The following is a 56441-nucleotide window of genomic DNA, read 5'->3' on the forward strand; positions in this document are numbered from 1 at the left end:
ATTTCAATCAGGACAACAAGGTTCAATCGATCGAAATATTTGCCGACAGACCGGATGATGTTGATGCACTGAAAAAGCCGATTGAAGAAGCGGCACAGCGCTCTGTCATGTTGACCGATTGGCGACAACGCAACCAGACTTTCTTTTCCGCACTTCAAGTTGAGCGCAATGTTATGTTCATGATTCTGACGCTTATCGTGCTCGTCGCGGCGCTGAACATCATATCGGGACTCATCATGCTCGTGAAAGACAAGGGCCGCGATATCGCCATCCTTCGAACCATGGGTGCAACGCGAAATTCCATCCTGCGCATATTCTTGATGACTGGCGCAGCGATCGGCGTGACTGGCACGATTGCCGGGGTCGTGCTTGGCGTCGTCGTCTGCCTCAATGTCGAGCGGATCAGGGAGTTTTTCTCCTGGCTTTCCGGGACGACACTCTTCAATCCTGAACTCTATTTCCTAAGTACTCTTCCGGCCAAAATGGACTTCAACGAGACCTTTACTGTAATTCTCATGGCGCTTGTCCTGTCATTTCTGGCGACGCTTTTCCCCGCTTGGCGCGCAGCCAAACTCGATCCCGTTGAAGCTCTGAGGTACGAATAAAATGGCCGGGCCTATATTGCAGCTGACGAATGTCGGTCGCCGCTATGATGAAATCGGCCGCGAACTCATCATTCTCGACAATGCCAGTTTTTCTCTGGGCAAGGGAGAAATGGTTGCGCTTGTTGCGCCTTCGGGTGCAGGGAAATCCACATTGCTGCACACTGCCGGTTTGCTTGAGCGGCCCGATAGTGGCGATGTGATTCTTGACGGGCGCTCCTGCGGTTCTTTGTCGGACGAAGAGCGGACGGCCATCCGTCGCAATGATGTGGGATTTGTTTATCAGTTCCACCATCTTCTGCCCGAATTTTCTGCTCTCGAGAATGTGATGATGCCTCAGATGATTCGCGGCATGAAGCCCGGCGTTGCCTCGGAACGTGCTCAGCAGCTGCTCGACTATATGAAGGTCGGGGCGAGGGCAGCTCACCGCCCGAGCGAACTTTCCGGCGGTGAACAGCAAAGAGTGGCGATTGCCCGCGCTGTGGCCAACGCGCCGCTTGTATTACTCGCCGATGAGCCTACGGGCAATCTCGACCCCGTTACCTCATCTTACGTGTTCGAAGCACTGGAGGCGCTTGTTCGTCAATCCGGCCTGTCGGCAATGATTGCTACGCATAATCATGAACTTGCCCGGCGTATGGATCGACGTGTTACGTTGAAAGACGGCAAGATCACCAATCTCTGATTAGTCAGCAGTATTTACCTCTCATTAGCAATTTGAAAACCATAGCACTCACCATGCCACAGATGCGCTTGACTTTAGAACAAAAATGGAACAAAACATATACATAGTGCAAACGAAGAAGGGTTTTACCGATGAGCGAACTTTTCCAGGATGTGATGTCATTTGTTACCGTCAGTCTCTTCATTGCGACATTCGCGATGTGGGTGAGCGTCATCTGAAGAAACATCCCTTCGGCGATGATTGAGCGAGCCCCGACTATCCACTGTTCACGCGGCCCAAACGTTCAATTTGAGTAGACACCTCATCGCGCATATCGGACTATATGCGCGCGGTGGAATCGGTTCTCCGTTCAGTATCGGAGATAAAAAGTGGCAGATGGGCACGGCAATATGAGCAATGCAGGCAAGCGCCCATTGCGCTTTGTCCATCTGAGAGTTCATTCCGCATATTCATTGCTTGAAGGCGCGTTGCAGGTTCCCAAGGTGATCGACCTTGCTGTGGCCAGCAAGGCTCCCGCCATTGCAATTACTGACACAAACAATCTTTTCGGCGCTCTTGAGTTTGCGCAGAAAGGTTCAAAAGCCGGATTGCAGCCTATCATCGGCTGTCAGATGGATATCGCATTTCACGACCAGACCGAGGAGAGCCGCAATGTAAACCGGCGTGAAGCGCTCGGGCTCGCGCCACTGGTTTTGCTGGCGGCGACGGAAGAGGGCTATGCCAATCTCGTTCGGCTTGTCAGCCGGGCTTATCTTGAAACTCCCTCTGGTGATCCGGTCCACATAGTTTCCAGCTGGCTGGCAGGAAAAACGGATGGCATTATCATGCTATCCGGCGGACCAGAGGGTGCTATTGCCAAGGCAATCAAGGATGATCGGATTGATCGTGCCCGCCAGCGGCTTTTGATGCTGAAATCACTGTTCGGCGACAGACTTTATGTCGAGTTGCAGCGCCATCGCGGTTATGACAAGGCGTTGGAAGCGACACAGGTGGACCTGGCCTATGAGCTGGAACTACCTCTTGTTGCCACCAACGACGTGTTCTTCTCCAAGAGTGCCGACTATGAAGCCCACGATGCCTTGCTGGCAATCGCATCCGGATCACTGCTATCGATTGACGACAGGCGCCGCCTTAGTCCGGACCACTATCTCAAGAGCGAAGATGAGATGGTGGAGCTCTTCGCTGATTTGCCGGAGGCTGTAGAAAACACTGTCGAAATCGCCATGCGCTGTTCGTACTACCCGAAGAATCGCGCTCCGATTTTGCCGCGCTTTACCGGAGAAAGCGCCGATCCTGAAGCTGCATTGGCAGCAGAGGCGGAAGAGCTTGCGCGCCAGGCCCGCGAAGGGCTTGAACAGCGGATTGCGACTGTAGGGCTTGCGGGAGCCCATACACGGGAAGAATATGCCGAACGTCTCGAATATGAGATTTCCGTCATTACCCGAATGAAGTATCCCGGGTACTTCCTTATCGTTTCGGACTTCATCAAATGGGCAAAGGCGCATGATATTCCTGTTGGGCCGGGGCGTGGTTCTGGTGCTGGCTCGCTTGTTGCCTACGCTCTGACTATTACGGATGTCGATCCGCTGCGATTCTCACTTCTATTCGAACGCTTTCTCAATCCCGACCGCGTTTCTATGCCTGACTTTGACATCGACTTCTGTCAGGAACGGCGTGACGAGGTCATCCGTTATGTTCAGGCAAAATATGGGCGCGATCAGGTAGCGCAAATCATAACGTTCGGAACATTGCAGGCGCGCGCTGTCTTGCGTGACGTCGGGCGCGTTCTTGAAATGCCATACGGTCAGGTGGATCGCCTGACAAAGATGGTTCCTGCCAATCCCGCCAACCCGGTAACGCTTTCAAAGGCTATCGAGGACGAGCCAAGACTTCGCGAAGAGCGCGATAAGGAGCCAGTCGTCGAGCGTTTGCTTGATATTGCTTTGAAACTTGAAGGCCTTTACCGGCACGCATCGACGCATGCTGCCGGTATCGTCATTGGTGACCGCCCACTTTCTGAACTCGTCCCAATGTATCGGGATCCGCGTTCCGATATGCCGGTTACGCAGTTCAACATGAAGATGGTGGAAGAGGCCGGGCTGGTCAAATTCGACTTTCTCGGCCTGAAAACGCTGACAGTTCTTCAAACTGCGGTGAATCTGGTCCGTCGCCGCGATATAATCGTGGATCTCTCAAATCTGCCTTTCGACGATAAACCGACTTACGAGATGCTGTCGCGCGGCGAGACTGTCGGCGTGTTTCAGGTGGAAAGTACCGGCATGCGCAAGGCGCTGATTGGTATGAAACCTGACCGGATCGAGGATATTATCGCGCTTGTTGCGCTTTATCGTCCAGGTCCAATGGAAAACATCCCGACCTACAATGCGCGTAAAAACGGCGATGAAGAAATGGCGTCGATTCATCCCAAAATCGACCATCTCGTCAAGGAAACGCAGGGCGTCATCATCTACCAGGAACAGGTGATGCAGATCGCGCAGGAAATGTCGGGCTATACGCTCGGTGAAGCCGATCTTCTGCGGCGCGCCATGGGTAAGAAAATCCGCTCTGAAATGGATTTGCAGCGAGTTCGCTTTGTTGATGGCGCCGTTGAGCGGGGCGTGACAAAGCCGCAGGCCAACTTTATTTTCGACCTCCTGGCGAAGTTTGCCGATTATGGTTTCAATAAATCCCATGCGGCCGCTTACGCTATCGTATCGTTCCAGACCGCCTATATGAAGGCGCATTATCCGGTTGAATTCCTCGCCGCGTCAATGACTTACGATATGTCGAACACGGACAAGCTCAATGATTTCCGGCGTGAAGCGGTGCGACTCGGTATCGAGGTTGTCACGCCTTCGGTCAATACGTCCTACCGGCTGTTTGAAGTTGGCGAAAACCGCATCTACTACTCGTTGGCCGCCATCAAAGGCGTTGGTGAAGCCGCTGTCGATCATATTGTCGAAAAGCGCGGATCGACGCCTTATGCCAGCCTTGAAGATTTTTGTGAGCGGATCGATCCGCGGGTCGTCAACAGGCGGGTGTTCGAAAGCCTTATCAATGTTGGCGCATTTGACTGTTTTGGACGGGAGCGGCCAGCACTTATCGCCGGTCTGGATCGTATAATTGGTCATGCGCAACGCACACAAGAAGACAGTGTCAGCGGTCAAACGGACATTTTCGGCGGTATGGCAGCAACTGCACAAACAATTCAGCTTCCGTCGGTAAGCCCTTGGCTTTCATCAGAAAAACTGCGACGGGAATTTGAAGCGGCGGGCTTTTATCTTTCCGCGCATCCTCTTGATGAATATCAACCCATCCTCGACAAAATGCGCGTTCAAACCTGGTCTGAATTTTCAGCAGCTGTAAAGCGAGGTGCCAATGCCGGGCGGCTGGCAGGTACAATTACCGCAAAGCAGGAACGCCGTACCAAAACTGGCAACAAGATGGGAATCATCCAATTCTCTGATTCCTCAGGGCAATTTGAAGCGATCCTATTTTCAGAAGCGCTGGCGCAATTCCGCGACTTGCTGGAACCGGGCCGTTCCGTTGTCATCACAGTTGGCGCAGAGGACAGGCCTGAGGGCATTAGCCTGCGCATACAGACGGCACATTCGCTTGAAGATGAAGCTACACGCATGCAGAAGGCGTTGCGGCTATATATGCGCTCCAGCGAGCCTCTGGCGGCTATTACGCCCTATCTGACGCCGCAAAATGACGGGCAGATTGTCAGCCTTATTCTGATCAAGCAGAACGGTGCCAATGAAGTTGAGATTGAACTGCCTAACCGCTACCGGATAGGCCCGCAAATAGCGAGCGCCATGAAGGCTATTCCCGGCATTGTCGAAGTTGAAATGGGTTGAATTCAACTTAGCGCAACTATATTGCAATTGCAGATTGAATTTTTTCAGCAAAAATCGCCTGTTTTCTGGCATTTTTGAGCAAAAGTTCAGACTATCTCACCTTTTTTCCGCTAATCTATTTCATCCGGCGCTTCTTTTGCGCGCGATTTTATCTTGCCGAATGTATATCCTGTTTCCACGGCTTGATTGCCAAATTTCCCGCGTAGCTTGTCTATGGCAGTTTCGGCAACTGCGCGTTTAGTAGCCTGCACATCAACAAGATCGAGCGGGTCGGCTCTGCCGTCGTCGGTGAGATCGCTCACTCCGATCCCGATCAAGCGATATCGGGTGCCGTCAATTTCCTTTTCAAGCAGCGAAACACCTGTCCGAAAAATCCTGTCGGCAAGCTGGGTCGGATCGGCGAGCTGACGATTACGGGTCTTCAATTTGAAGTCGCGTGACTTCAACTTGAGAACGATGGTTCGCCCAGCAATGTCGGCTGCTTTTAACCGTCGGGATACTTTCTCTGACAGGGCCCGCAAAATGGCGACGAGCTCTTCCATTGACGAGATGTCTTCATTGAACGTTGTCTCTGCGGAAACACTCTTGCTTTCACCTTCAGGCTCAACCCGTCTTGTGTCCATGCCGCGAGACAAACGGTACAGCCTCTGACCCATGGTGCCATAGGAGCGCATCAGGGGACCAAGCTCCATGGTTTGCAATTGACCAATGGTACGAATGCCATCTCGCTCCAAGGTTGCATCAAAAGCCTTGCCGACACCCCAGATCATTGTCACGGGCTTGTCGCGCAAAAAGGTGAGGGCCTCTTCTTCACCGATAATAGAAAAGCCACGCGGTTTTTCGAAATCGGATGCGATCTTGGCGAGGAATTTGCAATAGGAAAGACCGACCGAAACCGATAATCCCAACTCACGTTCAACCCGATTAGAAAATTGCGCCATGACCCGCGCCGGAGGATCATGGTGGAGCCGTTCAGTACCGGAAAGATCGAGAAAAGCTTCATCGATGGACAGGGGCTCGACGAGAGGCGTGAGGTCGCGCATCATCTGCCTGATCTCGCGCCCGACCCGGACATATTTTTCCATATCCGGCTTGATGACAATGGCGTGCGGACATGCTTCCAACGCCTTGAACATAGGCATGGCGGACTTCACACCATGGATGCGGGCAATGTAGCAAGCCGTTGAAACAACGCCACGTTTTCCGCCTCCAATGATGACAGGTTTGTTGCGCAGTTCGGGGTTGTCGCGTTTTTCAACCGACGCATAGAAGGCGTCACAGTCCACGTGGGCGATGCCCAGACGATAAAGTTCGGGATGCCGAAGCAAGCGAGGGCTACCGCATGATTGGCAACGCTTGGCCTCGTGCGCCTGATTGGCCAGGCAGTCACGGCAAAAACCGAATTGCGGATTGTTAAGACTGGCCATGATGCCCGGAACATAAAATGAACGTCTGGACCTTAGCGAACAGTAGGAGGCGTTGCAACAAGCCTCAGTGATTTACCAACCGTTTCAGTAGGCATCCTGACGCCCGCCGGGCAACAGGCGCAACGCCTGCTGAAACAGCGCTGGATCTGTTTCGGTCTCAGTGCAGTAACGCATCAGCGTCGGCTCATGCGCCAGATAGAATTGCAACACGCCCGCAAGAAAACCCGGCTCTTGTGCAGCCGTGCGGATTTGATCGGCGGTAATGCCGGTCAAAGCCAAGAAACGGGAGAACAATTCGCTGTCTTGCGACATGAACACAAGCGAATTGATGGCAAGGTCGTGTGCTCCATCCAAGTCAATCTTCTGCATCTAGAATATTTCATCCATAAGTTGTGTTGAAGGTCTTGAAAATAAACCACATTACCTCAAGCCTTGGCGCTGCTATCCAAATGAAAAGCTTCAATCCATTTAGACCAGATTAATGAGTCTTGAGCCTAATAGCAGTTGAACATATCCAAAAGAACATGTTGAATAAATGCTTGGTTAAACATGATCAGCAGCATTTCTGAATTAAACGGCAGAGTTTTCTTTTCATCAATCATCAGACGTTATTTCAGAAACTGGTAAAGGTAGGATTGTGTGTCTCGCCGTAAGAGTTTGCATGGCGTGGACCGTATCCTTCGAGAGTGACCAACAGGAAATTGCCGATGGTAAAGAAAGTCATGATCGTCGAGGATAATGAGCTTAATATGAAGCTCTTCCGCGATCTTATTGAAGCCAGTGGTTATGAAACCATACGCACACGCAATGGCTTGGAAGCGTTGGACCTTGCTCGCGAGCATCGTCCAGACCTTATCCTCATGGATATACAGCTTCCCGAAGTGTCGGGTCTTGAGGTCACAAAGTGGTTGAAGGCCGATGACGACCTTCATGTTATTCCCATCATCGCGGTGACGGCCTTTGCAATGAAGGGCGACGAAGAGCGCATCCGCCAAGGTGGGTGTGAAGCTTACATCTCCAAACCTATCTCAGTTCCCAAATTCATCGAAACAATCAAATCCTACCTTGGCGACGCTTGAACGTCGGGAGAATTGAACATGACGGCCCGTATTCTTGTCGTTGACGACGTTCCAGCCAATGTAAAGCTTCTGGAAGCCCGGCTTCGTGCCGAGTATTATGAGGTGGTTACGGCGACCGATGGTTATGAAGCGCTCGAGATTTCTGAAAACGGCAATATCGATGTCATTTTACTTGACGTAATGATGCCCGGTCTCGACGGATTTGAAGTTTGCCGCCGGTTAAAATCGAGAGCGGCAACGGCCCACATCCCGGTGATTCTCGTGACCGCGCTTGATCAGGATTCAAACCGGATTACCGGCTTGAATTTTGGTGCTGATGATTTTCTGACCAAGCCTGTCGATGATCTCCAGCTTATGGCGCGCGTCAAAAGCCTGGTTCGGTTGAAAAACCTGACGGATGAACTGCGTCTTCGTGTGGCAACGACCCGTGATGTGGGGCTCGAATCCATTCTGCGCCTGCCAACTGGCGTCCACGAGGCGATGAAATTTGCACGCGTTCTGTTGATTGATGAACGTCCGGAAAGCACCGAAAAAATAAAACGCGTATTGGGCGAAGAATGTTCGGTCGACGTGGAGAGTGATCCGCAAACCGGTTTCTTCAAGGCCGTGCAAGGCAATCATGATTGCCTTATTATTTCTTCAAGCTTCGCCGCATTTGATCCATTGCGGATTTGCGCGCAGCTGCGCTCGCTGGACAATACCAGATCGTTGCCGATCATCTTGGTGGCGGATATGGGGGAAGAGCCATTGATCCGGCGGGCTTTAGAACTAGGGATAAACGACTATTTGGTGCGGCCGGTCAATCCGAACGAGCTTCTCGCGCGTCTACGCACCCAGCTGCGCCGTAAGGCCTATCATGACGGTCTGCGCGCCAGCGTCGTGAAAACCTATGAAATGGCTGTGACTGACAGTCTGACGGGCCTGCACAACCGGCTTTATCTCGAGACTCATCTGGCAACGCTGTTCAAACGCGCGGTAGAGCGTCGTCGTCCACTATCGATTCTCATGACTGATATTGATCGCTTCAAATTGATAAATGATACATACGGACATGATGGCGGCGATGAGGTTCTGCGTGAATTTGCCAGGCGGCTGCGTCGCAATGTGCGCGGCAGCGATTTGGCCAGCCGCTATGGCGGCGAGGAATTCTTCATAGTGATGCCAGATACAGATCAGACACTGGCCTCCATCGTCGCAGAGCGAATCCGTCGCGAGGTAGCATCGACGCCTTTCCAGATCAACAATATGGGCCCAGCCATACCTGTGACAATCAGCATTGGTATTGCAAGCGTTCTGCAGGAGGGCGACACGGTGCATAATCTGATGAAACGTGCCGATGATGCGCTTTACGGAGCCAAATCATCGGGGCGCAACAAGGTCGTGTCTGCGGCCGCGTGACCGCGCCTTAGTGGTCGTCGCCTGCATAGATCCACATGGGAACGGTTTTGCCGGCTTTTACGAAACCAAGCGTTTCGTAAAAGGATAGAGCGCCAATATCTGCCGTCAGCATAATTTGATGAAAATCAGCATATCGCTGCAGCATGGCTGTCATCAACTTCCGACCGATGCCCATCCCCTGATAGTCGGGGTGCACAATCAAATGGGGGAAATAGACTACCAGATGGCCATCAGAAATAGCATTGGCTAATCCCAGCAGCTGGTTATTGGAACGTGCCGTAAGGAGAGTGTGGGAGTTACTGAGTGCTGCCAGCAAGGTTTGCGGCTTTTGCGCGGAGGACCAATTATTGGCTTTGTAAATGCTAACCACTTCGTCTTCACGAAGCGTATCACCGGTTAAAATATCGATTTCCATGCATTTTCCAAAATATAACAGCAATAAATACCACAACAAAAAAGCCGCCCGAAGGCGGCTGATTTGTTTGAAGAAAGCAAGATTACTTGATCTTGGTTTCCTTGAATTCAACGTGCTTGCGTGCGACCGGGTCGTACTTGCGGAAAGACATCTTTTCCGTCTTTGTACGGCTGTTCTTGCTCGTAACGTAAAAGAAACCGGTATCAGCGGTCGACAGAAGCTTGATCTTGATATTCGCAGCCTTAGCCATTTTAAAACTACCTGTTCTGAGTATGAAGGACCGCTATTCAAGTCCAGCAGTGTGGCATCAAGCGGAAAGTTGGTCGGACACATAAACCAACCTCGATAAAAGTCAACCCTTGGCTGGCGATCTCCCGATTTTTAAAGCGTCACCAAGTGCATGGACAACCGGCGCGATGATTTGTGTCTGGCACATTCAACCCTGCGTTTGTTGTTCAGCGTGAAGAACCACGTCATCAATAGCTCGAGTAATTTCAGGTTTTGAAGGCAAAAGCAGAAAGCACTCGGCCAGCGGTGCATTGGGGGAGATTGGCTTCTCCAACAACAGGAACAAGCCTTGCCTTCAAACTTGGAATTGAACGATGCGGTATCTGCCGTTTTGTATCAGCCTTATTGTGAGAAAACCCGGACGAGCTGGTCAATGACCGTCCGGGTTCAATTCAAACACTAAGGAAAAGAGAGGCGGGCGAAAGCTCGCCTCTCGCTCCGATAACCAATATATGGCACTTTTAGAGAAAGTCCCAGCACCTTGCAGTTATAACAATCAACCCTTTCGGCTGATGAGTCGCGAGCCAACCAATAGCGCATAAGCAGCAAAGAACAGCGCCAGAGCAACGGCGAAGCCGCTTGGTCCCATCATGTCCATGCCAATGCCGATTGCCTGCGGGCCAACGAGCATGCCCACTGCATAGCAAAACACAAAGGCTGCATTGGCGGAGGCCAACTCACGTCCCGTCAATTGTGATCCAAGATGTGCCAAGCCAACCGTGTAGAGCCCGGCCACGGCACCGCCCCACACAAACAACAGGGCAGCGACAAGATACCAGCTATAGTAGATAAAGGGCAAAAGCCCCATGCCGAGAAGCCCGATCAACGTGCAGGCTAAAAGGATCTTGCGTCGGTCTTTCACGTGATCGCTGAGCAGACCAATCGGAATCTGCATCAAAACGTTACCAAGCCCAATTGTTGTCAAAAGCAGGGCTGCATTGGCCTCACTATAGCCGATGCGGGCGCCGAATACCGGAAACAAGGCGAAGCCGCCTGTTTCGACAGCACCGAAAACAAAGACAGCAGCGGTTGCAGTTGGCACTGCCCAGATGAAAGGGGCGAATGGAACATGTTCTTCTTCGTGAAAATCAGGGCTCTCTTTCCATGCGAATAGCACGGGCAGCATGGCTACAACAATAATGCCGAAGCCAACTGCAAAAGGCGTGATTCCCACACTGCCTATTTGCGCAAACAGCCATGGCCCAAGCGCAAAGCCCATGGAAAGCACTGTTCCATAAATGCCGAGCACCAAGCCGCGCCTTTCGGGTGGAGCGGCAGCATTGATCCAGTATTCAGACAGGATGAAGAGCATGGTCAGTGCGAAGTGCAAAAACACACGCAAGACCACCCACATCCAGAAATCGGTGAAAAAATGAAAGCCAAAAAAGGCGAGGCCGCCCATAAGTAGCATTACCAGCAAAGTGGGCACGACGCCGAATCGCGCAGCGATTGGAGCCGCGAACGGAGCTGCCACAATGGAGGCAATGCCCGCAACAGCGGCGTTCAGGCCAATCATCGTGGCGGAATGGCCGCGGTTTTCGAGGATCACGCTAAGAAGCGGAATACCGAGGCCGATGGCGACACCAACAGCGCTGATCGTTGCTATGGCCGCTACAAGCGCGCGCCAGGACGAACCGACTTTTACGCGGTCAGAATTAAGTGCATCCATGGATCAAATAACCTCGCGGACGAATCGCCCGTATTTTAAACGGTAACGGATCACAGGATTACCGGGATCAAGAGAAGGATTTGCTTCAAGCAAACCTTGCGCTTCGCGGATGATAATTCTGGTGATGTCCGGAATATCAAGTTCCAGCGCTTCAGCAAAAGAAAGCCATGCCAGTTCCTCGAGTTCCTGTGAGGGGCCGGTTTGTTCGGGAAGCGAATCGGCAACGGCCTCGCGAAATGCCAGAAAAAACCGCGTGTCGAAGCGGCGAGGCATGCCGGGCGGGGTGATTGCTCGCGCAAAATAGCGAAGCGCGGAAAGGTCTGGCATGACATTGCGCTCGGCAAAAGCAGCCCAGTCCGGATGGGAAACATTCGAGAACTCAGTTCTTTGACCAAGAAACAGCCCGGCCTCTTCATAGGTCTCGCGGATGGCCGAAAGAGCCAGCGCACGGCAGCGCGTGATGCTCGAACGCCCCGCCATATCATCGAGAAGCTTGGTCCTGTCCTGCTCCGACAATTCCGCGATTGCCTGCATGCGCCCATCGGCCGGTTCTGTCCGCCCACCTGGAAAAACAAATTTCCCTGGCATGAAGACATGCCGCATGTGACGCTTTCCCATGAGAATGCGCAACTCATCGCCGGAACGGTCGACAATCAGAAGAGAAGCAGCATCGCGCGGGCGTATCCGCTTCTTCAGGGTGCCGTGTTGTGCAAGAACCGGCTTCCTCAGCTCATTCACGGCCATTAAATTGTTATTCCGATGATTTTGGATCGCTGCTCTCGCCAAACCCGTGCATGTAATTTGCCCATTGCAAGCCTATAATCGCGCCTTTTACCGGCTGGAGCAACGCGAGCGACATGATGATCGTCAGCGGTACCCATATTGCCAGATGCGCCCAGTTCGACAATATGACAAGTGTTTCCATCGCCAGAAAGCCGCCAAGCACAATATGCCCGACAATTGTGATGGTTATATAGGCGGGGAAATCATCGGCCTGATGATGCGTATAATCTTCACCGCATACGGAACAATTATCGACTGATTTCACGAAGGCTCGGAAGAGTTTTCCTTGGCCGCAATGCGGGCAGCGGCCTAGAAAACCGCGCCACATGGCCTGACCGACAGGCCGATGCGGTTTCGCCTGTGCGATGCTTTTTCCAATAAGCTGTTCTGTCATCCTCGACCTCTCCGGCCTCCCGGCTTGCCGCGCGACCCGCCAGGAAAACGTTTCTGGCCGTTGCGTGCAGAGCGTGTCGCCTTGTGATGCGAGCGCACGCCGCTGGGAACCGGGTGTGGCTCTGTCAGCATTTCAAATCGTAACGCGCCGGCGACGGGCAAGGCTTCCACGAGACGTACCTCGACATTATCACCGAGACGAAATCCCTTGCCGCTGCGTTCGCCGGACAGCGCGTGATTGGTTTCGTCATAATGATAGTAGTCATCACCCAGAGTTGAAATGGGGATGAAGCCATCGGCACCATATGTCGCAAGTGAGACAAAAAGACCAGCTTTGGTCACACCCTGCACGCGGCCTTCGAAACTCGCACCGATCTTATCGGCAAGATGATGCGCTATCAGGCGGTCCACGGTGGCCCGTTCGGCTGCCATGGCGCGTCGTTCAGAGGTGGAAATGAGCGCTGCAATCTCGGCTAGCGCGGCTTCCTCCTTGGGCGTGATGCCATCGGGGCCTAAACCTAACGCTGAAATAAGCGCACGATGCACGATAAGGTCGGCATAGCGGCGGATCGGCGAGGTGAAGTGCGCATAGCGCATCAGGTTGAGGCCGAAATGCCCGATATTGGCTGGATTATACTCGGCCTGCGATTGCGACCGCAGCACGACCTGATTGACCATGTCCTGCTGTTCAGAACCATCAACGCGCTTCAATATATTGTTGAAGTGGCTGGGACGCATATCAGCGCCGCGAGCGAGCGAGATGTCGAGCGTGCGCAGGAATTCCCGCAGGCCTTCCTGTTTTGCCAAAGATGGGGCGTCGTGAATCCGGAAGATGAGCGGCTGTTTCTTGCGCTCCAACGTTTCGGCAGCAGCAACATTCGCCTGGATCATGAATTCCTCGATGAGCTTGTGCGCATCAAGGCGGGGCGGGATAATGACCTTGTCGACACCACCTTCGGGCGTCAGCAAAATCTTCTTTTCCGGCAAATCAAGTTCGAGCGGCTCGCGCGCATCGCGTCCACGTTTCAAAGCGGCATATGCAGCCCAAAGCGGCTTGAGAATCGTATCAAGAATAGGCGCTGTTTTCTCATCCGTTGCGCCATCAATCGCAGCCTGCGCCTGCGGATAGGACAGGCGCGCATGGGAGCGCATCATGATGCGATGGAATGTATGCGAGATTTTACGCCCCTCGCTGTCGAAAATCATGCGAACGGCCAGGGCGGGGCGATCCACCAATTCTTTGAGTGAACACAAATCGTTGGAGATGCGCTCAGGGAGCATCGGCACGACCCGGTCCGGGAAATAAACAGAATTGCCCCGCTTCAATGCTTCCCGGTCGAGCTGCGAGTCCGGCGTCACATAGGCCGCAACATCGGCAATGGCAACGGTCGCAATATATCCGCCGATATTCTTCTCGTCCGTATCGGGCTCCGCATATACGGCATCATCATGATCCTTGGCATCGGCCGGATCGATGGTGACGAGCGGGACATTGCGCCAGTCCTCGCGGTGGGCCATGGTCGCGGGCTTCGCCTTTTCCGCTTCGGCCATAACGCTGTCAGGAAAGACATGCGGTATCTCATGCTCATGAATAGCGATCATGGACAGTGCTTTTTCACTGGCAACTGAACCGATGATCTGGGTAATGCGCCCAAGGACAAGACCGTAGCGGCTTATCTTCGAGACCTCGACTTCGACCAGATCATTAACCTTGGCGTTGTCGAGTTGTGCCGGATCGATGGCAAGTTCAGCCTGACGACGTTCGACAGGTTCAAGACGCCATTCGCCATTGTCGAGTTTGCGCAGAACGCCAAGCACGGCATCCTTGCGATGCTCAATCTTCTTGATGACGCGGCCCGTATAGGCTGGACCGCTTGGATCAGCACCTTGGAAGATACGGGCAAGCACGCGATCACCAACGCCGACAGCAGGGCCTTTGTGCCCGCGCGAGGCGCGGATGAAAACGACCGGCGGGCGTTCGTCCGCATGGGTTGCTTCCCATTCGGTTGGTTTTGCTATCAAGCCGCCATCGCCTTCGCGTCCGGTAATGTCAAGAACAGCTACACTTGGCAGGCTTCCAGGCACGGCGAGACGCTTGGCACGTTTTTCAACCAGACCGTCGCCAGCCAGATCGCGCAGAATATCTTTCAGAGCAATACGGGCATCGCCCTTCAGATTGAAGGCCTTGGCGATATCCCGCTTTCCGGCCAGATCGGGATTCTCCTTGATGAACTGGAGAATTTCCTCGCGGCTGGGCATGCGAGCTTCACGAACTGGCTTGATAAGGCCGGAAGTGGCAGAATGGGCAGGCCTTTTTTTTCCGCTGGGTGGAGAGATACGGCGTGCCAATTCTTTATCCTAACTTGCTTTTTTCGCTGCGGCTTTTTTAGGAGCCGCCTTTTTGACTGCGGGCTTTTTTGCCGCTTTTTTTTTGGCTGGCGCTTTCTTTTTCGGCGCCGAACCAGCTTTTGCGGCAATCAATACAAGCGCTTCCTCAACGCTGACGCCAGCCGGATCTTTGCCTTTGGGCAGCGTGGCATTGACCTTACCCCAATTAACGTAAGGCCCATATTTGCCATCGCGAACTGTAATCGGGCCGCCATCGGGATGCTCGCCAAGTTCTTTAAGAGCCGCTGGCGTACCCCGCCCACGTCCTGGACCTTTGGCCTGCTTCTCCGCAATGACTGTCACAGCCCGGTTCAGACCGATTGTGAAAACTTCATCGGCATTTTCCAGATTGGCATAAGTGCCATCATGGGTAAGATAGGGGCCATAACGGCCAATACCAGCCGAAATCATTTTTTGCGTTTCAGGATGCTGGCCCACATCGCGCGGCAACGACAGAAGTGCCAGCGCCTTTTCATGGTCGAGCGCATCGAAGGTCCAGCCTTTTGGCAAGCTGGCGCGCTTGGCTTCCTTGCCTTCGCCGCGTTGCACATAAGGACCAAACCGGCCATTGCGGGCAGTAATATCCTCATCCGTATAAGGATCTTTACCAAGCAGTTTCGGCTCATCGCCGCCATTGCCATTTTCGCTTGCAGCCTCGCTACCGCCCAGCTGACGGGTGAATTTGCATTCCGGATAGTTCGAGCAACCGACGAAAGCGCCGTATTTTCCAAGCTTCAGCGACAGATTGCCCGTACCGCAGACCTGACAAATGCGCGGATCGCTACCGTCCTCACGGGGAGGGAACACAAGCGGTCCGAGGCGATCATTCAGTGCGTCGAGCACATTGGTTACGCGCAGCTCCTTGATTCCATCGACAGAACCGAAGAAATCCGTCCAGAAGGCGCGCAGGACATCTTTCCACTTGAGCTTGCCATCGGAAATCTCATCAAGCTTCTCTTCGAGGTCCGCCGTGAAATCATATTCGACATAACGCTGGAAGAAACTTTCCAAAAACGCGATGACCAGACGGCCCTTTGCTTCCGGAATGAGTTTTCTTTTCTCGATCGTTATATATTCGCGGTCACGCAATGTCGCGAGTGTTGAGGCGTAGGTGGAGGGACGGCCAATGCCGAGCTCTTCCATCTTCTTGATTAGCGTGGCTTCCGAATAGCGAGGCGGCGGTTCGGTCGAATGCTGTGTGGCATTGATTTTTTCGCGGGCAAGAGCCTCGCCAGCGCGAACCTCAGGAAGACGTGCGCCGTCTTCATCAACATCTTCTTCTTCGCGATGATCCGTGTAGGCACCCAGGAACCCGTCGAAACGAACGACAGAACCGGTGGCACGTAGCTGGGCCGATCGCGCTCCATTGTTTGCATCGATTTCGACAGTGGTCCGCTCAATATCAGCCGATTGCATTTGGCTGGCAATCGCACGTTTCCAGATCAGCTCGTAAAGCTTGGCCTGATCCGCATCAAGAAACTTGCGCATATCCTTTGGATGCCGGTTGAAGTCCGTCGGGCGGATTGCTTCGTGGGCTTCCTGCGCATTCTTGGCTTTAGTCGAGTAGAAGCGCGGCTTTTCCGGCACATATTTCTCGCCGAATACCTTGCCGATGGTCTGGCGCGCTGCCTGGACAGCCTCCGGTGCCATCTGCACGCCATCCGTACGCATATAGGTGATCAGACCGGCAGTCTCACTGCCAAGATCCATACCTTCATAAAGCTTTTGCGCGATCTGCATGGTACGCGAAGCGGAGAAGCCGAGTTGGCCCGATGCTGCCTGCTGCAAGCTGGATGTGGTAAAGGGAGGTCCAGGGCTGCGCTTGATCGGCTTGGCTTCAACAGACGCCGCCTTGAAAGCTGCGCCTTCAAGCATGGTGCGAATCTCGCCTGCCTGCTCGCCGTTCTTTATGTCCAGCTTGCCGAGCTTCTTGCCATCGACGGAAACCAGACGCGCTTCAAAGCCATCATTGCGCGGTGTCTTGAGCAGCGCAGCGATGTTCCAGTATTCTTCGCGAACAAAACGTTCGATTTCCGCTTCGCGATCCGCGACAAGCCGCAATGCAACCGATTGCACACGCCCAGCGGATCGAGCGCCGGGTAATTTGCGCCAAAGTACGGGCGAAAGCGTAAAGCCGAACAGATAATCCAGCGCTCGGCGCGCCAAATAGGCGTCAACCAACGGCATATCAATGTCACGCGGGTTGGCCATGGCTTCAAGCACGGCACCCTTGGTTATTGCGTTGAATACAACACGCTTGACCGACTTTTTGCCGATCGCCTTTTTCTGCTGCAAAACCTCCAGCACATGCCACGAAATGGCTTCGCCCTCGCGATCCGGATCGGTTGCGAGAATGAGGCCGTCACTGTCTTTGAGAGCCTTTACAATATCCCCAAGGCGCTTGGATGAGGCTGAATCCACTTCCCAGGACATGGAAAAATCATCATCCGGGCGCACAGACCCATCCTTGGCAGGCAGGTCACGGACATGGCCAAACGAAGCCAGGACGGTGTAACCCGAGCCGAGATATTTATTGATGGTTTTGGCCTTGGCAGGCGATTCGACGACAACAACGTTCATTGCAGAATTGAGCTTTCCTGCCCTTGTCAGATTACAAAAGCACTAATTTCAGTTCGGAATTGGCCTGTGAAATGAACAGGCTTACACACAACGTCAAGGTCTGTAAGCGAAAAATCGTGAAATACAACCCTGAGTTGCTCGCCGGTCTTGTGCAATTAATGGTAATTTGAATTCAGGTGCAAAGGGAGAACTGATTCATGCAACTGTTTTTGGTTGCGTGGAAAAAGCATTAAAAACAGAAGCTTATATTAACTTAAATTTGAATGCTCTTAGCCGCGTATAACATATATTTTAGATATTAAATTGTATTTGAGGGTAACATTTATGAGCAGCAAGGAAATTAATGAAATCGAAAGCGCGAGATTTATTCAGCAAATGCTTGGTGAATTACGTGTAATGGCAAAAACCAACAATATGGATATGTTAAGCTATTTGATCGAGATCGCGTATATAGAGAGCAATGACCAATTGCGCAAGCAAATGGGCGTGAAGTCAGTCCCACGCAAGAGAAACGTTACCTCCTGAGTGGCGCTGTAGTCGACCGGCCAGATCAAGTTCCAGCAAAATCAGCATTACCACTGACGGATGTAACTGGCTGGTTCGGATCCCAATCATCGATATCCACCGGCACCGGCCCCAGCAGATTAAACAGCCGGTCTCTCTCGGTTTGATCGGGAGGCACTGGCGAGATCCAATCTTCTGAAGGGGCAGGAAAGCCGGTCTCGTCGAGAGTGGGACGGTCAATCAGCGGCACAATAGCGCTGATGATATCTTCGGCGCCCGTTGTCACAATCGCACCGTTTTTCAACAGTGCATTGGTACCTTTTGCTCTTGGATCGAGCGGCGATCCGGGCACGGCGAACACCAGTCTGCCAAGCTCACCGGCCAGTCTTGCACTGATGAGCGAACCTGACCGCTCCGCTGCTTCCACAACGACCAGGCCAAGAGACAAAGCGGCGATTATTCTGTTCCGTCGTGGAAAATCCCTGGCGCGTGGCTCCCATCCCAAAGGCATTTCGCTGATGACGGCACCGCCATGTTCGGGAATAGCCTTGTATAATCCCAGATTTTCCGGGGGATAGGGGTGATCAAGACCGCCCGCCATAGCAGCGACAGTCCCGTGATGCAGGCTTGCTTCATGGGCAGCGGTATCGATACCTCGTGCAAGCCCGGAAATCGTGGCAAACCCAACCTCACCAAGCTCGCGAGCGATGGTTCGGGCAAATTTGATTCCGACCAATGAAGCATTTCGTGCGCCGACAATTGCCACGGGCGGCAAACGGAAAACATCAGGATTTCCCTTTATTGCTACTAGAGGCGGAGGATTGTCGCATTGTTTGAGGTAACGCGGATAATCGGGTTCGCCGATGCCGATGAAGAAAGCGCCCATTTTGGCTGCGGCATGAATTTCCCGCTCGGCATCTTCTTTGCTGGTGACGCGGATGGGCTTTCCTCTGCCACCACGCCGAACGAGATCAGGCAGCATCTCAATGGCGTTCGACGCAGAGCCGCAATGGGCTATCAGCTCACGAAATGTAGCCGGACCCACATTCTCGCTGCGGATGAGCCGAACCCAGCTCAACCTTTGCTCATCAGAAAGGCGAATGCCTTTCTTCTCTTCGTTCATTTTTTGGAGCCGATTCTACCTTCGGTACCCGAAACAAGCCGCTGAATATTGGCTCGGTGTTTAAGGAATACGATGATTGTCAAAATGAGAAATAGAAATGCGATCTGATGATAACCAATAAAGTATAAGGCAATAGGAGTGACGACGGCTGCTACAAGAGCGGCAAGAGACGAATAACGGGTGGCAAAGGCAATCAGCAGCCAGACGGCGGCGAAGATAAGCGCACCTTTCCAGAACAGTCCAAGCAATACGCCAAGATATGTGGCTACGCCCTTGCCGCCTTTGAATTTCAGCCAGACCGGAAAAATGTGACCAAGAAAAGCGCCGAGCCCAGCAGCGATTGCAGCCTCGGGACCGGCAATACCGGCAACCAGCACGGCAACGGTTCCCTTCAGCATATCAAGGATCAACGTCGCTGCGGCCAGCTTTTTATTGCCGGTTCGAAGCACATTGGTCGCCCCGATATTGCCGGAGCCAATGCTGCGCACATCACCCAAACCAGCCATGCGTGTCAGAATCAGCCCGAAGGGGACCGAACCCAGCAGGTAACCGAAAATCAATGAGAGGAGTAAAAGTGGAATTCCGGCATTGAAGAAATCCGACATGACCCATCCCCTCGGGTTTTAGATGGAAAAAACTGACTTTCCAGCAACAAATGTCTGGACAACACGGCCTTGAAAACGTGCGCCTTCAAAACAGCTGTTCTTGGAGCGTGACGTCAAATCTTCTTCTCTGACAATCCATGGTTCGTCAAGATCGACTATGGTCATATCCGCGACCGAACCCGGACGAAGCGATCCCGCCTCCAGACCGAAAATCCGGGCCGGGGCGGTGGACAATGCTTCAATGATGCGAAGAAGCGGAACATCGCCATTGTGATAAAGCCGCAGCGCTGCACCGAGCAGGGTTTCAAGACCGATCGCACCCGCTGCCGCATCGGCAAAAGGCAGGCGCTTCGTGTCGACATCCTGCGGATCATGTGCCGATACGATAATGTCGATCGTTCCGTCCCGCAGGCTTTCAACCATGGCGAGGCGATCTTCTTCGAGACGCAGAGGAGGTTGCAGGCGGAAGAATGTCCGGAACTCGCCAATGTCATTCTCATTGAGCGAAAGATGATTGATGGACACCGCAGAGGTGACATTCAAGCCGTTCTGTTTTGCACGATTGACGACTTCTGCAGACATGGCGGTGGAAATCTGTGCAGCGTGATAGGCGCCCTTCGTCAAGGCAGCAAGGCGCATGTCCCGCTCTAGAGGAATGACTTCGGCTTCGCGCGGTGTGCCGGAAAGGCCGAGCCAGCTGGCGTAAAGGCCCTCATTCATAACGCCATTGACGCCCAGATGAGCATCCTGCGTTTCATGGGCAAGGACGACACCGAAATCCCGCGCATAGGTGAGGGCGCGGCGCATCAACTGCGTGTTGGCGATGGAATGGCGCCCTTCGGTGATAGCCACCGCGCCAGCCTCCCGCAGCAGACCAATCTCGGTCATTTCTTCGCCGGATAAGCCCTTGGTGACCGCCGCCGCCGGATAAACATTGATGACTGCCGTGTCGCGCGCGGTACGCTTGACGAACTCGACCAGTGCAACATTATCGATGACCGGATCGGTGTCCGGCATCATAATGATTGAGGTAACACCGCCTGCCGCAGCTGCATGGCTTGCCGATGCGATAGTCTCGCGGTGTTCGCCGCCGGGCTCACCGATGAAAACGCGCGCATCCACGAGGCCCGGAAGCACAGCCTTGCCACGGCAATCAATGATGGTCGCATCTTCAGGTGTACCCTGATTGCGGACATCGGCGCCGCTGGCAACAATTTTTCCGTCTTGTATAATCAGCGTGCCAATTTCGTCGAGACCGCGCGAGGGGTCGACAATGCGGGCATTGTTAAGAACCGTGGTGTTCATCCGGCAACTCCTTCCGGATTACGGCGTGGATCAAGCAGGGCTTCCATGACCGCCATGCGAACGGCAACGCCCATCTCCACCTGTTCCTGAATGACGCTTTGCGAGCCGTCGGCAACATCGGAAGCGATTTCGACGCCGCGATTCATCGGGCCGGGATGCATGACAAGCGCATCCGGCTTGGCATATTTGAGCTTCTCGCGATCAAGGCCGTGATAGCGGAAATATTCGCGCACGGACGGGACGAATGAGCCGGCCATACGCTCGCGCTGCAAACGCAGCATCATGATGACGTCCACATCCTTCAGGCCTTCTTCCATGCTGTGGAAGACCTCTGCACCCATATGGGCAATGCCGGCAGGCAAGAGGGTGGACGGCGCAATCACGCGCACCCGCGCACCCAGCGCATTTAGCAGGATGATATTCGATCTCGCGACCCGGGAATGAAGAACGTCACCGCAGATCGCCACCGTCAACCGTGCGACCTTGCCCTTGGCGCGGCGAATAGTCAGCGCATCAAGTAGGGCTTGCGTCGGGTGTTCATGGGCTCCGTCGCCGGCATTGACCACCGAGCAGCCTACCTTTTGGGCAAGGAGCGCCGCGGCACCGGCAGACGCATGACGGATGATAAGAATGTCGGGGCGCATTGCATTGAGCGTCATCGCTGTATCAATCAGCGTTTCGCCCTTTTTCACCGACGAATTGCCGACCGACATGTTCATCACATCAGCGCCAAGGCGTTTGCCCGCAAGCTCAAAGGATGATTGCGTGCGGGTGGATGCTTCAAAGAACAGATTGATCTGTGTGCGGCCCCGCAGGACGCTCTTTTTCTTTTCCGATTGCCGCGAAACGGCGACTTCGCTGTCGGCGAGATCGAGAAGATGGATGATATCTTGCGGGGAAAGGCCCTTGATGCCAAGCAAGTGGCGATGGGGGAAAAGCAAAGGAGATGTTTTTGATGTCATATCAAGTCCCCCCTATAAGCGCGATAGTTCACGGCTGCAAGCGCTGCCATGCGTCATTGTCCATCGCTCCCCAATAAAAATTTTGAAAAGCCGGAACGGACTTAGCATAGGTATGATGAATATCGACTATCATCGAAGAGTCCATATATTAACCGCTTGTCAGAATGTTCGCTCCATATAAAAGAAAAGCGAATTTGAATCAGGACAGTTTCTTGAAAACCCACGACGTTCTTAACCAGACACCACCAATGACCGGGCAAAACGCTTATCTGGGTGATCCATTGCTGATGCAGATCACCAAGCGGTTCCCGAAAAGCGTACGTGACGAGCTGGAACAGAGCGGTCGTTTTGTGCTGTCGGCGGATGCGTTGGATCTGGCAAGGCTCGCCAATACGGAAGCACCTCGTCTGCGCACCCATGATCGCCAGGGCTTTCGGTCTGATGTGGTTGAGTATCATCCAGCATACCATGCGCTCATGCGGCGGTCTGTCGGGCAAGGACTGCATTCTTCGATCTGGGAAGATGGCAAGGCGGAATCCGGTTTGCGGCATCAGTCGCGCGCAAGCCGATTCTATTTGACGTCGCAACTGGAATGCGGGCATCTTTGCCCATTGACGATGACAAGCGCTTCACTGGCAGCGCTCATGGCGGCGCCTCATCTCTACCGCGAATGGTCGCCGCTGATCCTGCCGCGCAAATATGATTCCAGCAATAAATCGCCCGCGAAGAAAACAGGCCTGACGCTCGGCATGGGCATGACGGAAAAGCAGGGCGGAACAGACGTCAATACGAATACAACCAAGGCGGAGCCCGCTGGCAGCGGCTTTTATCGTCTGACCGGGCATAAATGGTTCATGTCCGCGCCAATGTCAGATGCATTTTTGGTATTGGCGCAAGCCCGCGAAGGTCTGTCGTGCTTTCTGGTGCCGCGCATACTGCCTGATGGCTCGTCCAATGGCTTTCGATTCCAGCGGTTGAAAGACAAGCTCGGCAATCGCTCGAATGCCTCATCGGAGGTGGAATTTGAGAATGCGCTTGGCCAGATGGTCGGCAATCCTGGTGATGGCGTTAAAACCATCATCGATATGGTGACGTTGACACGGCTCGATTGCTCCATTGCTTCAGCTGGTTTGATGAGGGCGGGCCTGGCCGAGGCAGTGCATCACGCCAGACACCGTGTCGTTTTTGGCGGTCCGCTGATAGACAAGCCTTTAATGCTGCGCGTTCTGGCGGACATGGCGCTGGATTCTGCTGCCGCAACAGCACTGACACTGCGTCTGGCACGGGCATTTGATAATGCAGCCAGAGATCGCGGCGAGGCGGCATTCGCGCGCGTCATGACCCCTGTCGTTAAATATTGGGTGGCCAAAATTGCCCCGGCAATGCTCTATGAGGCAATGGAATGCCTTGGCGGAAATGGTTACATCGAAGAAGGCAATCTGGCGCGGTTTTATCGTGAAGCGCCGGTCAATGCGATTTGGGAAGGCTCCGGCAATGTCATGGCGCTGGATGTGCTTCGCGTATTGAAGCGCGGACCGCAACTTTTCGACGAAGTGCTGAACTGGATCGGCTCTCAGCTTGGCCGTGGTGGGCAGGGGACGGTGGAAGTGCTCCGCGCCGCCATGCGCGTTGCTGAAAATGATGAAGGTGCGGCACGCATCCTGACTGAGCAATTGGCATTGGCTGCGGCAGGAGCGGAATTGCGCTATCTTCAGTCCGAAGATATTGCAGACGCCTTTATTGAAACGCGCCTTGGTGGCCAATGGCGCACGACTTACGGCATGCTGGACGCCCGGCATAACGCCGCCAATATTGTTAATTCACTCTATCCATCTGCAGGCTGATTCGAGTAGCAGAGATGCCGACCGGCGGCCATCTTGCCACCGCTTGCGTGGCATTTGAGTCAAATTTTCCTAAAATAGCTGAAAAAATTTGCCGAAGGCTCGGATAGGGCCCTCGCTAATTCCTTCAATTTGAATTAAATTTTCTTAAATTAACCTTAACAAACGGTTTACGTTGCGGCTAACGTCTTAACAGATATCACTCTGAGTCGAAAAGCCTTCATAAAAACCGAGGGTTAGCCAATGAACCATGCAAGCCCTTCGAGGAGCATTGAATGCGCAATTTCCTGATTTTCTGGGGCGGACCGCTGGTTTTCTTGTGGGGATGGTATTTTCTGTCTTATTACGATCTCAACATGGGCATGCATTTTTTCAGCCGTGAGTTGCATGATCAGGTCTTCATGATCTACGGCAACATCCTCGGAATAGCGCCTGAGAGCATTCCTCCGCTGGTCGCCAGAGCATGTGTTTTCGACACAGGATTGGTTCTATTGCTGATCGCCTTCCGGCGTCGCCGCAAGATTATCGCATGGGTCAAGGCATGGCGCGCAGAGCGTGCGCGTTATTCCGAAGAATTGCCGACTGCATCAGCCTCCTGACGCAGGCCTTGCAGGCGGTCCAATGCGCCTTGCAGAATGAAGGCGGCGGCAGCGGAATCAATCCGCTCCGCCCGTTTTTGCCTTGAAACATCCATGCCGATGAGAGCGCGTTCCGCTGCAACAGTGGATAGACGCTCATCCCAATAGACAAATGGCAGATCGGTAAGTTTCTCCATATTGCGGACAAAGGCGCGGGTGGCCTGGACACGCGGTCCTTCGCTACCATCCATATTAACCGGCAGTCCGATGATAATTGCCCCGACATTGTCTGCGGCGAGCGCCTTCAGCAGGTCTTGCGCATCATGGGTGAACTTGCTGCGCCTGAGAACCGGACGCGGGTTGGCAAAGGAAAAGCCACGATCTGATATGGCGATACCAATCGTCTTTGTGCCAAGATCAAGACCAGCAACAGTCTTACCGTCCGCAACATGCTCTTCCAACTGCTCAATCGCCAAAATTGTCAAACTGTTTGCTTCCTGCGGTTGTCTGATCGGTTTAATCTGTTCACATAACGCTATTAGACGCCTCTGGCGAGGCCCGACCTAAATGATGAAGGATTCTGAACAATGAAAATTACCTGGCTGGGACAATCCGGTTTCCGTATCGAAACTGCGAAGAACATCATCCTCATTGATCCGTTTCTGAATGGGAATCCCGGCGCCAAGGGCGTGGACTTCAAGGATGCAACCAAGGGCGCCAATCACATTATCCTCACACATGGCCATGGCGACCATGTGGGCGATACTGTTGATATATCCAAGGATACAGGTGCGCTGGTGACTGGCAATGCTGATCTTGTGACATGGCTCGGCTCGAAAGGCGTGGCGCGCGTCGATCAGACAAATACAGGCGGAACCGTTTCTTATGACGGATTTACAGTGACTTACGTCAATGCGCTGCACTCATCTGCGCAAATGACCGAGGATGGCGTTTCGCATTCACTCGGCAATGCAAATGGCGTGGTGCTGCATTTTGACGATGAACCCACGCTCTATCATATGGGCGATACGGATATCTTTTCTGACATGGCCTTGATCAATGAGCTGCACCAGCCGGACATCGGTATTGTGCCGATTGGAGACCGCTTCACCATGGGCGGTGCGGTAGCAGCGCTTGCTTCGCGGCGCTACTTCAAGTTTGGCAAGGTCATACCCTGTCACTATGCTTCCTTTCCAATAATAGATCAGACGGCCGACAAGTTTGTTGCCGGAATGGAAGGTGGCACGAGCGAAGTAATCGTCGCCGAACCAAATAAGCATTTTACTGTTTGATTTGAGTTTGTTAGAGCCGTTGCAAAAGATGATCGCTAGGGTTGTTGACCCTATCGTCAGATAACCGAGCTTTGGAGAATATCTTGCGTAAATTGCTGCTGATTTCCTGTTCTCTGCTGGCGCTAACACCTGCCAGTGCGCAAACGGTCGATGCCAATGGGGCAAAAGAACTGTCAGCTACCTTGTCGAAATATTTTGGCAAAACCGCTCTTGAGAAGAAGGTTCTGAGTGTCAAGCCGGAAGGAGACAGCTACAAAATCACCTTCAGCACAGCCAAGCTGTTGGAGATTTTGCCAAAGCAGGACCTCTTCAAAGGTGACTTCGGCGAATATAGCTTTTTGACCAAGCCGCTGGCTGACGGCTCGTGGGACGTTTCGTCGAAAACCACCGTGAACGGTTCTGTCGAGATAAATGCGCCAACCGGTAAGGAAAGCTTCAAGTGGTCTATCGACAATATGGATCTTCGCGGCGTCTTTGATCCGAAAATCGGCACTTTCTCCAAGGCTACTTCCACGTATGACGGCTTTAAAATGAGTTCGTCATCGTCGACGCAGGAAATGGAAGCCACTGCCGGCAAGGCAAAGGCTGAAATGGCTGCATCTGCTGGCGCGTCGGGAGGAGTGGACTTCACTCAAGTCCAGACAGCCGAGAACTTCAAGGAAACGATTTCATTCAAATCTGACCCGGCAGTTGAAGAGACAGTGACGGATGGTGAAGCCAAACCAGCCGTCCCGACAACACCGGAAGAGTTTATGAAGGTGGGTATCAGTGCTGCCAACCTTGGTGTCGACGCAAAAGGCAGCGGTGTGAGGAATGTTGAGATTCTGGATCTTTGGGCGTTTTTCGTTGCCCATTCCGACGACTTTGCAAAAACACCGGAAGAAAAGACGAAACTTAGCGACGCTGAACAAGCCGAGTTGAAAACAAAATTGCTTGCCGCTTTGCCGCTTTGGGAAAAATTGGCTGGCTCATATCGGTTCTCGGATATGAGCGTCGACACCCCGATCGGCCCATTCGTAACGAAGAACATTTCTCAGGAGGTGAACTTCGACGGCATCAGCAAAAGCGGCGCCTATAATTACGCAGTGCGCACAAATGGACTTCAGTATCCGCCTCTGCCAATTCCTGACTGGACCATTCCTTTCCTTCCAACCGATGTGGAGCTTTCTTTCGGCGCCGCAGGGCTTGATCTCGATACGGTGGTGCGTGGCGGGATCAAGGAGATGGATCTGAACAAGGAGAAGCCGATTTCGGATGCGTTTGCCGAGGAAATGGGCACCGCCTTCATGCTCAATCCGCCAAAGGTCACGATCTCGAAAAGCCTTGTGAGAACCGTAGATGCTGAACTTACCGTCGAAGGCGAGGTCACATTTGCCACGCTAAAGCCGCAGAGCCGGACAACTTGGGAAATGGCAGGGTTTGACAAGCTGGTCGACCGGCTGAACAAGGCATCAGAAGAAGAGCCTGAGATCAAGAATTACATCGTCTTCGTCAAACTGGCCAAAGACTTTGGCAATGAGCTGCCCGATGGCCGCATTCAGTGGATTGTCGACCAGAAAAGCGATGGATCGATCCAGGTTAACGGCAATGCCGTCAAAGGTCCCGATGCAGCCGGAAAGCCGCTGTTTGACAGTTCCATCTTCGGGATTGCTCCCGATGATGATACAACTGCGACAGACGACGGTGCCGCTGCATCGGATGACGATGCCTTGGACACTGAAGATGCCCCGCTGGATAGCGAGCAGCAGGAAGTTGCGCCAGACGCAGCGCAGTAACTTTTCTCGGAGTAAACAACGTTTGATGCTATGAGGAAATTGGCTCGTTAAGTTTGGAGATGTCCTTGCGTAGACTGTTGCTGATTTCCGCTTCGGCACTAGCGATCATGCCTGCCACGGCTCAGACCATTGATGGCGGGGGCGCAAGCGAAATTTTGAATGGCGTGGCAGAGTGGCTTGGCCAACAAAAGCTTGATGAGAAAGTTATCAAGGTGCTGCCGGAAACCGATAATTACCGGGTAACGCTGAGCTTAAATGAAATACTCAAACTATTTCCGAAGCAAGGATTGCTGAAAGGGTACTTTACCAAATTTGATATGCTTGTAAGGCCTATGGCGGATGGAACCTGGAGTGTTTCGTCCGATCAAATTCCGACGGCTTATATTGATCCTGGCGGCATTGTCGGAAATCAAAAAATAAATTTACACACCGGAGACGAGAATTGGACCGGTCTATTTGATCCAGATCTACGCATGTTCCGGACGATCTCATTTGACGTTGACTACCTCAGTATCGGTCATGACGATTCGAATTATTTTGGTCGTTTACGCGCAAAATCAGCCAAAGGAGAACTATCTGTACGTCCAGTGAAATCGGGCGGAATGGATTTTGATCTTCTTCAGACCTTCGGTTCTTTAGAGAATCTTTCTATAAAAAAGCGTCAAAAGGGCGTTGGAAATTCGATGGGGCAGAAACCCGCTTCTCCAGAATCGAACCCACGAACAGCGGTGGTTGCAAAAACGATCCTCCGAAGTGGTTCAGCAAGAGCAGATGTTATAGGGAAAAATATTCGCAACCGTGAAATCTTCGAGTTATTAGCCTTTTTCTCTACCCACGCCGTTGAAAACTCTCTCAAAAAAACGGATCAATTTGAGTGGGGGAGCAAACTCAAGGCAGCTCTGCCGTTTTGGGACAAACTGTCTTTCACGGGACAGTATAGTGACGTTGTTCTAGAAACACCTTTCGGTAATTTCGCTACAAAGAGCGTCTTTCATAGGGTGGCTTCGGACGGGTTTAGTAATAATAGTCAGTTTGACTATGACATCCGGCTACAAGGCTTGGATTATCCGACGCCTGCTTTTTCTGCCGAAAGTTTAGCCTTTCTACCAACGGATATCGAACTGGCAATGGAGGTCGGAGGAATTGATCTCGAAACTTTGATAACCAAGTTAGCTACTGATGTTACGTGGGGGGATGGTGAGAATCGACCATCTCACGATTGGAAATCGTCACCCAGATTCAATATTTCAAAAGGGGTTGCGCACATCAACGGTGCAGAGTTAACCCTTACTGGAGAGGTGATTTTCGCGGCGCGGGCAGCACAGAGGGAAGCTCCAAAATTCGATAGTACCACAACGTGGGAAATGTCCGATTTTGACGGCGTGCTTGGTCGTTTGACCGAGGCATCGGAACGTGAGCCGCAATTGAATAGAATAGCTGCGTTTGCTAGGCTGGCGAAGGCTCTTGGCAAACGTCTGCCTAACGGAGGAAGGCAGTGGATCGTAAGCCAGCGACAGGATGGTTCAATTGTTGTCAATGATAGGCTTGCTGTTCAAGCTGCTCCGATTGAGCCACAGCCCAAGCTTATGGACGAGGGTATTCTTGTGTACCCACAGATGCCACGCTAATGAAACAGCAATTTTGGTACCTTTACCGACTTTTTTGCCGGTCATCCTTAGCGTTGTCCGTTGCGCTTGGGCGTAACGGACACTATAGCTTCAACATCAAAATCTGAATTCAGGAATCCCTATGTCCGTCGATACTGCCACTGTAAAACGCGTTGCGAATCTTGCCCGCATCGCGGTCACCGAGGATGATGTTTCCCGGATGACCGGCCAATTGAATGCGATCCTTGGTTTCGTGGAACAGTTGAACGAAGTGAATGTCGAAGGCGTGGAGCCGATGACGTCGGTAACCCCCATGGCGATGAAGAAGCGCCAGGACGTTGTCACCGATGGCGACAAGGTTGCAGATATCGTCGCCAATGCCCCGACAACCGAAGAAAATTTCTTTGTTGTGCCAAAAGTCGTGGAGTAATTGAACCATGGCTGTTTCCATTGCGATAGAAACACCCTTGCAGGACGATGTGCGCTCGCTGGTAAGCGATCTCAATGATCACCTTTCGCCGCTTTCACCGCTGGAATTCCAGTTCAAAATGACTGTCGAGCAGATGGCAGATGAAGACACGACTGTTTTTGTAGCTCGCGATGAAACAGGCAACGCTATCGGCTGCGGCGCACTCAAAGAACATGATGATGGAATTGGTGAGGTGAAACGCATGTTCACCCGGCCCACCGTGCGCGGACAGCGCATTGGTTCTGCTTTGCTCGATGCAATTACGGCGCTGGCCAATGAAAAGGGCATGAATCGCCTCGTTCTGGAGACGGGCACTACACCGGGCTTTGAACCGGCCTGGCGACTTTATGAACGCTCCGGATTTACCCGCTGCGGTGTGCTGCTTGACTATCCGGATTCCGAATATAGTGCATTTTACGAAAAGCGGCTCGCTTTAGCAGTTGCTCAATAAGGACTTTAAGATGACCGATCTGACCGCTCTCACCATTGCCGAGGCGCGCGACCAGCTGAAAGCCAAGGCGATTACCGCCACGGAACTTACTGGCGCCTATCTTCAGGCAATCGAGAACGCAAATGAGGCGCTGAACGCCTATATCGTCACCACGCCTGAGAAGGCGCTGGAAATGGCGAAGGCATCCGATGCACGGCTGGCGGCTGGCAATGGCGGCGCGCTGGAAGGCATTCCACTTGGCATCAAGGATCTATTCGGTACGGAAGGTGTCCATACGCAGGCCGCATCGCATATTCTGGATGGGTTCAAGCCGCATTACGAATCCACTGTAACAGCAAATTTATGGGCTGACGGTGCGGTGATGCTCGGCAAGCTCAACATGGACGAGTTCGCAATGGGCTCTTCCAATGAGAGTTCCTATTACGGGCCAGTGAAAAACCCTTGGCGCGCAAAAGGCTCCAATGTTGATCTCGTTCCGGGTGGATCATCGGGCGGCTCTGCAGCAGCTGTCGCCGCACGGCTTTGCGCAGGAGCGACCGCAACCGATACGGGCGGTTCAATTCGCCAGCCTGCGGCTTTTACCGGCACGGTCGGAATCAAGCCTACCTATGGCCGTTGCTCGCGATGGGGCATTGTCGCGTTTGCATCGTCGCTGGATCAGGCGGGGCCGATTGCACGCGATGTGCGCGATGCCGCGATCCTGTTGAGGTCCATGGCTTCCGTCGATGCCAAGGATACAACCTCGGTCGATATCGCGGTGCCTGACTATGAGGCGGTTATCGGCAAGCCGCTTGCGGGCATAAAGATCGGCATTCCCAAGGAATACCGCGTTGACGGCATGCCGGAAGAGATTGAAAAGCTTTGGCAGCAGGGCATTAGCTGGCTGAAGGATGCAGGGGCAACCATTGTCGATATTTCGCTGCCGCATACGAAATATGCACTGCCGGCCTATTATATCGTTGCGCCTGCCGAGGCATCGTCAAATCTGGCGCGCTATGACGGCGTTCGCTATGGCCTGCGCGTTCCCGGCAAGGACATTGTCGACATGTACGAAAACACCCGCGCCAAGGGATTTGGCGAAGAGGTGAAGCGCCGTATCATGATTGGCACCTATGTGCTTTCGGCTGGCTATTACGATGCCTATTATTTGCAGGCTCAGAAGGTGCGCACGCTGATCAAGAAGGATTTCGAAGACGCCTTCCATGCAGGTGTCGATGCTATCCTTACGCCAGCTACGCCTTCTGCTGCTTTCGGCATCGCTGATCAGGAAATGAATTCCGACCCGGTGAAAATGTATCTCAATGATATTTTTACCGTGACCGTGAACATGGCGGGCTTGCCGGGTATCGCCGTTCCTGCCGGGCTGGACAGCCGCGGACTGCCGCTGGGTCTCCAGCTGATCGGCCGTCCATTCGACGAAGAAACTCTGTTTCAGACCGCTTATGTGATTGAACAGGCGGCAGGCAAGTTCAACGCGCCGAAATGGTGGTAATCAGGCGCGCCACAGAAGCTGACATAACAGCAATCGCTGCTGTCGGCTCCAGCGCTTGGGCATCAAATATCTTTTCGTTTGAACCGGAACTGCCCGGCATGCGCATGCATGTCGAAAAGGCTTTCAGGGAATTCGCACGAAGCTCTTACAATACGGTACTGGTGGCTCAATTGGAGCAGAGGGTGCTTGGCTGGGGCGCTCGGGAAGAAAATAACGACTATATTTCCGATCTTTGGGTGGACCCGGCCGTGCAGGGGCAAGGGGTCGGATCGTCGCTGCTGCGTGAAATGATGGCGGCAATTCGACATGCGGGGTACTTGAAGGCGCGCATCAGCACGCATGCCCGCAATATCGGCGCAATCAGACTCTATCAGCGCGAAGGCTTCAATATTGTCGAACAAGGACCGGAATGGTCTACAAGTCTTGAACGTGAAATTGACAAAGTGCAGATGCTGGCGGAGCTCAAATAGTGTTTTTCGTGCTTTCAAAGGTCTTCTGGTTTTTCGCCCAACCGCTGAACTTCGCTATCATTTTCATGGGATTGACTTTCCTGCTGCTCATCTGGCGCTGGCGGCGTCTGGCAATGGCAACGGCTGCTATCGCATTTCTTGTTCTGGGACTTGGCGCGTGGACGACGCTTGGTGCTTTAATGATCAATCCGTTGGAGGATCGTTTCCAACGCCCAGACGCACTTCCGGCAAAGGTGGATGGCATAATCGTTCTTGGCGGCGGCTTTGAAGGCGGTGTAAATCTGGTGCGCGGCGGCTATGAACTCAATGCCAGTGGCGACCGCTTTGTCGAGGCTGCCATTTTGGCGCGCAAACATCCGGAAGCGAAGGTTGTCGTTACGGGTGGAACAGGCACATTGCTTTTGGATGGCGAAGCCGATGGCGTGACCGCGCCGCGCCTGCTGACAGCTCTTGGCGTAGCACCAGAGTGCCTCATTCTCGAAAGCAAGTCGCGCAACACTTACGAAAATGCACTATTCACAAAGCAGATAGTAGACGCGAAGCCGGGCGAAACCTGGTTGCTCATCACCTCGGCATTCCATATGCCGCGGTCGATCGGCCTGTTTCGCAAAGCGGGGTTTGACGTGGTGCCATGGCCAGCGGATTATCGCGCATCTGGTGCCGAAACCATTGGACTTGCAGAAGACAACCCACAGGATTCATTGCAGAATATGGCGATTGCTGCGCGCGAATGGGCAGGGCTGCTGGCCTATTGGCTGGCTGGTCGAACTGAACAATTATTGCCTGCGCCATGATAAAACAAGTTGACGTTCTCATCATAGGCGCAGGCGCGGCTGGCATGATGTGCGCTATTGAGGCGGGCAAGCGTGGACGTTCCGTGCTGATCATCGATCATGCCGCAACACCAGGCGACAAAATACGCATATCCGGTGGCGGCCGCTGCAACTTCACCAATATTAACGCGGCGCCGCAAAACTACATCAGCAAAAACCCGCATTTCTGTATCTCGGCTTTGCGCCGCTATACGCAGCGCGATTTCCTCGCTCTGGTAAACAGATACGGTATTGCCTGGCACGAAAAGACCCTCGGTCAGCTTTTCTGCGATGGTTCAGCCAAGCAGATCATCGATATGCTGGTAACAGAAATGAGGCAGGCCGGGGTCGAGTTACGGTTGCGCACTACGATCGATTCCATAGTAAGGGAAGATAATGGGTATCTGGTTGATCTGGCCGGAGACAAGGTGAGATGCACGTCACTGGTCGTCGCGTGCGGTGGGAAATCCATTCCGAAAATGGGTGCAACCGGCTTCGGCTATGATATCGCCCGCCAGTTCGGCATGAATATTACAGACACACGTCCTGCACTGGTTCCGCTTACCTTTGACGAAAACACACTTGCTCCGTTGAAACCGCTATCGGGTATTTCGGTCGATGCAGTGGTAAGCCACGGCAAGACAAAATTTGCAGAGGCAATGCTCTTCACCCATCGCGGATTGAGCGGTCCATCCATATTGCAGATTTCTTCTTATTGGCGGGAAGGCGATACGATCAGCGTCGCCATGTTGCCCGGTGTGAAAGTGTTTGATGCTTTGCGCGCAGCGCGAGTCCGCAATGGCCGACAGGCATTGCAAACAGCCCTAAGTGAGCTTCTGCCGAAGCGTCTGGCGCAGTTGATTGCGGAAAATAGCGGCATTGACCGGCATCTGGCTGACCTGACCGATAAGCAATTGCTGGCGGTCGAAAAAGCGGTGAATGAATGGCAGGTGAAACCTGCAGGTTCGGAGGGCTACCGGACTGCCGAAGTGACACTTGGCGGTGTCGATACGGATGGCCTGGACCAAAAAACTATGGAAGCAAAGTCAGCGAAAGGTCTTTATTTCATAGGTGAGGTTATCGATGTAACCGGTTGGCTGGGTGGATATAATTTCCAATGGGCATGGTCTTCCGGCTGGGTGTCAGGGCAAGTGGTTTAGGGCAAAATCACTCGCGATAAGAACGAATTAGCACAAAGCCTGCTGACATGAGGTTGTCAGTGGATGTGCTATATCGATTCCAGGAGACATGTTCAAACGGGAGGAAATCATGGCCATTTTTGCCAGTTGTCACTGCGGTGCAATCAAGCTCGAAATCAGCGAAGCGCCGGAGTCGGTCACGGTGTGCAATTGCACTTTCTGCACCAAGCGGGGTGCGCTCTGGGCTTATTACACACCCGACCAAGTGACAATTTCGGTGAAGCCGGAAGCCGATGCCATTTATTCCCGCAACGGCATGAACAAGCATCATCATTGCAATGTTTGCGGCTGCGGTACTTTTTCGGAAGTACCCAACTGGGTGGATTTCAAACCGGATTTTGAGAATCCGCGCGTCAGCGTGAATGTCCGGCTCTTCGATGATTTTGATATTGCGTCGTTAAGGGTAGATCACATTGACGGAAGGAATCTCTGGTAAATTATTGCTTCATTGAGAGAATCCTGCTTCCTTGGTCGTATACAGGGAGGTATGGCCATGTGGATCAAACTCACAGACGTTAATGGCGATCACATCACGCTGAATTTCGACCATGTTGTTTCGTTCAATCCCTATGGAACGGGGACTCATATCGTGACAATCACGGAAGGACTTACCTTCTTCGTCAAAGAAACCGCCGAAGACATCCAAAACAAGGTTGGCGTAAAAAGCAGCTAGAGATCTTGTCGATGTTTTGACCAGATCGGCTTTAGAGCAGTTGGCAACTGCTCACCTGCCATCTTGGCATTATGCGGATCGAGATGCTGGGCGATAGTGGCGAGCACATCGCTAACAATGGTCTCGGGCGGGCTGTGATGCGCCGTGAGATTATCATAGACTTCTTTGGCAAGTTGCGCTTCCGACTGCAAAGGAAGCGCAAGAGCGGGCCGCCATCCTTCTAGAAATAGACCGCGCGGCAAAGGCGGCAGCGCGTCCGCAAATGTCAGTATCTGGTCCGTGTCCATGTGGCGGCGCAAACCATGCATAACGCCGCGCATGCTCGCAAAGCTCTGATTGTGGGTCGAAAACATGGATTTCGCTTTGAGCGCAGCCAACCAATCTTGAAATTGTTTCGAAGCCTGAACGATCTCTTGTGGTTGTGTCATGCGCGGTCTCGCTTTCCTCATGATGTAGAAGCCAGTTAAGCGTCATTTTTTGACATTTTTCGGGTCAGGTCCACCACCGATAGCAGGCGAAAGCGCGGATGCCGACGTCGCAGGCGTTTTTCTGGGCTTAGCGGAACCTTTTACCTCGGGATCGGTTTATTCAAATACAAGTCAAAATTGGATACAAATAGTGATTTGTTAAATCGGTTTAGTTTCTCTAGAAGTTCACTATGCAACGGAATATAAACTGTATGCCGGTAGAGGATTACTCTCGCTGAGAGTATTTTTAATGGAGGTATCAAAGAATGATAACAATAAATAAAGATACATCGTCAACAATTGGAACAAATGCACTTAAGATTGCACAAGTGGCCAAAGTTAAGCCTGCGCTGGTAAAAGCTGCGGCGAAACTAAGCGAGCCATGTGACAAGCGTACAATTTCCCAGATTTTACGTGACTCAAGCGGCGGGTTCAGCTTCCGCAGGTAATTTTTAAGTTTCATACACGGCATCGAAGGCTCCCCATGGGAGCCTTTTTATTGTGTGGCTCTGCTCGGTATTATTAGAGCGGAATATTATCGTGCTTCTTCCAGGGATTTTCGAGATCCTTATTGCGCAGCATGCGCAATGCCCGTGAAATCCGCTTACGAGTGGAATGGGGCATAATCACCTCGTCAACATAGCCGCGCTCGGCAGCGACGAACGGTGACAGGAAGCGATCCTCGTAACGCTTGGTGTGCTCGGCGATTTTCTCGGCATCACCAATGTCTTTCCGGTAAATGATCTCGACAGCGCCTTTTGCGCCCATGACGGCAATCTGGGCGGATGGCCAGGCGTAATTGAGGTCGCCGCGCAGATGTTTGGAGGCCATCACATCATAGGCGCCGCCATAGGCCTTGCGGGTAATGAGCGTGATTTTAGGAACCGTTGCTTCCGCATAGGCAAAAAGCAGTTTGGCGCCATGCTTTATAAGCCCGCCATATTCCTGCGCGGTGCCCGGAAGAAAGCCCGGTACATCGACAAAGGTTACGATCGGAATGTTGAAACAGTCGCAGAACCGGACGAACCTCGCGGCTTTGCGCGACGCATCACTATCGAGAACGCCGGCCAGAACCATTGGTTGATTGCCGACTATGCCGACGGTGCGACCTTCGATACGGCCGAAGCCGATCACGATGTTTTTGGCAAAACTTTCCTGAATTTCAAAGAAGTCGGCCTCATCGACAGTTTTGCGAACCAGTTCCTTGATGTCATAGGGCTTGTTCGCGTTATCGGGCACCAGACGATCCAATGAGTAATCCATTTCGTCTGTTGGCTGATAGCATTCGATTTGAGGCAGTTCGGCAGTGTTCGAAGCCGGGAGAAAATCGATCAGACGGCGCATCTGAAGCAGTGCCGCCACGTCATTGTCATAAGCGCCATCGGCGATAGATGATTTGGTCGTGTGGATTGATGCTCCGCCAAGCTGTTCTGACGTCACAGTTTCATTGGTGACGGTTTTCACAACGTCCGGCCCTGTGACGAACATGTATGAAGTGTCGCGGACCATGAAGATGAAATCGGTCATGGCTGGCGAATAAACATCGCCGCCCGCGCAGGGACCCATAATCACCGAGATTTGCGGAATGACGCCGGAGGCCAGTACATTGCGCTGGAAAATTTCCGCATAACCGCCCAGCGCGGCAACGCCTTCTTGAATGCGTGCACCGCCCGCATCGTAAAGCCCGATGACCGGCGCGCGATTGCGCAATGCCATATCCTGGATCTTTTGAACTTTTTCCGCGTGGGCTTCAGAGAGTGAGCCGCCGAAAACGGTGAAATCCTTGGCGAAGACAAAGACGGTCCGGCCATTGATAGTACCCCAGCCGGTAACAACACCATCGCCAGCAAATTTGGTGTCCTGCATACCAAAATCAGTGGAGCGGTGTTCGACGAATGTGTCAAACTCTTCAAAAGAGCCTTCATCGAGGAAAATATCGATACGTTCACGCGCTGTGAGTTTGCCGCGCTTGTGTTGCGCTTCGATACGGGCCTTTCCGCCACCTTCGCGCGCAAGGGTCCTGCGACGCTCAAGCTCGATAAGCACATCCTTCATAGCGTTCCTCCACATTGACCATTTCTGATAACAGGAGACGTCAAGGCTTGGAAGATGCCGGGGATTGAATTTAGCCGGGTTGCGGTTTTCGCCTGCCCCGAACGACCGGGCAGGCGATGTATTGTGTAGTAGTGCAGATTACCAGGAGCCGGTGTTTGGCATGGATAGCCATGGTTCCTGTGGCGCCAGTGCAGGCCCTTTTTGGATAAGCTCAATCGAGATGCCATCGGGCGAGCGAATGAACGCCATATTGCCATCGCGGGGAGGCCGGTTGATCACCACGCCTTTGTCTGACAAATCCTGACAAGTTTTATAAATGTCATCCACGACATAGGCGAGGTGACCGAAATTGCGTCCGCCCGTATATTCTTCAGGATCCCAATTATAGGTCAATTCAAGCTCGGGAGCACGTTCAGCGGCAGAACGGGTTTCATCTTCCGACGCGGCCAGGAAGATCAATGTAAACCGGCCTTTTTCGTTTTCCGTGCGGCGAACTTCTTTCAAGCCGAACTTGTTGCAGTAAAAATCCAGCGATTCATCGATGTCGCGAACGCGAACCATAGTGTGAAGATAACGCATCTTTTGCCTTTGAATTCTTTTCATGGGATTGAAATAGCAACGTCTGCTCGCCAGCAAGGGCAAGTGACTGGCAATATCGATAACACTAATTGCTTACGCAAACAAATCTGTGAGCTAATTTGACGAGACTGATTGAGGATAAACACGGGTTTTGGTTATAGTTTGAAAGAAAACATCAAGATGATGCTTGCTCTCCGCTATCGGACCGGTGTTATTCTTCAACAAGAGAATCAGTGTTTAGTTTATGGAGAGGAGGGGATCGCTTCATGTCAGACAGAACAGTATCGACCCAGATCTCTCATAACGACCAAGGCGCAAGCGACAGTCTTGATCTTGTCGAGATTTCAGGCTCGATAAAATGGTTTGACGTTGCCAAGGGATATGGTTTCATAGTTCCCGACAATTCTGATCTTCCCGACATTCTGCTCCATGTAACCTGCCTGCGCCGCGATGGCTTCCAGACCGCGCTGGAGGGTGCGCGCGTTGTTTGCGAGGTCAAGCAGGGCGAGCGTGGTATGCAGTGCTTCCGCGTAAAGTCGATGGACAATTCGACTGCGGTGCATCCGACCGAGTTACCGCCAGTGCGTACCCATGTCACGGTAACGCCTTCGAGCGGGCTTGAACGGGTTCTCGTCAAGTGGTTCAATCGCACGAAAGGCTTCGGGTTTCTAACGCGGGGCGAGGGTACGGAAGACATTTTCGTTCACATGGAAACGCTGCGTCATTTCGGTCTCACTGAACTGCGGCCCGGACAGGTCGTCCTTATTCGTTTCGGCAATGGCGAAAAAGGTCTTATGGCTTCGGAAATTCATCCTGATATCGGCACGCAGATGCCGGTCTCCCACTGAAGATCAGTTGATGAATCGTCTGAGATTATCTCTGGCCGCCGTCATATTCTGCTTGATTTCCGCTTTTCCGGTGCTGGCACAGCAGATGCCCATGCATTTGCCCATCGATCCTGTTGCGCTGACCATTAATACGGCCAAGGGCGATGTGCCTTTCACGGTCGAAATCGCCGATAATGAGGAGGAACGTCAGCGCGGATTGATGTTCCGCACGGACCTTAAAGACAATAGCGCGATGCTGTTTGTTTTTGACCAGGCCAGGCTGATCTCCATGTGGATGGAAAATACGCCGTCGGCCTTGGATATGCTGTTTCTCGATCATGGCGGGCGCATTACTGCAATCCATCAGAACGCCGTGCCGTTTTCGCGTGATGTGATTTCGTCCGGCGGTCCGGTGAAATTTGTTGTTGAGGTAAAGGCTGGAACCGTGCAGCGTCTCGGTTTAAGAGTTGGCGATAAGGTGCGGCATCCCGCAATTGCAGCCAAATAACGGACGGAAAAATGCAATTCTTTGAAAATGACGGCTTAAAACTTGCCTATATTGATGAAGGCGAGGGCGAACCGATCCTGCTTATTCACGGCTTTGCATCATCGTCATTATACAATTGGATTCAGCCGGGCTGGATTTCCACTTTGACCGCATCGGGATACCGGACAATTGCTATCGACAATCGTGGTCACGGCAATTCCGATAAGCCACATGACAAGTCAGTTTACACACCAACCCGCATGGCTGGGGATGCTGCGGCGCTGCTCGATCATCTCGGTATAAAGTCGGCTCATGTCATGGGGTACTCCATGGGTGCACGCATTAGTGCTTTTCTTGCCCTTAAGCATCCGGATCGCGTGCATGATCTGGTGTTTGGCGGCCTTGGTATTGGCATGGTCGAAGGTGCCGGGGACTGGTCGCCGATAGCCGAGGCTCTTCTGGCAGACGACCCTGATGCAATTACTCATCCACGCGGCAAAATGTTCAGGATGTTTGCCGACAAGACCAAGAGCGATAAGATCGCGCTGGCTGCGTGCGTTATCACCTCCAAGGAAGAGATTAGCGCAGAAAACATGGCGCGCATCAAGCAGCCAACGCTTGTAGCTGTCGGCACCAAGGATGACATTGGCGGCAGCGCGCAAAAGCTTGCAGAGCTGATGCCCCAAGGTGAAGCAATCGATATTCCGAACCGTGACCATATGCTGGCAGTAGGCGACAAGGTCTTTAAAGAGGCGGTGCTGGAGTTTCTGAAGCGTAATCCCATTACTGTGTGATTTGCGATCCGGAAATGCTTCATTCCTTGCGAAAAAGCACAGTTTAACTTACCCATGGCGATGCTGGCATTGATCAGCATCAGGCAGGTGAATGGTATCTTCAAAATTTCTTGCGCTTGCGGCACTGGATTTTGAGGTGTCAAGAAACCACTTTTGCCGTATAATCCGTTGCAGAGTATAAAATTCGGCTGAATGCCTGGAGCTAGAAAATGTCAGCAAGCCTTCCTATAAAGATGACTGGATCGATCAAACAGATCGACCCGATCTGGCATGCGATCCGGGCCGAGGCAGAAGAGGTCGTGCGCAATGAGCCGCTGCTTGCGACATTTCTTTACACTACCATCCTGAACCATCAGTCGCTGGAACAGGCGGTTATACATCGTATTTCCCAGCGCCTTGACCACCCGGATGTGGAGTCGGAACTGCTGCGCCAGACGTTTACAGCCATGCTCGACGCCAATCCTTCCTGGTCGCAGATTTTACGCGTCGACATACAGGCTGTTTATGACCGCGATCCGGCATGCACGCGGTTTATGGAGCCCATCCTTTATTTCAAGGGGTTTCAGGCTATCCAGACCCATCGTCTTGCGCACTGGTTGTGGCATGAGGGTCGTCATGATTTTGCGCTTTATCTGCAAAGCCGCTCATCTTCAGTTTTCCAGACAGATATTCATCCCGCAGTTCCCATGGGGCAGGGCGTGTTTTTCGACCATGCAACGGGCATCGTTGTGGGCATGACGGCTGTTATTGAAGACAATGTTTCAATCCTGCAGGGCGTTACCCTTGGCGGCACGGGAAAAGAGACCGGCGACCGTCATCCGAAAATTCGTAATGGCGTGCTGATTGGCGCAGGAGCCAATATTCTTGGCAATATCGAAATTGGTCATTGCTCAAAGGTGGCATCCGGTTCGGTCGTTCTGAAGCCTGTCCCGCATAATGTGACCGTGGCTGGTGTGCCTGCCCGTATTGTGGGGGAAGCAGGCTGCTCGGAGCCTTCGCGCGCCATGGATCAGCTCGTTACCAACTTCGAATAAGCCTGGTTCTTACCACTAACCATTGCAGTCAACCCTTTACAGGGCGCCATGCCACATGGCAAACCGCTCTGACTCGACGAATAAGACAGGAGATTTTAGGTGAAACCCGAAGAACTGAAAAAACTCGACAGCTACTTCAAGCGGACATTCCGCAACACGGAGTTGGTAGTGAAGGCTCGCCCGCGGAAAGATGACTCCGCAGAACTTTATCTGGGCGACGAGTTCCTCGGTCTGATCTACAAGGATGAAGACGAAGGCGAATTGTCTTATAATTTCTCCATGGCAATCCTGGAAATGGACCTTTAGCCCATTCTTACTATGTTGAGTGGTGCTCGAGCATCACTCAACACTTTTGATGTGGCCACGCGCAAATTCTGCAATCTTTTTGTCCAGAAGCGGCCAATCCTCAAGCATTTCTCTCGGAAACCGATAGGTCAGCTGCAAATCACCGCCGACGAAAATATCGCTTTGGCAGGATGCAAGATTATCGCGGGATGACGGTTCATCAAGACAACGCGCAACAAATGAAGGTTTCGCACCGTGATCCGGTGCAACGAGAAGCTCCTCATTGATGAAGCCGCTATCGCCCCTGAAGCGTTGGAGCGTTAAACCGGCAGGACCGGCAGCGCCGGGCCCTTCGGTCAGTGGAAGATAGACGGGACCATAACGCCCCGGCATATCCTGCGATCCCTGCCTTGCCTCAAATGTCAGGAAGATCAATTTCTTGTCTGGTCCCGCGCCATTGAAATCATTTTTAAATTCTGCGGCGTACCCCTGCATTTCCGGCCAGTGCAGATAAAGGTCAACGCGCTCGGCTATGCCATCGCGCCGCTGCCTATCAAACCGGATCATATTTGCGGGAATCTCGAGCACGTCATTGCCAATGACGATTTGCTGCGCAGAACGATCTTCCGTATGGCCGCCAAGGGAAATTATGTGTCCAAGGAAAAAGCCGGCAAGAGCCAGACATAGGGACAAGAAGCCAAGTGCGACCACGCCATAGAAGACCTTTCGCAAGAGAAAGCTTGCCGAAATTGCCTCTATTTTCTCTGTGGTCGCCTGCATGATGTAGCCCGAAGGTTTCCTTCGGCGCATTCTAACTGCTCATGTGCTGATTTATGGTTAATTGAGTATCAATGAACCGCGTGATTCTGGAGGACGCCAAATGCCGATTTATACGCTTAACGGCCAAGCACCGCAGTTTGAGCACCGAAAGTCAAACTGGATAGCGCCTGATGCGACGATTATCGGCAAAGTTTTTCTAGGTGAAAATGCCGGGATCTGGTTCGGCGCTGTATTGCGCGGGGACAACGAGCTCATTCACATTGGTCGCAATACGAATGTGCAGGAACACACGATCATGCACACCGATCTGGGATATCCGCTGACAATCGGCGACGGATGCACCATCGGGCATCGCGCTATGCTGCATGGCTGTATTATTGGGGAAAATACCCTGATCGGTATTGGAGCGATTATTCTCAATGGTGCAAAAATCGGCAAGAATTCTCTGGTGGGTGCGGGGGCTTTGGTCACCGAGCGCAAGGAATTTCCGGATAATTCCCTGATCGTGGGATCACCGGCTAGGGTGGTCCGTACGCTGGACGAGGCAGCGGTAGAACAGTTGAAGCTTTCTGCCGCTCACTATGTCGAAAACGGGAAGCGTTTCATGAGCGGTCTGGAGATTGCTTAACAAGCCGGTGTAAATGCACCGGCCAATGGATCCGGACTCATTGCTCGATACTGCCGACCAGCACCTGGCGATCATCATTGATTGAAACCCATGCGCCGGTGTTCTTCGTTGATTGGCGCTTGAGGTAATCATAGTTCGTTTCATTCCATGGCTTGATACGGGCTTCGAGATTATCAAGAATGTAATCGCCCTGGCCGGTGCGCACGGTCAACACGGCGTGACCTTCGCCGTTCATCTGCCGAACGACGGTGATCAATAGATCGCTGAGCGGAATGCCGCCTTCATTCAGCAGCTTGCGCTTCAGGAGAACATAATCCTCACAGTCCCCAACTGTTGTCGGATAGGACCATACTTCTGCTTTACCCCAGATATCCATGTCCGTCTCTGGGCGAACCTGCGCGTTTACCTGACTGTTGACCAGAACCAGCAAATTCCATGTCTTTGATGTCAGGCTAAGCGGCGTATCATTGCTACTCTTGACGCTGCATTCGCCGCGATATGTCTGGCAGAATTCATAATGACCAATCGGCTGCGAGGTGCGACCGCCGGTCTTCATGATCATTGCCGAAGTGCCTGCCTCAGCATAGGCGGCGATGCACATTAAAAGGAATGCAGCGCCAAATAGGATTGTCTTTTTTATCATTACCGTCGTCTCCCCGGTTGAGGCGACAATGGCAGAGAGAGTTTGATTGAGCGGAAACGATGGCGAGTAAATCTGATCGAATTAGGTAGTAAAAAATAAAGGAATTAGGCAATTACGATGTATTAATGTTTATTATTATTTAGTTTAACAAAGTATAGATTTAAGTAAGTTGCAGAATATTAGAATTAAGCATCGGTTTAAATAAATATGTCATTATTTCCATTGGCTTAACGCGCTCCATACAGATGCCAGACAAATGCCGTTCTCTCGCAGCAATCGCGCCAAAAATATTTCTGCCGTGTGAAGAAAAACTAAGTCAGAGAAAAACTGGCTTTAACTCTCAAAGGCCGCATCAATGGCGTCGCGGCTTTGCACCGAAGCAAACTCGATTGCCACGCCTTCGTCAAAATGCCGGGCAACACGGCCCCTCATGGTGCCGAGAATGACCTGGCTGTTCAGGGCAGGGCGCATGCGCAGTTCCACCGCTGCACCCGATATGGATAGATCAACAATACGGCAGGGATATTGCCGACCATCGGCCATGGATAGCGTGGTGATTGGGTTGCGCGGTGCGATACGCTGATGCCGGCGATCTTCAGGCGTATCCAGTTCATGTTTGTTTGCAAGCCATGTCAGCTGCGCCGCTATCTTGTTTTTCTTGCGGTCAGAAACGATGAGCGACAGGAGAAAGCCCCCACTAACCAGCTTTTCGACAGTTCCTTCGACACGGCCAATATGGTCTATATAAGCGATAATGCGCTCGCCATTATGGGCCATGATATCTGTGCCGATGACAACATTGCCAGGCGACATTTCGCTGATCTGGCAAACATGTTCCGTGCGGTCTTCGAGCATAAAACGCCCATAGAGCTGCACTTTAACGCTATAATACCTTGTCGTAGCGGTAGGGTTTGGACTTGAGCCATCGTGGGTAGGTTGCATCGTCACGTCCAACTGGCAGAATTCGTTTAGCCTTGATGACAAGCTATTCCATGATTCTTAATGTGGCGGTAATGGTTTCGCGCGCGTTTTAAGTGGTCGCGAGGATTTTCCGCCATCCAGCAATTGCAGGCGGTCAGTATTTTGCCCGATAATTGTATGAATAGCGCCTTTCGGGTTTGGCGATGATCGCGATCCGCCAGCATACTGGCTCCGACTTGTATCCAGCGTCGTGATTGATCTTATGCGGCTTTCGACGATAGAGTCTGACTCTAGCCAGAACGGCTGTCCCAAGGCGACAATCATTCCGATCAGAAATTGTTCATGCACTTCATTGGCAAGCGGCAAGAGGATGAATTCAAACAGCGCGGTGCGCTGGCGTGCGCTTATGCCTTCGGCGTTTACAGCGACGGGGCTTTTTCGGGTTATCGAATTGGCAAGCAAACGCGAGATACTGCGGCGATCTCCTGCCTGCCAAAGCAATTCGAAAGCTGAATCTTTCAATTCGCGGCCGTGAATTGAGCAAATCCGGGTGCCCGCAAGCCGGAACTTTGCTTCGGTATCCTGACTGGCCTGCAAAATGAATATATCGGCCAATTGGCGGGGGATGGCAGCAGGCGCTATCTCGCTGCGTTCGGGCGCAGCGCGTGTGCCACGCAACTGCTCCCAATAAGCGATAAGCTCGTTTGATCTTCCGTGCTGCATAAATTTGTCTGTTTGTCTGATCGGATGTCCACGGACTGTGTCACCGACGGCAGGGTAACGCCACGTTTCATGTGTCCATGTCCACCGTGGCGGGCTGTTAGGGTTAACAAGTGGTTTACGTTGAGGTGTCGCAACGAATGTGAGACAAGGGTTTACGAGATTTCATACCTGACCTTAAATTTAAGGCCGTCCGTAACCGGGCGGCCTTCTTTCTGTTTATGCATCGGATTATTCGAAAACCGGGATTCCACTTGCCGGCTTGATACTATAGCTTGCCGGGACCGAAACGAGGCCGATACAGAATGACCGAACCAGACATAGCGCGGGACAAACCATCAGGCGGAGAGCCGATGTTCAACATTCCGGGTATTATCCTCGCAGCTATCGGCATCTGCATCGCAGTATTTCTCTACCAGACCTATATTCTTGACGATGGACAGGCTGTCGAGTTTCTTTGGTACTATGCCTTTATTCCTGCACGCTTTGCGCAAATGGGCGGCCAGGGCGACGTGTGGACATGGTTTACGACGATCTCCTATTCATTCATGCATGGAAGCGTGGCTCATATCGCATTAAACATGATCTGGCTGGCAGCATTCGGATCCCCGCTTGCGGCGCGCATTGGCCCGGTGCGTTTGACACTTTTTTGGATCGCGACATCCATCGCCGCCGCATTGACGCATTATGCTATTTACCCTGATAGCATGGCTCCCCTGGTGGGCGCGTCCGGTGCAGTGTCCGGCATGATGGGCGCTGCAGCGCGTTTTGGATTTCGTCGCTCAACATCGCGCAACTCGGCAGCCTTTGTCGGTGACATATTGCCGATTGCCGTTGCACTGCGCATGCGCACAGTGCTGACGTTTCTTGGAGTCTGGTTTGTCACCAATATTGCGGCCGGGCTTTTATCATTGGGAGTAGAGGAATCTGCGTCGATCGCCTGGGAGGCGCATATAGGCGGATTTGTCGTCGGTTTCTTCGGAATATCGCTGTTTGACCGGCACCGCGCCTGATACGTGCAATCAATTTTTGAATGCAAAAGATGTTTTATAATCAATAGATTGGATTGCGTTTATCAAATCGATCCGAGCCGAGTGTTCTTGTGCAAAGATAACTATGGAGGCGACATGCGCAATTGCAATGCACTTGCAATGGGTGCAACATATAAGCACGATGAGTTAGGTTGCTAAAAGCATCGGGGGAGATGCAGCAATCAAACATGTAAGGAGGATGCGCATGACAGTCAGATCGATTCTTGAACGCAAGGGCTATGACGTTTTCAGCATTACGCCTGATGTGTCGCTAGCGGATGCAATCACGGTTTTGGCCAAGCACAAAATCGGCGCACTTGTCGTTTGCGATGAGAACAAGGCTATCAAAGGTATCTTGTCCGAACGCGATGTGGTTCGCGCCATTTCGGCCGACGGTGCCGATGCTCTATGGAAGCCGATTTCAGAAACAATGACCATAAAGGTCAAGGTCTGCAACGAAAGTCATACGATTAATCAGGTCATGGAAACGATGACGCAAGGCCGTTTCCGCCATTTGCCGGTTGAAAAGGATGGCCAACTTTATGGCATCGTATCGATCGGCGACGTTGTTAAGCTGCGGATCGAGGAAGTGGAACGCGAGTCACAAGAGATTCGCAGCTATATCGCGACGGCTTAAGCTGGAAACGCTTTAGAACACTAGCTTTTGCATGCGCTCAAGCTCGCCGAGGCGGGTCATGGTCTCTTCATATCCGCTTCGGATCGCTTCATCGGCGCGATGGAATTCTGCAAGACCGATTTTGCCAACTTTTGGCAATAATGCGATATCCGGCGGATCGCCCGCCATGCGAGCGCGTGAAATCCGGTCCTGAATGATATTGAACGATTCCATCATCACACCTGTAATGCCCAGGCGCTTGGAATAAGCAGGGCGCCGCAAGCCGGAATTTTCAATATCGCCAGTTTGCGGATGAGGTGCCTCGGCGCTGTGTTTTATGACCGCTGCACGGCCAAACTGATCGTAATGCAGGTTAACCGCGACGACCAGTGGCTGCTCATAGGAGCGGCAGACGGCGACAGGCACAGGGTTGACCAGAGCGCCATCTACAAGGATGCGGCCATTGCACTCGACAGGTTCAAATACGCCGGGCAGGGCGTAGGATGCGCGCATCGAGGTGATGAGGCTGCCACGCGTCAGCCAGATTTCATGACCCGTATTGATTTCTGTACACACCGCGATGAACCGCTTGGGCAGGTCTTCGATGGATAATTCTTCGAGATGGTCACGCAATCGGCGGTCCAGCTTCATACCGCCGAACAACCCATTTCCACCAAATCGCAGATCAAGCAGACTGAAAATGCCACGCTTGGTAAGGCTTCGGGCAAATTCCTCAAGCTGGTCGAGCTTGCCGCCGAGATAGCAGCCGCCAACGAGCGCTCCAATCGAAGTGCCGGCGATCATCGATATCTCTATGCCCGCTTCATCGAGAGCACGAAGCACGCCAATATGCGCCCAACCACGAGCAGCTCCGCCTCCCAGAGCAAGTGCTATGGGTGTTTTGCTTTGAACGGGCCTTTCAGGTGCTGCGATCTTCTCATCAGTGGCATTGCTGATGCCGATAGATTCCGCCGCACGTGTCCGGCGCGATGCCCATTCGAGCATGGCATGAACTCCTAGAGTCTTGGACTTTCATTCAATTTCGATTGTGGTAACCAAAAGCTGAATATTGCGTGAATAACAATTCTTAGCTGACCAATGAAACCTGACTACAAACGCAGAAAACGGCAGATGCGAGGCATTACGCCATCTAAAACTTCATGACCAGCGACGGCTTTCCGTCATGCGCAACGATGTTGCGATAAAAACATGACCTGCGGCCGGTGTGGCATGTCGGTCCGTCTCCTGCTACTCGAACCTTCAGCCAGAGGGCATCCTGATCGCAATCTGTGCCGAGCTCGACAACGCTTTGCAGATTGCCGGAGGTTTCCCCCTTCTTCCACAGTGATTGCCGCGACCGTGACCAATAGTGAGCAATGCCGGTCTCGATGGTCAATTGTAGAGCTTCGGCATTCATATGCGCGACCATGAGAAGTTCACCGTCCCTGGCATCGGTAACAACAGCGGTTATCAACCCCGCAGCGTCAAACCGCGGGGTGAAAACATTGCCTTCTTCAACGTCATGATTATGCGCTGCAGGACGAGGAAAAGACGTTTCTGCCATTTTGTCCTCAACGACCTCGGACCATGGTCATGAAACGAACCTGATCATTGACCTCGTCCTTGAACGATCCGGTAAATGTCGTCGTGGTTGTCAATGAGCCCGATTTGCGGATACCGCGCATGGCCATGCACATATGCTCGGCCTCGATCATGACGGCAACACCGCGCGGACGCAGGGAACTTTGTATCGCGCTGGCAATCTGGGCAGTCATGCTTTCCTGCGTTTGCAAGCGATGCGCGAAAATATCGACAACGCGCGCAATTTTCGAAAGTCCGACAACTTTTTCACCATCAGGCAAATAGGCGACATGGGCCTTGCCGATGATCGGAACCATGTGGTGCTCGCAGTGTGAAAAGAAAGGAATGTCCTGAATGAGGACCATATCCTCATAGCCAGCTATTTCTTCAAAGGTCCGCCCCAGCACATCAGCAGGGTCGAGCGCATAGCCGGAGAAGAGTTCCTTGTACGATTTGACGACGCGTTCAGGCGTGTCGAGCAGGCCCTCGCGGTCAGGATTATCGCCAGCCCAAAGAAGCAGGGTGCGTACCGCTGCTTCTGCTTCTTCCTGAGTTGGTCGGCGAATATTATTTTGTTTTGCAGTTATAGGCTGCAAGTTTTTCACTACCGCATCCATCGCGATCTCCCGTAGTCGCCCTCAAAGGAGCGACGAGTTAAACGGCAATACACGATAATCGTTCCTCGCGGGAACGGACGGTGTATTGAAGCATGAGCGGATCAATCATCCACCCCGTAGGCATACATGCCATCGCAAAATTAATCTACGCGACTTTATGAGGGCCTGCTCTCATACTATATAGGTAGTCTGTAGGAAATTCATAGAGCATCAACGGCGAGTTGTGACGCCTTTGAGATGAACACTGTGTCAAGAGTGGCAAATCATGATCAATGACGTTTACAATACGCGAATTCTGGAATTTGCCGGCAATATTCAACGGCTGGGCCGTTTGGACGCTCCCGATGCGTCTGCAAAGGCGCATTCCAAGCTGTGCGGTTCCACTGTCATCGTCGATCTCAAGGTCGAAAATGGCGTGGTTTCCGATTTTGCTCACGATGTGAAAGCATGCGCGCTCGGTCAGGCTTCGTCTTCAATCATGGCCCGTCATGTGATCGGCGCAACGCCCGAAGAACTTCGCGCATTACGCCTGACGATGTTGCGCATGTTGAAAGAAAATGGTCCACCCCCGGAAGGTCGCTTTGAAGATTTGAAATTTCTGGAACCTGTCCGCGATTACAAAGCCAGGCACAACTCCACAATGTTGACCTTCGATGCAGTTGTGGATTGTCTTGATCAGATCGATAGAAAAAACGCTGAAGCCGCAGCCTGACGGGATGTGCAATGATCCCGCGCATAAGCATCCGGTAAAATATTCCCGCAATTGGGGCGGTCCATGGCGCAAGACACCGGGACGCCTGATCGGAACCGGGCTGGTTCGCTTTTATCAACTCACCCTGTCTGGATTCATCGGGAATTCCTGTCGGCATTTGCCGACCTGCTCAGAATATGCTTATGAGGCAATTGCGCGTCATGGATTTTGGGCGGGCGGGTGGATGGGGTTGTTCAGGTTTGCCCGTTGTGGGCCGGGCGGCACCAGCGGGTTGGACCCGGTGCCCGTAGCGCTTGATAAGCGTTTGGTCTGGTACCTGCCTTGGCGCTACTGGAGTATCGCCGCAAAAGAAAAAGGCCGCTCATGAGCGGCCTTTTGTTTATTCACCCTTTCAGGCCGCTTCCGGCTTGCGCGGGAAGGGCGTGACATTGGCTGTGTCATCATCAAGCTTCAGACCGCCAGCCTTCAGCAGTGAGGTAAAGCGGCCATTCTGACGGGCCAGATCATCAAAGCTGCCGGATTCAACAACTTCACCCTGATCCATGAACAGTACGAGGTCAGCGTCACGGACGGTCGACAGACGGTGCGCAATGATGAACGTTGTACGGTTCTGGCAAAGCTTGTCGACCGCAACTTTAACTCGGGCCTCTGTCTCAACGTCCAGAGCACTCGTTGCCTCATCCAATACCAGGATGGGAGCATCCTTCAGGATCGCACGGGCGATAGCCACACGCTGGCGCTCACCGCCGGACAATTGCGAGCCACGTTCGCCGACAACAGTGTTATAGCCTGCAGACTTCGACAGGATGAAGTCGCTTGCATCGGCAGCTTCCGCAGCGGCAAAGACATCTTCATCCGAAGCTTTGGGGCGACCAACGCGGATATTGTCCTCAATCGTGCGGTTGAACATACCAGCATCCTGGAACACTGTCGCAATGGCATTACGCAACGAGCGACGGCTGATTGTCTTCGTGTCGATATCGTCGACAAGAATACGGCCTTCCTTGGGATCATAAACCCTCTGCAACAGATTGATCAGCGTTGTCTTGCCGGCACCTGTCGGTCCAACAATGGCAACAGTCTCACCAGCCTTTGCCTTGAAGCTTACATTCTTCAAGCCCTGCGTAGAGTTCGGAAATTCAAACGAGACATTTTCGAATTCTACATCACCGGTTACATTGTCGATGTCGTGCACAGTTTTCGGCTCGACTGCATAGGCAGCAGATTCTTCCATTGCATAGAAGTCTTCAAGCTTGGCACGAGCCGCGAAAATCTGGTTCACGAAGGCACTCAACTGGTCGAGACGGCCGATCAGCAAACCGGCAAAACCTGTGAACGCAACAACCTGACCTACATTCATCTCGTCACGCATGACGAAATAAGAACCAAGCAGCAAAACGATGATCATGGAGATTGTTGAGGCCATGCGGTTGATACCAGCGGCGAGAGCCCACCAGTTCAAAACCGGATACTGGGAATCCAGCAGGTTCTTTGTATAGGTCTGCAACGCCCGTGTTTCTTCTTCAACACGGTTGTAGCTTTGCAATACCGAGATGTTGCTCATGGAGTCACTGACATGGCTGAAAGCTGTGATGTGATGACGTTCCACCTGAGCCTGACCATCCTTGGTCTTGCTGGTAACGACACGGACAACCATCATATAGACCACGCCGAGCACAACGAGCACTGAGGTCAAACGCCAATCCTGGCTGAGAGCAAGCGGGAACAGCAGCACCAGGCCAACGGCAGTTGCCAGATGGGTGCGCATGAATTCGAGCCACAGGCCGAACAGAGTTTCGATTGCGCGCAGCAATGTATGCAGCGCGTTTGATGTGCCGCGCTGATGATGCCATGCGAGCGGCATGCTGATCACGCGATTGTAGGATTCAGTTAGTACGGCGAGCTTGCGACGATGGGCCAGCCTGTCGGCTTCACGAGAAACCAGAACATTGGCACCAATATGAAACAAGCCCACAGCAGCCAACTGGCTAAGCGGGGGAATGATGGCGGTTTTTGTTGCGATAGCCTGAATCACCCGGCCAGCAAGCCATGGTTCCACGATCATGCTTGCAGCGAGTGCAATATTGGCGATGCATATAAACATGGTCGCGCGCTTTTCGGCGCCGAGATATTGGAGGGATCTCCAATAGATGTTTAATAATGACACTTTGCCACTCCGATTGCTTGGTCCGCCACTAACGCGTAGAAATGACACTGCATCAGACTCTTGTGCACCGCAATATTCAATGCTCTAAAGTCTTGATCGTTCCCTGTCGTAAGTGGGAACATTTTTCTACGGCTCGTAACGTCCCGTGATGAGTCAACTTACTGAGATCGCAAATTAATCCAGCCGAACTGAATGTAACATGAACGCAATTTTACTGGTCGCATCTGGAGGAGCCATTGGCTCGGTTCTGCGATATCTCACCGGTCTGGCAATGACACGTCTATTTGGTACCGCGTTTCCCTATGGCACGTTGGTGGTCAATGTGGTTGGCGGGCTGATCATGGGCCTGTTTATCGAACTGCTAACGCGGCGATTTGAGGGTTCGGAAGAGCTTCGCCTGTTCGTTGCGGTCGGCATACTGGGCGGTTTCACAACCTTTTCGTCGTTTTCGCTCGATGTTGTTATGCTTTGGCAGCGCGGCGAGACGGCAAGCGCCGCTTTTTACGTGCTAATAAGCGTCGTATTGAGCATTTGCGCAGTGTTTTTAGGATTATGGCTCGCAAGAACCGTCGCATAGTGCTAAGCGCTGCCGCAAGACCTATGTAATTCCATAAATAATCATTCGATGCGATTTCCGCGTTTCATACGCTTGAGGACACGCCGAATCTAAAGGTCTGCGATTAAAAGGCTTGAGCTGATGGCAGCGGTAGAACAAAAAACAGTCGATACGGGTGAGGCAGAAATGCGCCTCGACCGTTGGTTCAAAGTACATTATCCGGGCCTCGGTTTCGGGCATTTGCAAAAATTGCTGCGTTCCGGCCAGATAAGAATTGATGGGTCGCGCGCCAAATCCGATACGCGGCTTCAGGCAGGACAGACGGTCCGTATCCCGCCGCTGCCCGTAGATTCCAAAGCTGAAGGCCATCTGACCGGCAAAAGCATACGCGGCCGCGATGATGGCGATGTTCTAAAGCAGATGCTGCTTTATGAAGATCCGAAAGTCTATGTTTTCAACAAACCTGCGGGTCTCGCCGTTCAGGGTGGTTCGGGCGTTAACCGCCACGTGGACGATATGCTGGAGGCATGGCGCAACAAAAGAGGTGAAAAGCCTCGGCTTGTGCACCGGCTTGACCGCGATACTTCGGGTGTGCTGGTCGTTGCCCGCACGCGCGGTGCCGCGCAGGCATTGACCGCTGCATTTCGCGAGCGTGAAACCAAGAAAACCTATTGGGCTCTGGTCAAGGGTATTCCACGCAAGCGGGAAGACAAAATCGCCACCTGGCTAGCCAAGGAAGCAACGGAAGATGGCGACCGAATGCGCGTTGTCCCTCATGGCGAGCCAGATTCCGATCATGCGATTTCCTACTACCGGGTTATTGAATCTGCAGGGCAGGTGCTGACCTGGCTTGAAATGGAGCCTTACACCGGGCGCACGCACCAGCTTCGCGTTCACGCAGCCCATATTGGTTGCCCGATCATCGGTGATCCGAAATATTTCGAAGCCGATACAAACTGGTCATTTCCGGGCGGCATCCAAAATCGCCTGCATCTTCATGCAAGGCGCATTCGCATACCAAATCCATCCGGTGGTATCATTGATGTTACAGCACCTCTGCCACCACATATGGTCCAGACATGGAACCTCTTGGGTCTGGACGAAAATGATGCAGACGAAGACAATTGAGAGGGATAACCTCTCAGGCGTAGGAATGGACTTTAACAATGCGCGATGAACTTTTCAGCATGGATGCAAAACAGGAGCTTTCTGATCCGGACCCTGTTCGCCGTGCGCAAATAACTTCAAAACTGCCTCTGCCAAAGCGATTCTACAAAGAGGCCGCTGTTGCAGAGCGCGATGGCGGATTTTCAGTGGAGCTGGATGGGCGTGTGGTTAAAACCCCCGCCCGGCAAAATCTGGTTCTGCCAACGCGTGCCGCAGCACAACTCATCGCTGACGAATTTACCGCGCAGGAAAAGGAAATCGATCCGGCGCAGATGCCCGCAACACGATTGGCCAACACAGCAATTGACGGTATCATCAATGATCCACAGGCGGTGCTGGAAGATGTTTTGCGTTTTGCCTCGTCGGATATGCTTTGCTATCGCGCCGGTTCTCCGCAACGTCTGGTCCAACGCCAGACAGAGTCCTGGGATCCGATGATCGACTGGGCGGCGGCTGTACTTAATGCGCGTTTTATCTTGGCCGAAGGTGTGATCCATGTGGAGCAGCCACGCGAAGCGCTTGGCGCTTTTGGTGTTCACCTTGGAGCTTTTACCGATCCCTTTGCGATTGCGGCGCTCCATACGATCACAACCCTAACGGGTTCGGCCATTTTGGCGCTAGCGGTAGCCAAAGGTGAAATCTCCGGCGACGAGGCTTGGGAACTTGCCCATCTGGAGGAGGACTGGACATCAGAGCAGTGGGGCGAAGATGCCGAAGCCGCTATTCGCCGTGACATACGTAAGCGTGAAATGCAAGCCGCCGTGCAAATGTTGCAAGCGGTTTCGGTATAGGCATTTTGCCCGATTTGACTCAATAAAAAACCCCGGCGCGAGCCGGGGTTTTTCGTAGGCAGAGGTCGCTATCAGACCGAATAGTACATGTCATATTCGACCGGATGCGGGGTCATTTCGTAACGCATCACTTCAGCCATTTTCAGCTCGATGAAGGAGTCGATCTGATCGTCGTCAAATACGCCGCCTGCCTTGAGGAAGGAGCGATCCTTGTCGAGGCTCTGGAGCGCTTCACGCAGCGAACCGCAGACAGTCGGGATCTTTTTGAGTTCCTTTGCTGGAAGATCATAAAGATCCTTGTCCATTGGCTGACCAGGATGAATCTTGTTCTTGATGCCATCCAGACCGGCCATCAACATGGCAGCAAACCCGAGATATGGATTTGCTGTTGGATCAGGGAAGCGGATCTCAACGCGCTTCGACTTTGGCGAAGAGCCGAATGGAATACGGCATGAAGCCGAGCGGTTGCGCGCAGAATATGCCAGCAGGACCGGAGCTTCATAACCCGGTACCAGACGCTTGTAGGAGTTGGTCGACGGGTTGGTGAAGGCATTGATTGCCTTGGCGTGTTTGATAATGCCGCCAATGAAGAACAGGCAGTTTTCTGACAGGCCCGCATATTCATTGCCAGCGAATGTCGGCTTGCCATCTTTCCAGATCGACATGTGCACGTGCATGCCCGAGCCATTATCGCCGAAGATCGGCTTTGGCATGAAGGTAGCCGTCTTGCCATAGGCATTGGCAACCTGATGAACGACATACTTGTAAATAAGCATCTTGTCGGCATTGCGTGTCAGGTGATCGAACTTGATGCCGAGTTCGTGTTGAGCAGCTGCCACTTCGTGGTGGTGCTTTTCGACGCGCACGCCCATTTCCGTCAAAACCGTAAGCATTTCCGAGCGCATGTCCTGTGCGCTGTCAATCGGAGGAACCGGGAAGTAGCCGCCCTTGACGCGTGGACGGTGACCGAGGTTGCCGGTCTCATAGTCTGTGTCATCGTTTGACGGCAGTTCCGTTGAATCCAGCTTGAAACCTGTATTATACGGGTCAGCCTTGTACTTCACATCGTCAAAGACGAAGAATTCCGCTTCTGGGCCAACAAAAATTGTATCGCCAACGCCTTCGGCCTTCATATAGGCTTCAGCCTTCTTGGCAGTGCCGCGCGGATCACGATTGTAGGATTCGCCAGAAACCGGATCAAGGATATCACAAAGAATAACCATGGTTGACTGAGCAAAGAACGGATCCATGTGAACCGTTTCGGTATCTGGCATCAGCACCATGTCCGATTCATTGATGGCTTTCCAACCGGCGATGGACGAGCCGTCGAACATAACGCCATCGGCGAACATATCCTCATCAACTTCAGCAACGTCCATTGTCACATGCTGCAGCTTGCCCTTGGGATCTGTGAAGCGAAGATCAAGGAACTTTACGTCGTTGTCTTTGATCTGCTTGAGAATATCATTTGCAGTCGTCATACCAATTTTCCTTATTAAGCACGATGATTGGGTACCGGATTCATCGCCGGCAACAGTTGGATCAGATGGCGTCGATACCGGATTCACCAGTACGAATGCGAACGACTTCCTCGATATTCGAGACGAAGATTTTTCCGTCGCCGATGCGCCCGGTCTGCGCAGCCTTGCGAATTGCCTCTATTGCGGCTTCGACAGATTCATCGCCGAGAACGATTTCCACTTTAACCTTGGGCAAAAAGTCGACGACATATTCCGCGCCACGATACAATTCCGTGTGACCCTTTTGACGGCCAAAGCCCTTGGCTTCGGTGACCGTGATGCCTTGAAGCCCCACTTCCTGCAGTGCTTCTTTCACCTCGTCCAGCTTGAACGGCTTGATGATGGCTTCGATTTTCTTCATCAGAGATCGATCTCCCTATATAACCGGCGGGCCTATGCCCGCTTGCCCATCATAAAAGCATGAAGCGTGCCAATTCCATCGCTTTTGAAGAATATTCTTGAAATGGCAATTTTAATGCCGCTTTGGCAGAGGGAATTTTATTTCCCGTCGATGAATTGAACCATGAATGCACAAATCAGACCGTTGCGCAGCCTAAAAATTAGGCGAATTGCAACATTATTAGGCTGGGCAGGGACGGCGACTTACTGGATTCGCCCTGTGAGCGCTTGCGCTGCCTGCGGAGCGCGCACTTTGCCTTCGTGGATGAAGTAAACGAACACATCACGAGGATGCTTCTGCGTCTTCTCATTGGGAGCAGCCAAGGGAAGATCATCCGG

The 56441-nt window shown here is 52.7% G+C and carries 59 protein-coding genes and 1 pseudogene (1 of these 60 running past the window's edge); 32 read left to right on the forward strand and 28 right to left on the reverse strand.

The features are described 5' to 3' along the window. The 3 genes from ACTJI9_RS14650 to dnaE form a co-directional block, all read left to right on the forward strand. On the forward strand, positions 1-605 hold a 605-nt coding region (locus ACTJI9_RS14650; RefSeq protein ID WP_440808923.1), incomplete at its 5' end, for an FtsX-like permease family protein. 1 nt (position 606) lies between these two features. Beyond that, the gene (locus ACTJI9_RS14655) at positions 607-1287 is read left to right on the forward strand and encodes an ABC transporter ATP-binding protein (RefSeq protein WP_115053204.1); all 681 of its coding nucleotides are present in this window, start codon (positions 607-609) and stop codon (positions 1285-1287) included. Positions 1288-1676: 389 nt separating this feature from the next. Beyond that, positions 1677-5147, forward strand: a complete 3471-nt coding sequence (gene dnaE, locus ACTJI9_RS14660) for a DNA polymerase III subunit alpha (protein ID WP_115053319.1) — start codon at positions 1677-1679, stop codon at positions 5145-5147. A 110-nt stretch (positions 5148-5257) separates the two neighbouring features. On the opposite strand, the gene ACTJI9_RS14665 is transcribed toward dnaE, so the two are convergent. Both ACTJI9_RS14665 and ACTJI9_RS14670 read right to left on the reverse strand, forming a co-directional pair. Further along, a complete protein-coding gene (locus tag ACTJI9_RS14665) occupies positions 5258-6574 on the reverse strand; it encodes a DNA polymerase IV (protein WP_115053203.1) in 1317 nt (438 codons plus the stop codon). 84 nt (positions 6575-6658) lie between these two features. After that, positions 6659-6943, reverse strand: coding sequence for a DUF3572 domain-containing protein (locus tag ACTJI9_RS14670; protein ID WP_440808926.1), 285 nt, complete (start codon positions 6941-6943; stop codon positions 6659-6661). 338 nt (positions 6944-7281) lie between these two features. Here ACTJI9_RS14670 and ACTJI9_RS14675 point away from each other — a divergent pair, with 338 nt between their 5' ends. Continuing rightward, positions 7282-7653, forward strand: a complete 372-nt coding sequence (locus tag ACTJI9_RS14675; RefSeq protein WP_008122893.1) for a response regulator — start codon at positions 7282-7284, stop codon at positions 7651-7653. 18 nt (positions 7654-7671) lie between these two features. Then, positions 7672-9051, forward strand: a complete 1380-nt coding sequence (locus ACTJI9_RS14680) for a PleD family two-component system response regulator (protein WP_115053201.1) — start codon at positions 7672-7674, stop codon at positions 9049-9051. Between the two features lie 7 nt (positions 9052-9058). Here the strand turns inward: ACTJI9_RS14680 and ACTJI9_RS14685 are convergent, their stop codons facing one another. The 7 genes from ACTJI9_RS14685 to topA all read right to left on the reverse strand — a co-directional run bounded on the left by ACTJI9_RS14685 (position 9059) and on the right by topA (position 17567). Next, positions 9059-9466: a GNAT family N-acetyltransferase gene (locus ACTJI9_RS14685; RefSeq protein ID WP_440808931.1), complete on the reverse strand. Its 408-nt coding sequence runs from the start codon at positions 9464-9466 to the stop codon at positions 9059-9061. 82 nt (positions 9467-9548) lie between these two features. Continuing rightward, a complete protein-coding gene (gene rpmG, locus ACTJI9_RS14690; protein ID WP_008122896.1) occupies positions 9549-9716 on the reverse strand; it encodes a 50S ribosomal protein L33 in 168 nt (55 codons plus the stop codon). A 534-nt stretch (positions 9717-10250) separates the two neighbouring features. Beyond that, on the reverse strand, positions 10251-11423 hold the full coding sequence (locus ACTJI9_RS14695) for an MFS transporter (protein ID WP_440808934.1): 1173 nt from the start codon (positions 11421-11423) through the stop codon (positions 10251-10253). A 3-nt stretch (positions 11424-11426) separates the two neighbouring features. Next, a complete protein-coding gene (locus tag ACTJI9_RS14700) occupies positions 11427-12167 on the reverse strand; it encodes an NUDIX hydrolase (RefSeq protein ID WP_440808937.1) in 741 nt (246 codons plus the stop codon). 7 nt (positions 12168-12174) lie between these two features. Then, on the reverse strand, positions 12175-12600 hold the full coding sequence (locus ACTJI9_RS14705) for a DUF983 domain-containing protein (protein WP_115053197.1): 426 nt from the start codon (positions 12598-12600) through the stop codon (positions 12175-12177). After that, a complete protein-coding gene (rnr, locus tag ACTJI9_RS14710; protein WP_440808941.1) occupies positions 12597-14948 on the reverse strand; it encodes a ribonuclease R in 2352 nt (783 codons plus the stop codon). Before rnr ends, ACTJI9_RS14705 begins: the two co-directional genes overlap by 4 nt. A gap of 9 nt (positions 14949-14957) precedes the next feature. Beyond that, entirely contained in the window at positions 14958-17567 is a 2610-nt protein-coding gene (gene topA / locus ACTJI9_RS14715) for a type I DNA topoisomerase (protein WP_440808943.1), read from the reverse strand. A 324-nt stretch (positions 17568-17891) separates the two neighbouring features. Here topA and ACTJI9_RS14720 point away from each other — a divergent pair, with 324 nt between their 5' ends. Next, on the forward strand, positions 17892-18092 hold the full coding sequence (locus ACTJI9_RS14720; protein ID WP_115053195.1) for a hypothetical protein: 201 nt from the start codon (positions 17892-17894) through the stop codon (positions 18090-18092). Here the strand turns inward: ACTJI9_RS14720 and dprA are convergent. The 4 genes and pseudogenes from dprA to ACTJI9_RS14740 all read right to left on the reverse strand — a co-directional run bounded on the left by dprA (position 18060) and on the right by ACTJI9_RS14740 (position 22066). Then, positions 18060-19194 (reverse strand): annotated as a pseudogene (gene dprA, locus ACTJI9_RS14725) (DNA-processing protein DprA). The gene ACTJI9_RS14720 and the pseudogene dprA sit on opposite strands and share 33 nt — an antisense overlap. Then, positions 19191-19799, reverse strand: coding sequence for a glycerol-3-phosphate 1-O-acyltransferase PlsY (gene plsY / locus ACTJI9_RS14730; protein ID WP_307284717.1), 609 nt, complete (start codon positions 19797-19799; stop codon positions 19191-19193). The pseudogene dprA and the gene plsY overlap by 4 nt, the downstream one beginning before the upstream one ends. Before the next feature lie 18 nt (positions 19800-19817). Then, positions 19818-21104: a dihydroorotase gene (locus tag ACTJI9_RS14735; protein ID WP_354343589.1), complete on the reverse strand. Its 1287-nt coding sequence runs from the start codon at positions 21102-21104 to the stop codon at positions 19818-19820. Beyond that, positions 21101-22066, reverse strand: coding sequence for an aspartate carbamoyltransferase catalytic subunit (locus ACTJI9_RS14740; protein ID WP_307284723.1), 966 nt, complete (start codon positions 22064-22066; stop codon positions 21101-21103). The genes ACTJI9_RS14735 and ACTJI9_RS14740 overlap by 4 nt, the downstream gene beginning before the upstream one ends. 212 nt (positions 22067-22278) lie before the next feature. On the opposite strand from ACTJI9_RS14740, the gene ACTJI9_RS14745 reads away from it, so the two are divergent. Continuing rightward, positions 22279-23910 (forward strand): acyl-CoA dehydrogenase family protein, encoded by a 1632-nt coding sequence (locus tag ACTJI9_RS14745; RefSeq protein ID WP_307284726.1) that lies wholly within the window; start codon positions 22279-22281, stop codon positions 23908-23910. A gap of 272 nt (positions 23911-24182) precedes the next feature. Then, positions 24183-24506 carry a DUF6105 family protein gene (locus tag ACTJI9_RS14750; protein WP_115053189.1) on the forward strand — a complete coding sequence of 108 codons (324 nt, stop codon included), beginning with the start codon at positions 24183-24185 and terminating at the stop codon, positions 24504-24506. Here ACTJI9_RS14750 and ruvX read toward each other — a convergent pair. Beyond that, entirely contained in the window at positions 24470-24970 is a 501-nt protein-coding gene (gene ruvX, locus ACTJI9_RS14755; RefSeq protein WP_115053188.1) for a Holliday junction resolvase RuvX, read from the reverse strand. The two genes, ACTJI9_RS14750 and ruvX, sit on opposite strands and share 37 nt — an antisense overlap. A 102-nt stretch (positions 24971-25072) precedes the next feature. Here ruvX and ACTJI9_RS14760 point away from each other — a divergent pair, with 102 nt between their 5' ends. The 11 genes from ACTJI9_RS14760 (at position 25073) to ACTJI9_RS14810 (ending at position 34725) form a co-directional block, all read left to right on the forward strand. Further along, the gene (locus ACTJI9_RS14760; RefSeq protein ID WP_440808950.1) at positions 25073-25777 is read left to right on the forward strand and encodes a metal-dependent hydrolase; all 705 of its coding nucleotides are present in this window, start codon (positions 25073-25075) and stop codon (positions 25775-25777) included. 83 nt (positions 25778-25860) lie between these two features. Further along, a complete protein-coding gene (locus tag ACTJI9_RS14765) occupies positions 25861-27552 on the forward strand; it encodes a hypothetical protein (protein ID WP_440808953.1) in 1692 nt (563 codons plus the stop codon). 65 nt (positions 27553-27617) lie between these two features. Beyond that, positions 27618-29180, forward strand: a complete 1563-nt coding sequence (locus tag ACTJI9_RS14770; RefSeq protein ID WP_440808956.1) for a hypothetical protein — start codon at positions 27618-27620, stop codon at positions 29178-29180. A 121-nt stretch (positions 29181-29301) separates the two neighbouring features. Continuing rightward, positions 29302-29589 (forward strand): Asp-tRNA(Asn)/Glu-tRNA(Gln) amidotransferase subunit GatC, encoded by a 288-nt coding sequence (gatC, locus tag ACTJI9_RS14775; protein WP_115053185.1) that lies wholly within the window; start codon positions 29302-29304, stop codon positions 29587-29589. 7 nt (positions 29590-29596) lie between these two features. Beyond that, positions 29597-30079, forward strand: a complete 483-nt coding sequence (locus tag ACTJI9_RS14780; RefSeq protein WP_440808959.1) for a GNAT family N-acetyltransferase — start codon at positions 29597-29599, stop codon at positions 30077-30079. Positions 30080-30089: 10 nt separating this feature from the next. Next, positions 30090-31571: an Asp-tRNA(Asn)/Glu-tRNA(Gln) amidotransferase subunit GatA gene (gene gatA, locus ACTJI9_RS14785; protein WP_115053183.1), complete on the forward strand. Its 1482-nt coding sequence runs from the start codon at positions 30090-30092 to the stop codon at positions 31569-31571. Then, a complete protein-coding gene (locus ACTJI9_RS14790; protein WP_440808962.1) occupies positions 31562-32041 on the forward strand; it encodes an N-acetyltransferase family protein in 480 nt (159 codons plus the stop codon). The genes gatA and ACTJI9_RS14790 overlap by 10 nt, the downstream gene beginning before the upstream one ends. Further along, on the forward strand, positions 32041-32835 hold the full coding sequence (locus tag ACTJI9_RS14795; RefSeq protein WP_440808963.1) for a YdcF family protein: 795 nt from the start codon (positions 32041-32043) through the stop codon (positions 32833-32835). Before ACTJI9_RS14790 ends, ACTJI9_RS14795 begins: the two co-directional genes overlap by 1 nt. Further along, on the forward strand, positions 32835-34013 hold the full coding sequence (locus ACTJI9_RS14800) for an NAD(P)/FAD-dependent oxidoreductase (protein ID WP_440809348.1): 1179 nt from the start codon (positions 32835-32837) through the stop codon (positions 34011-34013). Before ACTJI9_RS14795 ends, ACTJI9_RS14800 begins: the two co-directional genes overlap by 1 nt. Before the next feature lie 109 nt (positions 34014-34122). Next, on the forward strand, positions 34123-34488 hold the full coding sequence (locus ACTJI9_RS14805; protein ID WP_336440177.1) for a GFA family protein: 366 nt from the start codon (positions 34123-34125) through the stop codon (positions 34486-34488). A 57-nt stretch (positions 34489-34545) separates the two neighbouring features. Next, the gene (locus tag ACTJI9_RS14810; RefSeq protein WP_115053179.1) at positions 34546-34725 is read left to right on the forward strand and encodes a flagellar FlbD family protein; all 180 of its coding nucleotides are present in this window, start codon (positions 34546-34548) and stop codon (positions 34723-34725) included. Here the strand turns inward: ACTJI9_RS14810 and ACTJI9_RS14815 are convergent. From ACTJI9_RS14815 to gloA, 3 genes are all read right to left on the reverse strand, one after another. Continuing rightward, the gene (locus ACTJI9_RS14815) at positions 34722-35153 is read right to left on the reverse strand and encodes a DUF2267 domain-containing protein (protein WP_307284748.1); all 432 of its coding nucleotides are present in this window, start codon (positions 35151-35153) and stop codon (positions 34722-34724) included. The genes ACTJI9_RS14810 and ACTJI9_RS14815 overlap by 4 nt on opposite strands. Before the next feature lie 561 nt (positions 35154-35714). Then, complete coding sequence (locus ACTJI9_RS14820; RefSeq protein WP_440808967.1) at positions 35715-37247, reverse strand: acyl-CoA carboxylase subunit beta; 1533 nt, start codon at positions 37245-37247, stop codon at positions 35715-35717. 138 nt (positions 37248-37385) lie between these two features. Beyond that, positions 37386-37826, reverse strand: a complete 441-nt coding sequence (gene gloA / locus ACTJI9_RS14825) for a lactoylglutathione lyase (RefSeq protein ID WP_115053175.1) — start codon at positions 37824-37826, stop codon at positions 37386-37388. 266 nt (positions 37827-38092) lie between these two features. Here gloA and ACTJI9_RS14830 point away from each other — a divergent pair, with 266 nt between their 5' ends. The 5 genes from ACTJI9_RS14830 to ACTJI9_RS14850 all read left to right on the forward strand — a co-directional run bounded on the left by ACTJI9_RS14830 (position 38093) and on the right by ACTJI9_RS14850 (position 41274). Then, positions 38093-38674, forward strand: a complete 582-nt coding sequence (locus ACTJI9_RS14830; RefSeq protein WP_115053174.1) for a cold-shock protein — start codon at positions 38093-38095, stop codon at positions 38672-38674. Positions 38675-38684: 10 nt separating this feature from the next. Continuing rightward, positions 38685-39161 (forward strand): DUF192 domain-containing protein, encoded by a 477-nt coding sequence (locus ACTJI9_RS14835; RefSeq protein WP_307284762.1) that lies wholly within the window; start codon positions 38685-38687, stop codon positions 39159-39161. Between the two features lie 11 nt (positions 39162-39172). Continuing rightward, complete coding sequence (locus tag ACTJI9_RS14840; RefSeq protein ID WP_435530128.1) at positions 39173-39934, forward strand: alpha/beta fold hydrolase; 762 nt, start codon at positions 39173-39175, stop codon at positions 39932-39934. Positions 39935-40143: 209 nt separating this feature from the next. After that, complete coding sequence (cysE, locus tag ACTJI9_RS14845; RefSeq protein ID WP_115053171.1) at positions 40144-40968, forward strand: serine O-acetyltransferase; 825 nt, start codon at positions 40144-40146, stop codon at positions 40966-40968. A 99-nt stretch (positions 40969-41067) separates the two neighbouring features. Then, complete coding sequence (locus ACTJI9_RS14850; protein WP_008122972.1) at positions 41068-41274, forward strand: DUF3126 family protein; 207 nt, start codon at positions 41068-41070, stop codon at positions 41272-41274. A gap of 33 nt (positions 41275-41307) precedes the next feature. On the opposite strand, the gene ACTJI9_RS14855 is transcribed toward ACTJI9_RS14850, so the two are convergent. Beyond that, positions 41308-42063, reverse strand: a complete 756-nt coding sequence (locus ACTJI9_RS14855) for a hypothetical protein (RefSeq protein WP_440808971.1) — start codon at positions 42061-42063, stop codon at positions 41308-41310. A gap of 70 nt (positions 42064-42133) precedes the next feature. Here ACTJI9_RS14855 and ACTJI9_RS14860 point away from each other — a divergent pair, with 70 nt between their 5' ends. Next, complete coding sequence (locus tag ACTJI9_RS14860) at positions 42134-42661, forward strand: gamma carbonic anhydrase family protein (RefSeq protein WP_115053170.1); 528 nt, start codon at positions 42134-42136, stop codon at positions 42659-42661. A 37-nt stretch (positions 42662-42698) separates the two neighbouring features. Here the strand turns inward: ACTJI9_RS14860 and ACTJI9_RS14865 are convergent, their stop codons facing one another. The 3 genes from ACTJI9_RS14865 to ACTJI9_RS14875 form a co-directional block, all read right to left on the reverse strand. Continuing rightward, positions 42699-43304: a transglutaminase-like cysteine peptidase gene (locus tag ACTJI9_RS14865; RefSeq protein ID WP_115053169.1), complete on the reverse strand. Its 606-nt coding sequence runs from the start codon at positions 43302-43304 to the stop codon at positions 42699-42701. 333 nt (positions 43305-43637) lie between these two features. Continuing rightward, positions 43638-44246 carry a PilZ domain-containing protein gene (locus ACTJI9_RS14870; protein WP_115053168.1) on the reverse strand — a complete coding sequence of 203 codons (609 nt, stop codon included), beginning with the start codon at positions 44244-44246 and terminating at the stop codon, positions 43638-43640. 57 nt (positions 44247-44303) lie between these two features. Beyond that, on the reverse strand, positions 44304-44948 hold the full coding sequence (locus ACTJI9_RS14875; RefSeq protein ID WP_440808976.1) for a PAS domain-containing protein: 645 nt from the start codon (positions 44946-44948) through the stop codon (positions 44304-44306). 302 nt (positions 44949-45250) lie between these two features. Between ACTJI9_RS14875 and ACTJI9_RS14880 the strand changes: the two genes are divergently transcribed. Both ACTJI9_RS14880 and ACTJI9_RS14885 read left to right on the forward strand, forming a co-directional pair. After that, on the forward strand, positions 45251-45958 hold the full coding sequence (locus ACTJI9_RS14880; RefSeq protein ID WP_336440170.1) for a rhomboid family intramembrane serine protease: 708 nt from the start codon (positions 45251-45253) through the stop codon (positions 45956-45958). 223 nt (positions 45959-46181) lie between these two features. Further along, positions 46182-46613, forward strand: a complete 432-nt coding sequence (locus ACTJI9_RS14885) for a CBS domain-containing protein (protein ID WP_336440169.1) — start codon at positions 46182-46184, stop codon at positions 46611-46613. A 12-nt stretch (positions 46614-46625) separates the two neighbouring features. On the opposite strand, the gene ACTJI9_RS14890 is transcribed toward ACTJI9_RS14885, so the two are convergent. The 3 genes from ACTJI9_RS14890 to folE all read right to left on the reverse strand — a co-directional run bounded on the left by ACTJI9_RS14890 (position 46626) and on the right by folE (position 48790). After that, positions 46626-47597, reverse strand: a complete 972-nt coding sequence (locus ACTJI9_RS14890) for a patatin family protein (protein WP_115053163.1) — start codon at positions 47595-47597, stop codon at positions 46626-46628. A gap of 145 nt (positions 47598-47742) precedes the next feature. Next, positions 47743-48156 carry a phosphoribosyl-AMP cyclohydrolase gene (gene hisI, locus ACTJI9_RS14895; RefSeq protein WP_115053162.1) on the reverse strand — a complete coding sequence of 138 codons (414 nt, stop codon included), beginning with the start codon at positions 48154-48156 and terminating at the stop codon, positions 47743-47745. A gap of 7 nt (positions 48157-48163) precedes the next feature. Further along, positions 48164-48790, reverse strand: coding sequence for a GTP cyclohydrolase I FolE (gene folE / locus ACTJI9_RS14900; RefSeq protein ID WP_115053161.1), 627 nt, complete (start codon positions 48788-48790; stop codon positions 48164-48166). A 265-nt stretch (positions 48791-49055) separates the two neighbouring features. Here folE and ACTJI9_RS14905 point away from each other — a divergent pair, with 265 nt between their 5' ends. Beyond that, positions 49056-49502, forward strand: coding sequence for an iron-sulfur cluster assembly scaffold protein (locus ACTJI9_RS14905; protein WP_307284793.1), 447 nt, complete (start codon positions 49056-49058; stop codon positions 49500-49502). 4 nt (positions 49503-49506) lie between these two features. Beyond that, entirely contained in the window at positions 49507-49869 is a 363-nt protein-coding gene (gene yidD, locus ACTJI9_RS14910; RefSeq protein WP_440808982.1) for a membrane protein insertion efficiency factor YidD, read from the forward strand. Between the two features lie 24 nt (positions 49870-49893). Here the strand turns inward: yidD and ACTJI9_RS14915 are convergent, their stop codons facing one another. Next, complete coding sequence (locus ACTJI9_RS14915) at positions 49894-51669, reverse strand: glucan ABC transporter ATP-binding protein/ permease (RefSeq protein WP_115053158.1); 1776 nt, start codon at positions 51667-51669, stop codon at positions 49894-49896. A 199-nt stretch (positions 51670-51868) separates the two neighbouring features. Between ACTJI9_RS14915 and crcB the strand changes: the two genes are divergently transcribed. The 3 genes from crcB to ACTJI9_RS14930 all read left to right on the forward strand — a co-directional run bounded on the left by crcB (position 51869) and on the right by ACTJI9_RS14930 (position 54183). Beyond that, complete coding sequence (crcB, locus tag ACTJI9_RS14920) at positions 51869-52246, forward strand: fluoride efflux transporter CrcB (protein WP_115053157.1); 378 nt, start codon at positions 51869-51871, stop codon at positions 52244-52246. A 120-nt stretch (positions 52247-52366) separates the two neighbouring features. Beyond that, on the forward strand, positions 52367-53353 hold the full coding sequence (locus tag ACTJI9_RS14925; protein ID WP_115053156.1) for an RluA family pseudouridine synthase: 987 nt from the start codon (positions 52367-52369) through the stop codon (positions 53351-53353). Positions 53354-53391: 38 nt separating this feature from the next. Further along, entirely contained in the window at positions 53392-54183 is a 792-nt protein-coding gene (locus ACTJI9_RS14930) for an ATP12 family chaperone protein (protein WP_440808985.1), read from the forward strand. Positions 54184-54254: 71 nt separating this feature from the next. Here ACTJI9_RS14930 and glnA read toward each other — a convergent pair whose 3' ends face one another. The 3 genes from glnA to ACTJI9_RS14945 form a co-directional block, all read right to left on the reverse strand. Then, positions 54255-55664 (reverse strand): type I glutamate--ammonia ligase, encoded by a 1410-nt coding sequence (gene glnA / locus ACTJI9_RS14935; RefSeq protein WP_115053154.1) that lies wholly within the window; start codon positions 55662-55664, stop codon positions 54255-54257. 61 nt (positions 55665-55725) lie between these two features. After that, complete coding sequence (locus tag ACTJI9_RS14940; RefSeq protein WP_008123000.1) at positions 55726-56064, reverse strand: P-II family nitrogen regulator; 339 nt, start codon at positions 56062-56064, stop codon at positions 55726-55728. Between the two features lie 242 nt (positions 56065-56306). Further along, positions 56307-56441, reverse strand: the final stretch of a protein-coding gene (locus tag ACTJI9_RS14945; protein WP_440808989.1) for a DUF72 domain-containing protein. The gene runs 666 nt beyond the window's last position; the window shows 135 of its 801 coding nt (coding positions 667-801); its start codon lies off the right edge, out of view; its stop codon occupies positions 56307-56309.

This window comes from Phyllobacterium sp. 22552 (genome assembly GCF_052044585.1).
In the GTDB taxonomy this organism is placed as follows: Bacteria; Pseudomonadota; Alphaproteobacteria; order Rhizobiales; family Rhizobiaceae; genus Phyllobacterium; species Phyllobacterium ifriqiyense.

What these genes read in the sequence shown, in the direction of transcription:
- ACTJI9_RS14655 (WP_115053204.1), top strand. Translation starts at nt 607, where the DNA reads ATGGCCGGGCCTATATTGCAGCTGACGAATGTCGGTCGCCGCTATGAT.
- dnaE (WP_115053319.1), top strand. Translation starts at nt 1,677, where the DNA reads ATGAGCAATGCAGGCAAGCGCCCATTGCGCTTTGTCCATCTGAGAGTT.
- ACTJI9_RS14665 (WP_115053203.1), bottom strand. Translation starts at nt 6,574, where the DNA reads ATGGCCAGTCTTAACAATCCGCAATTCGGTTTTTGCCGTGACTGCCTG.
- ACTJI9_RS14670 (WP_440808926.1), bottom strand. Translation starts at nt 6,943, where the DNA reads ATGCAGAAGATTGACTTGGATGGAGCACACGACCTTGCCATCAATTCG.
- ACTJI9_RS14675 (WP_008122893.1), top strand. Translation starts at nt 7,282, where the DNA reads ATGGTAAAGAAAGTCATGATCGTCGAGGATAATGAGCTTAATATGAAG.
- ACTJI9_RS14680 (WP_115053201.1), top strand. Translation starts at nt 7,672, where the DNA reads ATGACGGCCCGTATTCTTGTCGTTGACGACGTTCCAGCCAATGTAAAG.
- ACTJI9_RS14685 (WP_440808931.1), bottom strand. Translation starts at nt 9,466, where the DNA reads ATGGAAATCGATATTTTAACCGGTGATACGCTTCGTGAAGACGAAGTG.
- rpmG (WP_008122896.1), bottom strand. Translation starts at nt 9,716, where the DNA reads ATGGCTAAGGCTGCGAATATCAAGATCAAGCTTCTGTCGACCGCTGAT.
- ACTJI9_RS14695 (WP_440808934.1), bottom strand. Translation starts at nt 11,423, where the DNA reads ATGGATGCACTTAATTCTGACCGCGTAAAAGTCGGTTCGTCCTGGCGC.
- ACTJI9_RS14700 (WP_440808937.1), bottom strand. Translation starts at nt 12,167, where the DNA reads ATGGCCGTGAATGAGCTGAGGAAGCCGGTTCTTGCACAACACGGCACC.
- ACTJI9_RS14705 (WP_115053197.1), bottom strand. Translation starts at nt 12,600, where the DNA reads ATGACAGAACAGCTTATTGGAAAAAGCATCGCACAGGCGAAACCGCAT.
- topA (WP_440808943.1), bottom strand. Translation starts at nt 17,567, where the DNA reads ATGAACGTTGTTGTCGTCGAATCGCCTGCCAAGGCCAAAACCATCAAT.
- ACTJI9_RS14720 (WP_115053195.1), top strand. Translation starts at nt 17,892, where the DNA reads ATGAGCAGCAAGGAAATTAATGAAATCGAAAGCGCGAGATTTATTCAG.
- plsY (WP_307284717.1), bottom strand. Translation starts at nt 19,799, where the DNA reads ATGTCGGATTTCTTCAATGCCGGAATTCCACTTTTACTCCTCTCATTG.
- ACTJI9_RS14735 (WP_354343589.1), bottom strand. Translation starts at nt 21,104, where the DNA reads ATGAACACCACGGTTCTTAACAATGCCCGCATTGTCGACCCCTCGCGC.
- ACTJI9_RS14740 (WP_307284723.1), bottom strand. Translation starts at nt 22,066, where the DNA reads ATGACATCAAAAACATCTCCTTTGCTTTTCCCCCATCGCCACTTGCTT.
- ACTJI9_RS14750 (WP_115053189.1), top strand. Translation starts at nt 24,183, where the DNA reads ATGCGCAATTTCCTGATTTTCTGGGGCGGACCGCTGGTTTTCTTGTGG.
- ACTJI9_RS14760 (WP_440808950.1), top strand. Translation starts at nt 25,073, where the DNA reads ATGAAAATTACCTGGCTGGGACAATCCGGTTTCCGTATCGAAACTGCG.
- gatC (WP_115053185.1), top strand. Translation starts at nt 29,302, where the DNA reads ATGTCCGTCGATACTGCCACTGTAAAACGCGTTGCGAATCTTGCCCGC.
- ACTJI9_RS14780 (WP_440808959.1), top strand. Translation starts at nt 29,597, where the DNA reads ATGGCTGTTTCCATTGCGATAGAAACACCCTTGCAGGACGATGTGCGC.
- gatA (WP_115053183.1), top strand. Translation starts at nt 30,090, where the DNA reads ATGACCGATCTGACCGCTCTCACCATTGCCGAGGCGCGCGACCAGCTG.
- ACTJI9_RS14790 (WP_440808962.1), top strand. Translation starts at nt 31,562, where the DNA reads ATGGTGGTAATCAGGCGCGCCACAGAAGCTGACATAACAGCAATCGCT.
- ACTJI9_RS14805 (WP_336440177.1), top strand. Translation starts at nt 34,123, where the DNA reads ATGGCCATTTTTGCCAGTTGTCACTGCGGTGCAATCAAGCTCGAAATC.
- ACTJI9_RS14810 (WP_115053179.1), top strand. Translation starts at nt 34,546, where the DNA reads ATGTGGATCAAACTCACAGACGTTAATGGCGATCACATCACGCTGAAT.
- ACTJI9_RS14815 (WP_307284748.1), bottom strand. Translation starts at nt 35,153, where the DNA reads ATGACACAACCACAAGAGATCGTTCAGGCTTCGAAACAATTTCAAGAT.
- ACTJI9_RS14820 (WP_440808967.1), bottom strand. Translation starts at nt 37,247, where the DNA reads ATGAAGGATGTGCTTATCGAGCTTGAGCGTCGCAGGACCCTTGCGCGC.
- gloA (WP_115053175.1), bottom strand. Translation starts at nt 37,826, where the DNA reads ATGCGTTATCTTCACACTATGGTTCGCGTTCGCGACATCGATGAATCG.
- ACTJI9_RS14830 (WP_115053174.1), top strand. Translation starts at nt 38,093, where the DNA reads ATGTCAGACAGAACAGTATCGACCCAGATCTCTCATAACGACCAAGGC.
- ACTJI9_RS14835 (WP_307284762.1), top strand. Translation starts at nt 38,685, where the DNA reads ATGAATCGTCTGAGATTATCTCTGGCCGCCGTCATATTCTGCTTGATT.
- ACTJI9_RS14840 (WP_435530128.1), top strand. Translation starts at nt 39,173, where the DNA reads ATGCAATTCTTTGAAAATGACGGCTTAAAACTTGCCTATATTGATGAA.
- cysE (WP_115053171.1), top strand. Translation starts at nt 40,144, where the DNA reads ATGTCAGCAAGCCTTCCTATAAAGATGACTGGATCGATCAAACAGATC.
- ACTJI9_RS14855 (WP_440808971.1), bottom strand. Translation starts at nt 42,063, where the DNA reads ATGCGCCGAAGGAAACCTTCGGGCTACATCATGCAGGCGACCACAGAG.
- ACTJI9_RS14860 (WP_115053170.1), top strand. Translation starts at nt 42,134, where the DNA reads ATGCCGATTTATACGCTTAACGGCCAAGCACCGCAGTTTGAGCACCGA.
- ACTJI9_RS14865 (WP_115053169.1), bottom strand. Translation starts at nt 43,304, where the DNA reads ATGATAAAAAAGACAATCCTATTTGGCGCTGCATTCCTTTTAATGTGC.
- ACTJI9_RS14870 (WP_115053168.1), bottom strand. Translation starts at nt 44,246, where the DNA reads ATGCAACCTACCCACGATGGCTCAAGTCCAAACCCTACCGCTACGACA.
- ACTJI9_RS14875 (WP_440808976.1), bottom strand. Translation starts at nt 44,948, where the DNA reads ATGCAGCACGGAAGATCAAACGAGCTTATCGCTTATTGGGAGCAGTTG.
- ACTJI9_RS14880 (WP_336440170.1), top strand. Translation starts at nt 45,251, where the DNA reads ATGACCGAACCAGACATAGCGCGGGACAAACCATCAGGCGGAGAGCCG.
- ACTJI9_RS14885 (WP_336440169.1), top strand. Translation starts at nt 46,182, where the DNA reads ATGACAGTCAGATCGATTCTTGAACGCAAGGGCTATGACGTTTTCAGC.
- ACTJI9_RS14890 (WP_115053163.1), bottom strand. Translation starts at nt 47,597, where the DNA reads ATGCTCGAATGGGCATCGCGCCGGACACGTGCGGCGGAATCTATCGGC.
- hisI (WP_115053162.1), bottom strand. Translation starts at nt 48,156, where the DNA reads ATGGCAGAAACGTCTTTTCCTCGTCCTGCAGCGCATAATCATGACGTT.
- folE (WP_115053161.1), bottom strand. Translation starts at nt 48,790, where the DNA reads ATGGATGCGGTAGTGAAAAACTTGCAGCCTATAACTGCAAAACAAAAT.
- ACTJI9_RS14905 (WP_307284793.1), top strand. Translation starts at nt 49,056, where the DNA reads ATGATCAATGACGTTTACAATACGCGAATTCTGGAATTTGCCGGCAAT.
- yidD (WP_440808982.1), top strand. Translation starts at nt 49,507, where the DNA reads ATGTGCAATGATCCCGCGCATAAGCATCCGGTAAAATATTCCCGCAAT.
- crcB (WP_115053157.1), top strand. Translation starts at nt 51,869, where the DNA reads ATGAACGCAATTTTACTGGTCGCATCTGGAGGAGCCATTGGCTCGGTT.
- ACTJI9_RS14925 (WP_115053156.1), top strand. Translation starts at nt 52,367, where the DNA reads ATGGCAGCGGTAGAACAAAAAACAGTCGATACGGGTGAGGCAGAAATG.
- ACTJI9_RS14930 (WP_440808985.1), top strand. Translation starts at nt 53,392, where the DNA reads ATGCGCGATGAACTTTTCAGCATGGATGCAAAACAGGAGCTTTCTGAT.
- glnA (WP_115053154.1), bottom strand. Translation starts at nt 55,664, where the DNA reads ATGACGACTGCAAATGATATTCTCAAGCAGATCAAAGACAACGACGTA.
- ACTJI9_RS14940 (WP_008123000.1), bottom strand. Translation starts at nt 56,064, where the DNA reads ATGAAGAAAATCGAAGCCATCATCAAGCCGTTCAAGCTGGACGAGGTG.